Source organism: Planctomycetia bacterium, assembly GCA_021413845.1.
In the GTDB taxonomy this organism is placed as follows: Bacteria; Planctomycetota; Planctomycetia; order Pirellulales; family PNKZ01; genus PNKZ01.
Genome location: JAIOPP010000165.1, coordinates 1 through 46,716, shown reverse-complemented (window position 1 = coordinate 46,716; position 46,716 = coordinate 1). Strand labels below are relative to the sequence as shown.

Sequence of the window (46,716 nt, the reverse complement as noted above, 5' to 3'; positions counted from 1 at the left end):
TGGCCCCGAGCGCCGCGCCGGCGTAGAGCCCATGCAACGACACGCGCAGCAAGCGCCGGCCCAAGGCATCGGCCACGGCGTCTCCGCGGCGGGTGCGTCGCAGATCGAGCCAGAAGGCCAAGATCGGGCCGCCGAACGCCGCGTTGACCGAAGTGAGATGCAGCGCCGTCAGCAGAATTTGAAAAAGATCGCTCACATGCGGGCCCAGTTGCAGAGCGGCCCTCGAAGGCCGGAGAAGGCGAACGGTCGGGCGAGATTATACCGAACCCGATTCCGGCAGCCGAGACCTTCCGGCCCGATCGTGAGCGGCGCTTCAAAGAGCCATCGGGTCGTCGGCGAATAGTTCGATCGCCGCTCGACCTTTTTCGATCGGCTGCATCAAGTAGCGCCCGGGATGAACCAGGCTCACCCATTCTCCGCGCGGACCGATGATGTCCACCGGAATCGACATCTTCGACGGCATGTGGTCTTCACTCCTCGACGACGCACCGATCATCTCGCGATGCATCGTCAGACGATACGGATTGCCCTGCGCGTCGCGCGCGAGAAATGAATGCGAGTCGCTCATAAGCTAGCAAGCAAGATTGCCGGCGGAGGGGCTATCGAAGTTGAGGTGACTAAGCTTGCGGTGCCGGTTGGGCCTTGACCCAACCCATCAACTCGATCGCTTCGACCAGCTCCGGGCGCATGGTGAGGCGGAAGGTCGGGTCTTTGTCGTCGGAATGCAGCGCGGTCGAAAGGGTCGTCCACCACATCGGCTTCTTGTCCCCTTGCGTCTTATTCGGGGGAACGTAACCGAGTTGCTTCGCGATGGCTTCGCCCAGGGCGGCATAGCGCAGGCCGGCGATGTTGCCGGAGGTCAGCTTGGCTGCTTCGGCCAAAGCCGCGAGACCGATGGAATGTTCCGGGCTCGCGTATTGGCTGCGCAATAAATTGACCCACAAGGTCCAGGTCGTGGAGCTCGTGGAGCGGAGGTCGCGAATGGCAGGCAAAGCTTTGCGATAATCTTGGGCGGTGGCGTGCAACTCGATCAATTCAGAACTCCCTCATTAAAATCCGACGGCCAGCGACGCTTGCGCCGCTGCGCGCGGCTCATCCCGGGCCGCGCATGGTTCCGATTATAACCTGAAACAGACCCCGAGCGTGAGACGAACCACGGCATTTCAGGAATAAATCCGGAGGGTCCGATGCTATCGGTCGGCATCGGAATCGGCTTCGTCCTCGGCATTCATCTCACGCAGATATTCCAAGGCCGACTCTAAATCCGAGGTCGGAACACCCAGCGAACTGCCGCGCCGGTCGCAATCCGCGAGCTGCAGCAAGTCTTCGAACCATTCCGATTCCGCCAGCCTGCGCAGCGAGCGCCGGCCGAGCGTTCCTTCTACGGAGGCATTGGCCGCGTCTAGGTTTTCGATCAACCATGCCGTGCGTGGAGTAATCATTTCTCCGAGCGCATCCAGGCCGGCAAGCGCGGGAGATTGAGGATCGAGCCCGCGCCCGACTTCGTGCAAGAGCGCGGCGGTGAGAAATTCTTCGTCGTAGGGGAGCTCGTCGCAAGCCAGATCGAATACCCGCAGGCTATGCGACAGGTAGTCTTCGAAGACGCCGTTGCGTCCTCGACGCCGGACTTGTTCCAACGGCGCGAGCAACGCGGCGAAGACCACGAACGGATCGTCGGGCTCCGGCGGTTCGAGCAGCCGATCGTCGTTCTGCCCGCTCATCCAAGCGAGCCGCGCGATCTCGGCGCGAATCTCGCGCTGCGTCGGCAGAGCCTTGCGAGCGACGTAGCCGCCGGCGACGCGCTGCACCGCCTGCTGCGTCGCTTTCTGAAAGGAGATTTGATTCTCAAACATCAGCCGCGCGGCTTGCTCGGCAAGCTGCTGGCGCATTTTCGCGTACGACATGGGCTTATGCGTCTCAGGCGAGACGGCGATTGGGCCGGTTTGCGTAACAAGTTCATTATACACATCTCGAATAGAATCGTGAACGCCGTTCGGCGGCCTAATTGCGTCGGTTGGCTACGCCCGGCGGCTCGGCTACCATGAGCGGCGAGCCATGGCTTCCGTCGGGTGCTACGGGCCGTTTCCCATACGCAGGCATCGACCACTGCTTCTCGAAAGCGAAAGATTTCGATGACGAAAGTCGAGAATCCGGCCAGCTACCGTAATCTGCGGCCATCGGAAATCGTCGAGACGATCGATGTTCTCCGGCGGCGCATTCAAGAACGCTTCCCCGCCTCGGGCCTCTACCAAGTCGCCTGCGAGCTGCATCGCATTTCGGAAGAGTCGGTGATCCGGGCACAGCGCATTCGCCGGCCGAACATCGGTTTGCGGTTCGGCATTCTGCTGATTGCCGTGCTCGTCGCCTGGCTGATCTGGCAAGGGGCGAAATTCATTCGGATGAACGACGAGGTGTTCCAGTTGGAGCATTTCGTGCAATCGGTCGAGGCCTCGCTCGGTAGCGCGGTGTTCATCGGCGCGGCGATCGTGTTTTTGTTTTCGCTCGAGTTGCGTATGAAGCGTGCTCGCGCGCTCGACGCCGTTCGCGAGCTCCGTTCGCTCGCGCACATCATCGACATGCACCAGCTTACGAAAGACCCGGAGCGGATTACGCGAAAGGGGAGCCGCACCGCCTCGTCGCCGAAGCGCTCGATGACCCCGTTCGAGTTGGGCCGGTATCTCGATTATTGCAGCGAGCTCCTTTCGCTTACGAGCAAGACCGGTGCCCTCTACGTTCAAGAGTTTCCCGATGAAGTGGCGATCGAAGCGGTCGACCGGCTCACGAACCTAACGACCGATCTTTCGCGCAACATTTGGCAAAAAATCATGATCCTCGAAACCACCGTGCCTGATATCGCCGCGAACTCGAAATCGAAAGCTCAAGAAGCCGGGAGCTCCGACGATCAACCCTCGGCCGACGAAGCCTCGATCGAAATCGACGACGCGATTACGGCGGCTCCCCTGCATCGTCATGCGCAGATCGATTGACGCGATGAAAGAAACAGCTTAGCTGGACTTCCGAATCGAACGAAGCAAAGTCGGTGCGTATCCGAAGACGACGCCGAGCAACAAGCCGACCCCGTGGCATAAATTGGCGGTCGCACCGACGACGTCGAACAGGCCGAGCAGAAACCAGGTCATTAGAAGAATGACGGTGAACGGCTGCAGAAAAAAACCGGACGACGGTTCGTACCACGACTTCATCCAGATGTAGCCGAACAATCCATAGACCACGCCCGACATGCCGCCGAAGCTCGGGCCGACGAAATAATACTGCGAGAGATTGCCGCCCATCGCGAAGACGAGCGTGAACAACAGCATCTTGCGCGATCCACGCAACACTTCGACCTGCGCCCCGAAATCCATCAACCACATCATGTTCAAGAGGATATGCATCCAACCGAAATGCAGAAAGATCGGCGAGATGACCCGCCACCATTGCCCTTGCTTCAGCTCCGGTAGCCGGATCACGCGCTCACCGGAAACGTCGCGCAGTTGCGGAGCCGCGCTGATGCTCAGGCGAGCTACGAGTGGCCTCGTCGCTTCGGAGTTGCCGCCGTCGGTCAACAGAAACGTGAGGCAGCTTGCCACCAACAACGTCATCGTCACCGGTCGCCGGCCCGACGAGTTCGGATAAACGCGCCGCACGAGGCTTTGTTGCTTGCGGCGCAGGGCGAGTTCCTGCTGAGCCGTTTCACGACGAAGCCGATCGGCCTCCTTCGATGCCGATTTGAATCGATCGGCATCCGGATCGGTCTCGAACGATTTCAGCGATTCTTTCGCGAGCGCGAGTTGATCTTCATCGAAGACCCAGAGATCCCAATGAATATCATCGGCCGAGCGATCGCTCTTTTCCGACTTCGCGCCGACGCCGAGCGTCAGCAAGTAGTCGACGAACGTCGTCGCTTGCCGTTCGTCGTTCAGTCGTCCTACGATTCGCATGTCGAAACTCGCATCCCGAAAAGTTCGTCGCCGAGGCTTACGCTCGATCGCCGGCGGAGCCGATCAAACGCCGAATTCCCATTTGAGCAACAGCGGCAGCGTGTCGTCGAGCGCCTCTTGCCAGGTCGGCGGCGTGAGCCGGTATTCTCGCTGCAATCGAGCGCACGACAATCGGGAATTCAACGGCCGCGCGGCGGGTGTCGGAAATTCTTTCGATGTGATCGGCTCGATCGCTTCGACTTTCAACGTCATTCCCAAAAGTCGCGCTCGCTCGACGATCGTCTTCGTAAAGCCGCACCAACTCGTTTCGCCTCCGCAACAGACATGAAATATCTCGCCGCGCTCGCGCAGCAGCGCGGCGAAGTTCCCTTGCGCGCAGGCCAGCATTTGCGCCGACACATCGGCCAGCATACGTGCGGAAGTCGGTGCGCCGATCTGATCGTCGACGATGCGCAGCGTCGGTCGCTCGCTCGCCAACTTCAAAATCTTCTTCACGAAATTAACGCCGTGAATTCCGTAGACCCAAGAGGTGCGCAGCACGGCATACGCGCCTCCTTCCGCTTCGACCGCCGACTCGCCTTCGCGCTTGCTCCGGCCGTAGGTATTCGGTGGGTTCGTCGGATCGGTCTCTTCCCACGGACGCGTACCGGTGCCGTCGAACACATAGTCGGTCGAATAATGCACGACCGCGGCACCGAGGCGGTTCGCTTCCGCTTGGATCACTCCCGGCGCAATCGCATTCACCGCGCGTGCAAGCTCGGGCTCTTTCTCCGCTTGATCGACTTGCGAATAGACCGCGGCATTCACGATCAAGCGCGGCGCCGTATCGCGAATCAACGCGCGCAGCGAGTCGGGATCGGCCAGGTCGACCGCGAGCGTGTTTGCATCGCCGCGCCGCGCGGCGCAAATCACTTTGCCCAGCGGACGCAAGCTGCGGCGCAACTCCCAGCCGAGTTGTCCTTGCGAACCGATGAGCAGGATTTTCGGAGTTTCGATAGTCGTCGTCATGAGCGAATTGTGGCAAATCCCCTTTCGACCGACTAGGGCATCTTGGCGAATCCACCTTCCGCGCGGTATCTAATGCAGTCATGGAACGAACTCGCTACATCTTGCTCGACCGCGACGGCACGATCATCGTCGACCGTCACTTTCTTGCCGACGCCGACGGCGTCGAGCTTTTGCCGAACGCCGCTGAAGGCTTGCGCCGCATGGCTCGGCTCGGCTTTCGCTTCATCATCGTCACCAATCAATCGGGCCTGGGGCGCGGCTACTTCGACGAAACTGCGCTCGCCGCGATGCACGCGCGACTGCGAGAACTACTCACGGCGGAGAACATCGCGCTCGAGGCGATCTACCATTGTCCGCATACCGATGAACACGGGTGCGAATGTCGGAAACCGCGAACGGGCATGGCCGATCTTGCCGCGCGCGAGCACGCGATCGATCTTCGTGCGGCGTTCGTCATCGGCGATAAATGCGCCGACGTCGAGCTAGGGCAAGCGGTCGGAGCGACGACGGTTCTCGTGCGCACCGGTCACGGACTGGCGACGGAGCGAGCCGGAAAATGCCGCGCCGATTTCACGGCCGACGATCTTTGCGATGCGGCCGACTGGATCGAAAGCCGGTTGCGATCGCAAACGTAAATCGCAACGACTCACTCGGTTCGTCGCACCGCTTGCGCGATGAGCTCGGCGAGGTTCGATGAAGAACGAAGATCGTCCGCCAGGCGCGGATGCACGAAGAGGCGAACCCGTTTGACGTAGTCGTCGAACTGGCGTTCGGCCAGCGCGCGGCAAACGGGCGACACATCGCTCAGCGAGCGATAGCGATTTTCTTTCGGATAAAACACGTCGACATCGAACTGAATCTCGCACTGCATCGGCGGCGCATCGAAGAGAATCTCATGCGGCGCAACGATCCGCCCGAGTGCCGAGCCGGCGACCGTGGCGAACTGCTCGGCCAACGTCGCGAGCCAAGTGTAAGGCTTTCTCGCAAGCTGCTGATAAGTCTCTTGATGCTCGAAGAAGCTATATTGCCCGACTTGCTTGTAGAGGCGACGTGTCGTGCCGAACAATCCTTCCAGGAGCTCACGCGCCGGATGCCCTTCCGCTTGCCGCATGATTTCGACGATCCATGCGTTCTCCGTGAGCCGAAAAACCGCGTCGAGATCGAGCGTGCGATAGAGCAAGTAGAAGGCGCGTTGCAGCATCGCCGTCGCCGAACGAACGGCATGGTGCCAGTAGACTTCGCTGAACATCACATAGCGTGAGAAGACCATCATCTCGGCCGCGGTCTTCCCTTTCTCGGTGATCGCGAGACCGTCGCCGGCTTCGTTCAAACACAAGCTACCGATGAGCCGGTTCTGATCGAAGTTCCGTCCATACGGCACGCCGGCGTGCAGGCTATCGCGGAACAAGTAGTCGATCTTGTCGATATCGATCGGGCCCGAGAGCATGCTCGCGAGCACACGCGACTTCGTCGTCCGCGGCTTCTCCGACAGGAGCGACACGATATCGCGCGGGCTCACGCCCCATTCGTCGCGTACCGTGTCGGCGATCTCTCCTTCGAGCAGAAAGCTGTTGGCGAACAATTCATGCTGCGGCACTTCGGCCAGCTTCATGTCTTCGATCGGATGGCAGAACGGCCAATGCCCAAGATCGTGGAAGAGGGCCGCAAGCAAGAACAGTTCGGCATCGGCCGGTCGGATCACGGCCTCGAAGCGCGGATCGTGCGCGAGCCGGTTGAGAAAGAACAGCGCATTGCGATAAACGCCGAGCGAGTGCTCGAAGCGCGTATGGTTCGCGGCGGGATAGACGAGCGAAACGAGCCCGAGCTGGCTGATGTGGGCGAGACGGCGAAACTCGCGCGTGTCGATCAGCTGCCGCAGTCGCGGCGTGAGCGGTATGTCGATCTCGGGCGGAATCCGAATCACGCCGCTCGGAGCGTTGAGCGCTTCGAGCTCGGGAATGTTTCTAAGCGAGGTCATCGTCGAGCACCTGCCGATCGCAAAGCCGTCATGGTGCGGTCGCCGGCTTCGGTGCCGCGGCAGGTCTCGTCGACGACGCGGCGGGCTTCTTGTGCTTTTCCGCTTCGATCTTGCGCGCCGCATCGTTCATCGGCCGATTCGAACCGTCGTAGAGCGGAATCTCGCCGACCGTCTCGACGTAGCGAGCCGGAAGCGTCTTGATTTCGTCGCTCCAAGGCATCGTCAGGCCTGCGGTCATGCCGAGCAACAACGTGACGACGATGAAAAACAAGATATGTACGACTGCCGAGGTTGGGTCGAAGTCGAACGAATAATAAGCGGCCGTAAAGCCGGCGATCAGAAACGGCGGGCCGATGACGATCCACACATACCACGACGAGGTATAGTCGAATGGAATCAGCGCATAGATTAACCACAGCAACAGATAAACCGAAAGGCAAACGCCGATCCGCGACCAAAGCGCGCGACCGCGAAACGGTTCGAGTTCGTCATCGCGCAAGATCAAATAGCCGGCTAAGACGATCGGGAAACCGATGACCAAGAGCGCTACTGCGCGAATCGCATAGGCGACGTAAATCGCACGGTCGTAGGCCGACTTGACTTCCGGAATACGCTGCTGCTCGAGCATGAGCGGGAACGGCCGCATCACCATCGCGCTGCCGAACCACGCGAGCACGAACAACGCAATGATCGCCACACCGATTCCGCCGGCAACGACGGGGCTTAAGCGCGCGTCGCGACGTTCGATCGGCTTAAGAACCGGACGGCCGGAAGCTCCTTTCGGACCACCTTGCGCCTCTTCGGGCGCATGGATCTTGATTTCTTCTTTCGGTTGCGCAGCGTCGAGCTTGGGGATCGCGATCAGCGTCTTGCATTTCGGACACGGACCTTGCTTGCCCGCGAATTTATCGCTGACGTTGAAAGCGGCCTTGCAGCCCGGACAAACAACCGGAATCGGCATGCTGGAAGCTCTAGCAAGAAGTGCAGACGATATGGCGTTTCGTTAGTGTCGACGGCGTTGGGCCGGAAGTCAAGTTGCGGTAAGCCCTGCGCAACGGAGCGAAGAACCTGATCGTTTCGCCGCATCTTTCACACGCTGCCGCTGGAATTATCGGCCTTATTCCCCTATCTTGAATGTTTGTCCGCCGCGAAAGAATCCCGTTTGGAGGGAAGTTGCGTGTCGATGGATCCCAACGCCTCCGGCCCGAAGCCGGAACCGAAGAAACTCCCGCCGTCGCGGTCGCTCCTGAGCAACCCGGCGTTGCTCGTCGTGATGATGCTGTTGATCATTTCGGTCTTTTACGTGGTCGATCGGATCCGCGCACGGACTTCGATCAACTACGGCTTCTTCATGGAGCAACTGGAAGCCGGCAATGTCGCGGAAGCCCGTATCGACGGCCTGGAAGTCTCGGGCCGCTTCGTCGAGGCGCCGCAAGTTCCCGTGCCGACGAAGACGCAACCGCACACGATCCGCACGATCTCCTACGGGCTGTTTCTCGCGCAGCTCGATGCCGACAACATCGCCGAAGCCCATTCCGACGGCCACGAGCTCGTCGGCCGGTTCAAGCGCGCTGTCGGAGAAACACGTTCGCCGACCGCCGCGCCTGCGCCGACCGCGACTCCTTCGCCGACTTCCACCGCCGCGCCGACTCCTTCAGCCACGCCGACTGCGACCGGCTCGGTCGCCGCGAGCGCCGCAGCAGCCGATTTTGCGCTCGATTTTCGCGTGCTGTTGAGTGCCAATGCCGGGAAAGAGTTGGAAGATAAACTAGTCGCCAAGCTCGGCGCCAACTACTTCATCGAGTCGTCGCTCGATCGCTTCTTAACGCCGCGAGTGCCGATCGCGCAAGGGGATGCCAAGCCCGAGATGATGAGCAAGGAGTTCAGCGTCGTGCTGAGTCCGCTGGCGGGAGAGAGGGTCGATCTTCTGCTGCGCCAAAAACTCGGCGAACACTACAAAGCCGATCGCCTCACCGACAGCGCCGGCGTGGCGATGATGTTTTATCTCGCAATCTCCTTGGTCTTGATCGGCGGCATGTACATCATGTTTCGTCGCGCTCGCGATCAATTCATGGGAGGCGGCATTCTCAGTAGCTTCAGCAAAAGCCCCGCCAAGCGCTACGACACCAGCGGCAAGCGAGTCACCTTCTCCGATGTCGCCGGGCTCGAGGGTGTGAAAAACGAGTTGACCGAGATCGTCGACTTCTTGAAGAACCCGCAAAAGTTTCAGCGGCTCGGCGGTCGCATTCCCAAGGGCGTGCTACTCGAAGGTCCGCCGGGAACCGGAAAAACATTGCTCGCGAAAGCGGTTGCCGGCGAAGCGGGCGTGCCGTTCTTCTCGATCAACGGTTCCGAGTTCATTCAAATGTTCGTCGGCGTCGGCGCGGGCCGCGTCCGCGATATGTTCCGCACGGCCAAAGAAGCTTCGCCCTGCATTCTTTTCATCGACGAAATCGATGCGGTCGGTCGGGTGCGCGGCGCAGGGATCGGCGGCGGACAAGACGAACGCGAGCAAACGCTGAATCAGATTCTCAGCGAGATGGACGGCTTCAGCCCGAACGAATCCGTGATCGTGCTCGCGGCGACGAACCGCTCCGACGTGCTCGACGCGGCGCTGCTGAGGCCGGGCCGTTTCGATCGCCGCGTCACCGTCGACAGGCCGGCGATGAAAGGTCGGATCGCGATCTTCAAAGTCCACACGCGCGACGTGCCGCTGGCCGACGACGTCGACATCGAACGGCTCGCGGCCGGCACCGTCGGCCTGACGGGCGCCGATATCCGAAACCTCGTCAACGAAGCCGCCATTTGGGCGACGCGCCGCGATAAAGACAAAGTCGACATGAACGACTTCGAGTATGCCCGCGATAAAATGTTGATGGGCGTGCGGCGCGAAGAAGTGCTCAGCGACCACGAAAAGCACATGACCGCGTATCACGAAGCGGGACACACTCTGCTCGCCTGGATCCTGCCCGGCAACGATCGGGTTCATAAAGTAACTATCATTCCCCGGGGTCGCGCGATGGGAGTCACTCAGCTTCTTCCGGAAGAAGACAAATTAAGCTACAGCGAAAGCGAGCTGCACGCGCGCTTGGTCTGCCTCATGGGAGGCCGCGCGGCCGAGAAGCTGATCTACGACGAATACAGTGTCGGAGCCGAGAACGATTTGAAGCGTTCGACGCAGCTCGCGCGCCGCATGGTCGCCCACTGGGGCATGAGCGAGCGACTCGGGCCGGTCGCGTTTCGCATCGGCGAGGAACATCCGTTTCTCGGCCGCGAAATGTCGGAGCCGCGCGAATTCAGCGAGCACACAGCCCAAGTGATCGATGAGGAAACGGCCCGCATCCTGCATACGGCGGCCGATCAAGCCAAGAAGTTGCTCATCGAATATCGTCCGAAGCTCGATCTGCTGGCGAACAAACTCGCCGACGCCGAAACGCTCGAAGTGCAAGAAATCGAAGCGTTGCTCGGTCCGGCCGCGGAACGCTTGCCGACGAAGCTCCTGGCGCGCGAGCCGAAGAATACTTAACCTAGCGGCGCTCGGTGCGCACGCTCGCGCTTCGTAAATCTTTATTTTACTGAACCGATTTTACCGAGGAATTCGCTCGCCATGTTGCTCGTTCATAGCGTTTACTTCACGTTGCACGACAATTCCGCCGCCGCTCGCAAGACCTTGACCGATGCTTGCAATAAATATCTCACCGATCATCCCGGCACCGTGTTCTACGCCGTCGGCACGTTGGCCGCGGAATACAATCGTCCGGTGAACGACCACGGCTACGACGTCGCGCTCAACGTCATCTTCAAAGACCGCGCGGCGCACGATGCCTATCAAGTCGCTCCGCGCCATCTCGAGTTCATCGCCGAGAACAAGCCGAACTGGAAGCTCGTGCGCGTGTTCGATAGCGACGCTCCGATCGGCGCCTAACCTGCCGAGCGACGACGAGCATGACGAAACCATCGGCCGACGCACTGCTGCATTTCGCCGAGCGCTCCGCGCCTGCCGAAGGGCACGCGCTCCCCGGACTCGACGCGGTTCGCTACCGGCTGATGAGGCCCGAACGTATCGTGCCGGGCGAAACGTATCCGCTCGTCATCTTTATGCACGGCGGCGGCGAGCGCGGCGACGACAACGAGATGCAGTTGAAGTATCTCCCAGAGATCCTTGCCCGTCCGGAGAATCGCGAACGGTATCCTTGCTTCGTCGTGGCGCCGCAATGCCCGATCGGTCGGCAATGGATCGAAGTGCCGTATGATGAGCTCGAGTCGCGCCCGGTGGCTACGTCGGGCACGGCGCTGCGGATGTTGAAAGCGGCCTGCTACGATGTGTTTCGTAGCGAGCCGATCGACGATGCTCGCATCTACTTGACCGGCATTTCGATGGGAGGCTTCGGCTGCTGGTATCTGGCCTCGTTCTCGGCCGGTGAAACCGCGGCCGCCGCGCCGATCTGCGGCGGAGGCTACGAAGGTGGTGCAGCGGAGTTGAAAGACTTGCCGATCTGGGCCGTGCATGGAGCGCGCGACGAAATCGTGCCGGTCGAGCGAAGCCGCAACATGATCGCGGCGATCCGCGCCGCCGGTGGCTCGCCTCGATATACGGAGCTCGCCGATGTCGGGCACCATAGCTGGCAACCGGCTTACGAACCGAGCTTCGGGCTACTCGACTGGCTATTCGCACAGCGGCGCGTCGGCGGGCCGATTACGCGTCCTTAAGTTCCTCATCCATGAAAAAAAGAGCGAGGCTCGACGCGCGGGCCTCGCTCTCTATGTTTCGCAGGCGATCGTTCGACGACCTCGTCTGAGTTGGTTCTAACCGTTGCTTCTAGCCGATCGTCGCGAGCGCGGCCGTGGCGGCTTTCTTTTGCGGCTCATCGGCCGACGAGCCTGCGATCGACGTGAAGACTTTCTTCGCGCCGGCCTTGTCGCCTGCTCGGAGCAACGTGTTGCCGAGTCGTACGCGAGCCCGCGCGATGCGCGCTTCGTTTCGTTGCAATGAGCCCGAGTCGACCGTCGCGATGACGGCATCGAGATCGGCTTGCGGTTGCTCGGCGAGCGCTTCCGCGGCGGCGAGGCGCACTTCCGGCTCGTTCGACTTCACGGCCGTTTTCAAAGCTTCGACAACCGCCGAGCCCGACTTGCGGCCGAGTCCGTTGATCAGGCCGACGCGATACTCCGTGCCGGTCGCATTCGTCAGCGCTTCGACGAGCGCATCGGTCGCTCCTTGGCAAGTCATGCGGGCCAAGCACCAACGTGCCGGCTCGCGCAAGTCGATGTTCTTCAAGCATTCTTTGAGGATCGCCGTTTCGGCTTCGCCGGCGACGAACGCCAACGCCCGACAGATTTCCGTCGCCCCGACGACGGAGTTGATCGACGATTCGGTGGGCTCGCCGCGGCCGTCTTTCGCGGGCTTGAGTGCCGCGAGCGCAGCAGCTAGTTCTTTCGCAGTCGCGGCGCGTTCGGCTTCTTTTCCGCTGCCGCCGATCTCGCCGGTAAGCTTCGCAAGCGACTGCTGTGCCTGATATGCCTTCACCTGATCGCCGGAGCAAAGATCGGCCGCTAATTGAGTTACGGTTGCCATGCTATTGAATCCTTACGGTTATCGTTGAATGCTGATTTATTACGAATTGCTTCGGAAGATTATGAATGACTAATGTCTAATTTTTAATGACTAAAGAATGACGAAGCACGAATGACGAAGGTCATAATCCTTGCGGCATACCATTCGAGCTTCGTTCTTCGAGCTTCCTTAGTCATTAGACATTAGTCATTGGGATTTCATTTACAGGTGCCAAGGCGCTCGCATCGGCTTCCCGACCAACTGATTGGCTTGATCGTCGCCGACGAACTCTTCCTTGACCGGATCCCATTGCAGGTCTCGGCCGGTGCGGATCGCGATGTTTCCCAGGTGGCAGATCGTCGCCGAGCGATGACCGATCTCGACATCGCAGATCGGCCGTTGTCGCGAAACGATGCAGTTCAACCAATTGTCGTGGTGTGGGTGCTTGGACTCGGTGCGCGGCAGCCGAACGTCCGCTTCGCCCGCTTGCCAGGTGAGGAGCGCCTGGTCGTGAGCGTCGAAGTCTTTGACGCTCCGGTTGACGAAGACCCAGCCGTCGGTGCCGGTGAAATTGATGCCGTTTTTGCCCTGGCTATGGCAATGCAGTTCGACGCCGTCGGCGTACGTGTAGACCACATCGAACTCCAGCGCGACGTCGTGCGGACCTTCCGGCGCGAACGCCGCCTTCTCGGCCCGCACCTTCACCGGGCCGCTCTTGTCCATGTCGAGCGCCCATTGCGTGATGTCGTTGTGATGGGCTCCCCAATCGGTCATCTTGCCGCCGCTGTAGTCGCTGAACCAACGGAACTGATAATGATTGCGGTTCGGAAAATACTCGGCATACGGAGCGGGCCCGAGCCAGAAGTTCCAATCGAGTTCCGGCGGCGGAGTCGTCGGCTTCTGCCACTTGCCGGCATCGATGCCGCCGATATACGTGTCGACGCGCGTTACCTTGCCGATCTTCTTGTTGCGAATCAGCTCGACGGCTTGCCGAAACGGTCCTTCGCTACGCTGTTGGCTGCCGGTCTGAAAGACCGTGCCGTAGCGGCGCGCGGCTTCGACCATCTTCTTTCCTTCTTCGATGTTCAACGTCAGCGGCTTCTCGCAATAAACGTCTTTGCCGCTTTCCATCGCATAGAGCGAAGTGAGCGCGTGCCAATGGTCGGGCACGGCGATCAGCACCGCGTCGATATCTTTCCGATCGCAAAGATCGCGGAAGTCTTTGTAAACGCTCGGAGTCTTGCCGGTCTTCGACAGAACGTCGGCGGCGGCGAGGTCGCGATGGTTGCGATCGACGTCGCACACGGCCGCGACTTCAATGCGCGGATTCGGAATCAGCTTGTTGTTTAAGTGATGCCGACGACCGAGATCGCCGACGCCGATCGAACCGACGACCACCCGATCGCTCGGCGCCGGGGTATCTCCCTTGGCGAAGATGCGCGGCGACACGATGGTCGGCGCGGCAAGCGTCGTCGCGGCCGATGCTTTAAGAAACGTACGACGATTGGAACCGGGACTGGAACTCACGATGAAAACTCCTGTCAGGGAGAAGTGTTGACGAACTTCTTAAGGGATCGGTTTCGCTACGCTGCGAGCCGCATTTCGCGCTACACCCGCGTTTATGATTTTGGCAACTCTCCACCGCGACGCAACTAGCATTCGCCCCTGCCTCGTTCGTTTTGCATCATCGTCGCTCGATGTGAGCGCATGGCTGCACTGAAATACATGCCGCGAACTACGCCTATTTCGCCGGGAGCAAATGCACGGCGTCGATGATCACGTGTCCGTCCGTGCCGGTGGTTTCATCGCAGGACGGTTACGGTGCCGTAGTCGCGCGCCATACCTCTCGCCCGCGCTTCCACGTGCCGACGACTTGCGACTCGTCGCTTAAAAGCGTCGCGAACGGATCGTCGATCTCGCTCGGTGCTGCGACGGCGATGAAGTCGGCGAGCTTTCCCGGCCGCAACGAGCCGGCTTCTTGATGTAGGCCGAGAGCTTGGGCGCCGTCGAGCGTGCCGAGCCGCACGATGCGTTCGGGAGCGAGTTGCGGAAACGCTCGGGCCACGGTGCGCATTTCTGCGAGCAAGTTTAGGTCGGGGTTCGTGCAGCGGCCGTCGGTGCCGAGCGCGACTGCCGCGCCGGCCGCGAGCAGCTGCGGCAGCGGATGCGGTTCGTGGCCGAAATACGCATGCGTTCGAGGGCAGTAGACGACCGTCATGCGGTCGGCGTGCGCTGCGAGAAACTCGATCTCGTCGGGCGCGAGATAGTTGCCGTGGACGACGAGCGCCCGATGAGCCCGGCTGAGCGTGCGCAAGTAGTCGAGCGGCACGGTGCCGAGGGGAATCGCCGTGGGGTCCCATGCGCCGAGCTCGCGCAAGAGCTCGCAGAACGGGCCCGTGCCGGAATGCAAAAGCTGCAGCTCTTCGCGCGACTCGGCCAAGTGCATCGCCGTCGGCACGCGCTGCTCCCGCGAGCGCGCCAGGGCGGCTTCGATCAACGCAGGCCGCACCGTATACGGCGCATGAGGGCTGATTCCCCGGAGCGAATTCGGGACGTCGGCTCGTGCGAGAAATTCGTCGAGCCGAGCCTGTTGCCCTGCCGACCGCGACTCGCCGAGGCCGATCAACTCCACGAACGAAACAACCGCGGCATCGGGCGGCGTAGCGTCGAACAACGTATCGGGGGCCGACGAGGCGATGTCGCCGATGAGGGTCGTGCCGAATCGGGTGGCTTCGCGCAGGCCCGTGTGAAGCGCGCGCACCGGATCGAACTCGACCGTGCGACGATACTTTAAGACTTCGCGAATCCAATCCGGAAACCTCATGCCCGCTCGGCCGAGCGGCTGAAGTAGATCGCCGAACTCGAGATGCGTGTGCGCGTTGACGAAGCCGGGGAGCAACGTGACGTCGCCGAGATCGATCGTGCGGCCGTGGTCGGCCCGCGCGCCGACGTCCTGCTTCGGGCCGAGCGCGGCGATCCGCTCGCCGACGACCGTCAGGTATCCCTGCTCCAGCGGCGGGCCTTCGATCGGCAATATCCGCCGCGCGAGATAGGTCGTCGCCCGCGTTGCGCTTTCGTGGCGGACCATGATTGCTCGGTTGCCGTGCGACGGAACGGAAGGGGGTAATCGAAGGCAAAAAAACAGGCTGTCCGACTTGGAGTCGGACAGCCTGTGTATAGAGCTCGAATCAGGAGCCGGCTTTGAATCAGCCGGACTTCGAATTAGAAGTTCGGAAGCTTAATGCCTCGACCAGCGAGGTTGCGAGGGTCTTCGTGCCCTTCATGCAATTCGACGCCGTAGCCGCGATTGATTTCGTCTTTCGCACGCTCGCCCCACGGCGTTCCGGCGTATTCCTTTTGAATTTCGCGGAACAGGCCGTCGGCCTTGTCACGTTGCGCTTGGGTCACGTCCGGCTTCAGCAACCGCTTGACGACGGACATGCCCCAACGGTTGGTCGGACGAGCTTCGCCCAATATGTTCTTGATCGCTTTCGGGGTCTTCTGGAACTCACCCATATACCAGCCATACTCCAGCAACCGTGCTTGGTAGGAGATTACCTGAGCGTAGATCAAGTCGTAGTTGGCACGCCAGCGCGGGCTCTTTTCGCGAGCACGATACGACGCCACCGACTCCAACCCCTTCTGCGCTTCTTGCAGATACATGATCAAGTCTTGAGCCTTCTTCATCTCGGCCGTCGTTTGCTGAGCGAACACCGAGCGATCGATCGAGAAGGGGCCGGTGCTGATTTCCACGCGAGAGCCTTTGCTCCCCGCTTGGTACGGGTTCAAGTCTTGAATCACTTGGAAGACCATTTGCCGCAAAGGATTCTTATCGCGTTCCGACATATAGTCGTTCCGCGGGCTCAAGTCCGGCAGGTAAGGCCGCATCGCGTCGGAGTCGTAAGCACGCGTGTCGCGACCGTGAAGGTTGACTTCAGGGCTCGGCAGCATGAAGAAGATACCGCCGGTTTGCCGGGCGATACGAGATTGTTCGTAAGGTCCGAAGCCGCTCGGAAACGCATCGTTGCGGCGGTGGAACCCGTTGATTTGGAGTTGTTCCGGTTGCGGAGTTTCCGGACCACGATCGATACGAAGCCAGTGCGAGGTCTTCGTGGCCGGGTCCGTCCAACGCATGTGAGCGTAGGGATAACCGAAGATCGCTTCGCGGCCGAGGATGTAGACTTTGCAGTTCGCAGCCTTGACCATCGCGATCGCTTGCTCGAGTTGCGAGATGTTGCTCGCCATGTCGCCGCTTTCGTCGGTCACCATAATCATCGCCATTTGGCGATTGCCGGCCTGCGCAATCTTTTGGAAGCTGTTGATCCCGAACATGAACGCTTGGCTTTGCATTTCGAAGCCCGACGGATCGTTCGGCACCGACTTAATGGCGGCCATGATCTCTTGCGGCTTGTAGGTCGCTTGCGGCGTGTGGTTGAGCGTGCTCGCTCCGTAACTGATAACGCCGGTCAGCAAGGCGTCGTCTTTCGCGGCGGCCGAGAGGCCGAGCTCTTGATAGACCCGTTCGATACGCGTCGTCACTTCTTCGCGATCGTCTTGCATACTTTCCGACTGATCCATCAACCACACGAGCATGACTTTACGCTTGGCAAGCATGTTCAAGACTTCTTGCGTCATCCGATCCATCGCGTCGCCGTAGCCTTCGGCGGTCGCGAGTCCATCGCCGAGCGTTCCTTCGGGCACTGCCGACGCGAACGTGCTTCCCGACTGCGTGAACACGTTCACGGCACCGACGTCGACGCGCACCGAAGTCGGGCGATTGACGACGGTCGTGTTGAGCTTCGGCGCGGCGACCGCGGAGGAAATCGCACCCGAGACGCCGGCCGTAGCCGAAGCCGCGGAGCTGACCGACGACGCGGCATTGAGCGTCGTCGACGGCACGATTTTCGAGTCGAGCTTTTGCGTGATCTCTTCCTGATCGCGCACCGGCTCGACGCTCGCTTCGATCAGCTTAGGTGGTTCGCGCGGCGGAGCGCCGCTCATCATCAGGCCCATCATCAAGAGCAGGGCGAGATGCACGACCATCGAGCTGCCGCCGGCAGCGAGGCCCCACACCACGTTGCGCCCTAAGCCAGGGCCTGTTTCGATCAGTTCTTCTTCTTCGGCTTCCGGTTCCGGTTGAGCTTCGGGCGACGCATTTTTTGCCGGGGGCGTTGCAGCAGACATGTTGGGCGAAGCCTTCTTACAAGTTGTGAGGAGTTAGCGCCGATCCAATGACGACGCGACCAAACCTGACGATCCGCTATTCGATCATCCGAAATTCAATGAAATCTAAACAAGACGAGCCAAGCACGACGAACCGACCTCAAACCGCAAGGCGAAAGACCGATGCCGGCAGCGCTGCAAACCGCTCTACCACATCGCCCGCCGACCGGTTCTAAATCCTTATCCGAACTTCACTCGATCAAAAATAGTCTACCGATCGAAGTCTTGCGATGTCAACATTTTAGACAAAACATACACATTCGGCCAGCTTCGATCCCGTGCCCGATTATTCGGACGCCGTGCGGAAGATTATTCCCGGTATTTTCGACCGTAACGGTCGGCCCATTTAATCGGCCTGATTGACCGGTCGAAAGCGGCATTTTCAGCCGGAAGAACCCGAGAACCATCGCGGATTCGGCCCTATTTCCAGAGCTCGCGGTCGAGCAGGCGGTAGTTGATCGCCTCGCCGACATGCTCCACTTCGATGTCTCGGCTGCCGGCAAGGTCGGCGATCGTCCTTGCGACCCGCAGAATTTTATCGTGGGCCCGAGCCGAGAAGCCGAGTTCGGTCATGCACCCACGCAGCAAGACCGAGGCATCGTGCCCGAGCTTGCAATGGGTCCGAATTTGGCGATTCGTCAGCTGGCCGTTGTAGCGCATCGTCCCCGCACCCAATCGCTGCGCCTGCACCGCTCGGGCCGACACGACCGCTTGCCGCATCTCGGCGCTGCTCATGCCGGGCGTCGTCGCCGAGAGTTCCTTAAACGCCACGGCGGGCACCTCGATCTGAATATCGATCCGGTCCAAGAGAGGTCCGGAAATTTTTCCCATGTAGCGCTCGATCTACCGAACGCGCCACAAACTTACCGCCAAGAGTTAGCGACGAGTTACTCGCGCGCGTCGATCGAGTGTTTGAGTCTTCAGCCCTGACGAAGGCCGTTTGATGCGATTAACACGGCCTGCGATCCAAGTTCTTGACGGGACCGATCGATCGCAGGCCGCAATAGGGGAAAGTGACATGCCTATTATAAACGGGGCCGCTCCGTTCTTTCGGAGCCGCATCCTGCATCTACCAGAAGCACTTCGACAAAGCCCGACGAAAAACGTCGTCCTGGGTATTCGTGTTTCAGAACTGTCGCAGATAAAAAACGGAAGTCTATTCCGTCAGCAGTGCGCGGCTCGCAGAGCAATTCGCGAGGCAGGCGGAAGGCTCGTTGCGATCGTCGGAAACGACAAGCCGTATCAGGGCCGGATCAGCACAGGCCGTCCAGATCTATACCGTGCGGTAGCGCATGCGCTGCGTCACAAAGCCATTATCTGTTATCCCGATATCGGGCGTCTTCTACGTCCGGAAGCATCGAATGGCGGCTGCGATCCGTTCACCGAGCCGTCGGGGGAAGACTTCGACTTACTTGGACAAATCGTTTCCACAGTTGTCGTCGCAGTGGTCGAGTCCCCTTCGGCTTCATTACAGGAGCTTCATGGGCGCAAGACGTCCCGTGGAATACAGAACGCCATTTTTGAGGGGCGTCCACCCGGTCCTAAACCGCGAAACGTAACGCGACGACAAGATGTTGCAATCCGATATCTCCGCAACAACGGCGAGACGTTTTCGAGCATTGGTAGTATTGTCGGTCTATCGGCCTCTGAAGTGCGTCGGCATCTTTTCCGAAAGCCGTAACAGCCGCGGAGCCGCGTGGGCGAGATAGGGCATAAAAAAGCGATCGATGTCGCAGTATTTCCGGAGGAATTCTATCGATGCCAGCGATTCCCAAATTTAAACCGGTAACCGTAACGGAGCACCGCTCGCAAGCAGAAACCGCCTGCAATTCAAAGTTCGCGTTTGGCAATTGCCAGTATTGCCGGGAATCGATTTCTTCTCAGGCACCCCGCACAGAAGTATTGCCAAGCGGAATGCCGCGTGTCAGCGTTCGTGCAGCGAAGAACACTGGAACGCGAGAAAAGCCAAAAACCGACCGCCGACGATCCACTCAATGGTTCAACAGGCTGTTGGTACTGCGGAAAAAATTTTCGACCACTTAGACGCGACGCGATTTTCTGCTCCGCAAAGTGTAGGCAGGCAGCGTGGCGTCGGCGGCTCATCGATTGATTGAGCAGTCGCCGCGTCTAACCTTCGCTTGCGTCGCTCAAAACGACCTTAAGCTTCCCGGCTTCCAGCGAAATCATGATGCCGAAAAGAACCCTATCCCCGTCATAGAGTAGCCTCTCGACCTGAAACGCCGTTTTGGGCTTCAAATGCTCGTCGTAAGTCTTCAGGGCTTGGTGGGCCAATTCGGCGACCGCCTTGCGACTATCGATTCCGTGGTGTGTCCGGCAAGCCTCGATTGCCCGCGGCGAGATGCGACAATCGCCAAAAGTGACGAAATCATCGTTCTCTGCCATTTCTGAGCCTTAATTCGCCGAAAATGCGCACATGCCGAAGGGCCTTGTCCATCGACCTTCGATAGTAGAGTGACGATCACGCGTTCGAGCGCGGCAGACACGGGCTGACCGTAACATGCAGCGCGTTTCACTTCCAACCGTCGCCAAAGTAATCGAAAATTCCTCGTCGCTGCTCAGACGTCCTCAAATCGAATTGCGCGAGGTGCTTGTCAGATGGGGCAACCGTCGGCGACCATATGCGGCTTCGAATGCAGTCGGTGCAAATCGAAACGGCCAGCATGTGAATGTCTAGATCGTAGCACTGGCTGTACGTAGAGTGTGCCGGATTCGGGAACGAGTCTTTGTAGATGCGGTTGAATTCCGGTTGGAAGTACCGAATCATCCCGGCCTCGGCGTAGTTGATCGTCTGCTGCTCGGTGAACGTCGCATCGTAGATCTTGCTCGAATGATCGATGTCTTCCTCTTCTGTCTTTTCGAATTCATCGTAGCTTCCGTTCATCTCGTGCATCAATTGCTCTTCGAAGTGCTGAAGAACCAGCCAGACGTCTTGATCCGGTGACTTGGCCACGGTCTCAGCGTAGATCGCTTGCAACGTCTCGTGCGCCTGGAGTCTGTCGGGCGCGGTGCGAGCACCATCGACACCGTAGGACTGGCCGACGTACATCACTTCGAGATCCAGAAGGTCGCCAACGTCCAATTTCCATTCGCGAATTGCCATCGAAACCTTCCAATCGCCGAACAGCTCTCCGTTCTCGTCTCGGCTGATCAGCCGCGTATGTGGAAAGTCGGATTCGAAGGTTAATCGCTTCGTTCCAAATGTGTGTTGAATTGAAAATGGACGCGGAACGAAATTATTCTTTTTCTGAACTAAAAACTGCCCCTTGATCGTGTGGTCGTCCATGGTCATCGATGCAATATCGATCGAAAGTCGAGGGGCACGAGTGATCATGTAGATGTGGCATGGGCGCTTCTGAAAGCGATTGTCGTCCTTGAGCAGGGCAAGATCGGCCTGTTGAACAATGGCACCGAACTGGGTGTAGGCATTCAGCGTGAACTCTGAAAGATACTTGCGATTGGCCATTCTTCATCCCTTGCTTTCGATCATCTTGCGGGCCGCCGCCGGTATCCGCGGGTCGTCGATGCCCATTATCGGGTTCTCAGATTTGCGCAGAAAGGGTGTAATTCCCCCAACGGCAATGCGAATGATACGGCGGTAGAATCCGTCGATCGGCGAGAGATACGACGGTTCCACTGAAGAAGCGGCGGGTAAACTTCTTCCACCTCCTCCCCTCGATCACCTCAGCGAATTCGACGCTGTCCTTCGTCTATCTGACCATGGCGCCGGTGTTGTGAACCTCGGCCAACGAAGTGTCTACGAGCATCGAGGAGTAGTCGAAAGAGCTGACCATTCCCGTCAGCACGCGACGCGTGCTCATGGCGGAGCTGTTGAAGTCCACGATCTCGATCGAGGACTACTTCCGCGGCGATAGCCTTACCGATGACGGAGTCTTTTAGCGATGTTCCCTTGAGAGCTCGCAATAAAATGTTTCCCGATTCACGTCTTTTTTGTATGGGTCAGTTTCGCCTTCTATGGTTTCTGTTGGCTCTACCTCTCTGCGGACGATCTCATATTCGTAGTCTTTGAACTCTGTGTCATTATTACCCAGCGTAGCGGCGTATCTGCTAGCGATCGGGTAGTTACTGGTCGATGCCTTGGTGACGGTGAAACGCTGTCCGACGGCCCCGCCATTCGTAAGGTTGTACCACTTTTCAACGAGTGAGCTGTCGCCTCCTAAGGTATCCGCCTTACCACCGTCGAACGGGCCACCGTCGAAACAAAACGTGATCACGAACATTCGATGAATCTCTTTCTGCGGAGTTAGCTCGTTGCCACGCTTACGGAATTACTTTCGCAATCTTCGGTGTGGCCGGCTTCAGGTCAGGAATTCGCCACGGACTCGGATAGCTGTCAGAATTGTAGTTTTCAATGCCAATCCCGGCGTCGGAATAGATCGCGGTTACATCGGGGGCGATCGCTAGACCGGAGTCATCTTCCCATGCGGTCGCCGCAAAAAGGTGCACTACCCCGCCTGGCGGAATCGAAGGGATTTCAATTGCGTAGCCGTTTTGCCCCTGCTTCTGAATCTTATGCGGCACGTTGATATCGAATTCTAGTTCTCTATGCGAATCCAATCGCACAACCACGTTCTTTGCGGAAACGTAGCTGGAATCATTGAAAAGATAGCAAGTCGTCCCGATGAAGCAGGTTCCCGTATGGGTCGTTCCGAACCGGTTTTGGGTATATGAAAGTCGCGGTTTGAACCAAGAGGAAGCAGGACTTTGGGCGATAGTCAATGCCGCGATGACGACTGCAATGACTAGCGTCGTCCATGACCGAAACTCAGTCCAATCGAATCGTTTCACCGCTACTTGCGGAATGACGGCTGGCATGGCAACGGGAATCGGCGTCTCCGGCTCGGGCTTGGTTTGAACCACCGGCACGTTGATGGGTTCGACCGTTTCGGCGTTCATAAAATCATCCTTGGGCCTTTAATCGACACGCCAGAATTGTAACAAAATCGAATAATCGGGCGAAACGGAATCCGTACCGCAGATTCGATGGCTTCGACGGGGGCGAGGGCTGCACCGAGAACATCGCGATTAGCGGTTTTCACGGAGAATGATCACATCGTTCGTGTCACCTGAGTGGTAGAAAACACCGCCTTGAGCACAACCGCCCAAGCCGCCGGAAGAACGGCGAACGGATGCCATGAAGCTGCCGTTATCGGCCAAAGAGGAAGCCGCGATCGATGCTGCGGCGGCGGCCGACGACGCAAAGCCGGTCACATGGTCGCGTGAAGTCTTGCGTCGTGCCGCGAAACGACCTACAAAATAAACATTGGAGCTGCCGGGGATCGAAGCCGTTATCGCTGGATAAAAGGCTGCGCTACCCGCCAGCGCAGGCCCAAACGCTGAGCGCCCGCAGTTGCCCTCCCGATTAAGTCGGACAACTGCGGGCGTTTTTTATTTATGGCTCGCGCCGCTCATTGTTCGGCGCACTCGGCCCTTCTCATGACGAACCTCCTTGGCGACGGTCTTTGCGTCGCCAGGGACATCGTAGATGCGGCAGAGAAACTTTCTTGAAGTTTCGTCACGTCAATGGTTTGCGACCATTCGGGATAGTTCTACGATGTTCGCGGGATAGTATCGGGATAGTTTATTGCCAAACTATCCCGCACTGGACGCATCGCCATCTCGGGACAATTGCTTCCGAGCTTCGGAGAGATCCGGCAATTTGAGGTGATAAGCGGTCTCGATGGCGGTTTTCTCTTTGAGGTAATGCCATTTAGCTTTGCGTCCACGACCGCCGCCCTTTATCGCTGGCTCGCTCAGTATCATTCTGTTGCGAAGGGCTTTCGACGAAACGAAGACGAGCTTGGATAATTCATACAACGTCATTAGATCGTCGGATTCTGCATCGACGATTGAACTAGCAGCAGCGGCTTTTTCAACTTGTCTTTTGGCAAGTGCTGCGATAGCAACGGTCCATCTTTCGGCTACGGCGATGAACAACGAACTAGAAACGCGCCCTGCGTGAGCCCCTGGTCGGATGCTCCAAGCGTTGCTGTTTCCTATCTGCGACTCGTAGATCCCCATGAAGTCGCGAATCTCTCGAAGCGCGTGCAGCATTTCCCGTGGTTCACACCCGATCGGCGTTACCGTCCCCCTGCCGCCGTCGAGGCCGATCTCTCGCAGAAATTTCCAGGCTCGCATGAAGTCTTGAAGAACCTCTGCGACTGACCACTGACTGTTCTCACGAAGATCACGCTCCAAAGCACTCGATAGAGCGGCGAAAAGGCCCGACAGTTTCTGTAACTGCGATAGCGATGGTTCGGCTGTATCAAGCGGCGAAACGTGATGCCCGCCCTCGATGCTGAAATCCATCGCGAATGCCCCTGTGTCGCGGCGACTGAAACGGTCGAAACGGCTGGCCGACTTGTGGGCACAAGTCTAGTCCAAGTGAAGGGGGATTTTTAGCCGATTTCCGTGGTCGTAAACCAGCGTGCAGGTGGGAATCGACGACGATCCGTTCCAGATTTAGGGGCCGACCGATGTCGAATCAAGCGTGGTGGCGGCTGGTCGTGGTCCTGTGTACGACGATGGCCTGTGCGACTGCGGCGGCGTGCAGTTGGCGATTGACACCGGCACAGCCACACCGATTTGAGTTCCACGCCATGACGGTCGGGGAGAGGCAAATCGCGGTGCAGTATCGCTTTGATCGCGCTACTGGCGAGTTCCGCAACGCCAAGGAAACTGAAAAGCCAAATTAGGACACTACCCAGACCTCCGTCGGCTTGCCAAAACCGACGAACGTTCGCTATATTTAGTCCTAAATGATTTCCCACCAATGGGTTATCGACGGTCGAGACCACCTAGGAGAGTGCATGGCAGCTAACTCAATCTCCGAGAAATCCGCCGACATATTAGCGGAGTTGCGGATTAAGCAAACCTTTTCCGGTGCCCGCGAACTGTGGGAAGTGCCGCATGGCGTCGAAACTCAAGAAGGTCCTCACGGGTACTTTCGATATATTGGCAAGTTTCCACCGCAGATTGCGCGGGCCATCATCGAAGAGTATTCCAGTCCCAAGGATTCGATACTCGATCCCATGTGCGGTGGGGGCACCGTACTGACCGAGGCGATCTTGGCCGGTCGAAAGAGAATTATCGGCTATGACGTGAACCCGGTCGCTATGACGGTCGCCAGAACCGCTTCAGCGGTATGCGTGCCGACTCAATTGAAGAAGGTCGCGAGTGAAATCATCGCCCAACTTCCGGAGACGAATCGTCCGCTGCTCAGCAAGCCCGCTTCGAAAAAGGCAGACCTGATCAATCTGGGTGAGAATTCGAAGTTCTTCACGGCGGATGCGTGGCAGGACCTGTCACAACTTTTCCGAGCTATCGAGAAAGTTGAATCGCCCGAAATCAAGGATTTTTTACAGACGGCATTCTTCGCGATATTGCGACGTGTCTCGTTGTGCAATGTCAAGAAGATGAACATCGAATTTGACCGAGAAAAAAAGAAGGTCTGGCCAGTAGCAGAACTGTTCTCGAAAACACTGCAGAAAAACATAGAACTGCACGACGCGTTTGCGAGGGACGCGGGAACTCGAAAATTCGAGCGGATAGTACGTCGGCAAAACGCGATTGAGTTCGATCCTGCGGATAAGGCCATTGGCCTAGTCGTGGCTCATCCGCCATATATGTCGAACACCGCTTTTAGTGAGTCGACTCAACTTCAGCTCGCCTTCCTTGGAGTTGATCATAAGACCATCTGGAAAAGCGAGCTTAGGCATAGGGGAAGTTATTTGCACGAGCCCAATGGCGTGCAGAAGTATCTAGTTGGCTGGTGCAAGATCGTTCGCCAGGCATTTTCTGTATTGAAGCGTGGCGGTCATTTCGCGGCTGTTGTCGGAGATGGTCAGGTCGATACCGTCCGCATACCGGTCGGCACTATAACTCGCGAATTCTGCGAAGACACTGGCTTCGAGGTCGTTCGCTACGCGGAACACGTCCTAAACAACAATACTGGCCGAACGCTAAACCGGCGCATGCGGACACAACATATTGTAATCGCAAGGAAGCCATGAAACATACCGCTCTAGTCGACAGCAGTTCTAACGCCGCGCAGCGATATCTTACCCACAGCATATTCCGATACTTCGGGAAATACCCCCCGACATCGACTCGCATTCTTCTTGAGAAGCTATGGGGTCTAGGTGCCGAAGGACCCGTCGTTGACATTATGTGCGGTAGCGGGACGACCTTATTGGAATCGTCACTGGCGGGCCGTGACTCCGTCGGCTTGGACGTTAACCCGATTAGCCTATTGATCAGTCAAGTTAAGGTAGAGCGAGCAGATGCAGATAAGACCTATCGCCTCCTAGGCGGAATTCAAAAATTCGCGAAGGATCGGTTGCAGCAGACGTTTAAGCTCGAAGCCGATTTATTTACGAATAGAACGAAAGCTGTCGCGATTAAAGCGACTCCGCACGACGTCGCAGCAATTCGCGATGCGGCTATGCAAAACATCGACCGATGGTTTAGCAACGAGGCCGCGGAGCAACATGCGGTGCTGCGAGCAGCGATAGAAGCGATTCCCGAATCCGCGGAGCGCAGGATACTTTTATTAGCTTGGCTGCGAACAATAAGAAAATCGTCGAAGGCTTCAAGTAAAACAGGAAGGTTATTCCTAGATAAACAGAAAACACCGCGCCTTCCCTTTGACCTATTTGTAAAGGAATACTCCACTATCCAAACTGCGCAGGCCCAACTTCCGGAAATGGCGAACTCGGTGGTTTTGAAATGCGTGTCGGCTGTGAAAATGTCGTCGCAAATCTCTGACATGCGCACGATCTTTTGGCACCCCCCGTATTTCGCGCTTTATAAGTACAGCAGCGATGTCCTACGGCTAGAACTCGAATGGCTTGGTGCAGATCGTCGAGTGATTGCTGGCGAAGAGATTCGGGATGGCTTTAAGACTAGCAATCCGAACGATGCGGAGAAGTACCTCGCCGACTGCGATCTTGTTTGGAAGGAGATGTTCCGGGCAAGCGCTTCAGGTGCAAGAGGTGTCGCCATTAATTCCGACTCGACACTTTCTAAGAAGAAGCTCAACATCTTCTCGCGATTTGCTCAATCGGCCAGTGACGCCGGATTCAAGGTCGAAGAAATTCTTCGCCGTGAGACTTCAGGAACTCAAGCCCTTTATCACAAGTCGGCCGATACGGAAATTCAGACCAAACACGATTACATCGTTGTCTTTAGAAAACCCTAGCGAGTGCCTCTCGTAGTCCCGAGGCGTCAGGAAGCGTATTGCCCACATCGACCTCGAACTCGGCTGGCGCACTCGCAACTATCGATACGATGTCGTCGGGTAAGGAAGCGTCACCCACTACCACTCCAATGAGGCCGACGACCTTAGTGATGGCGGCCCAATTCACTGTCGCGACGTTCGTGCGCTTCCGAATGAACGAGACTAGCTCTGCTACCGTATAGTCTGCAATTATCCCTCGAAGCTTCGCGACATCGGAAGTCGACTCGCTGCTTTTGCCCTTGAGTTCGCATATGAACAGCACGGTATCGATTACAAAGATAATGTCCGCGTGATAACGGCCTGAGTTCCTTTCCTTAGCCGGAATTCGAACAAGCTCGGAATCGTATGCCTTTCCGCTTGGCGGATGAGCGCTAATTACCGTTATGCGTCGTTCATTAAGGCGGTCGACGAGCCTCTGATACGCTTCATCTTCGAGTGTCGGCATAGCTAAGTTCGATGATGCCCGAGTATCACGGCATCTTGCAGTACGATCAGATCGCAGTAACGCTGAAAAATACGCGCCTGCTTAGTAGAGTCAGTCCATTTGGCAGTGTGATCGGACGTTCGGTTTAGAAAGTCCGTGGCACGCGTATCGGCGCTAGCCGTGCCGTACCGTTCAGCAAAAAGTTGCCTAAATGGATTTGCGGCCTGACCGAAATTGCTGAGCCGCGACTGCACTCGCACGACGTTTGGAGACGTCGGCCTCAAGTGAATTCTCGGATAGAAGAGAATCAGGGGCCGTTGCCGGTCGAGAACCCGCGCTTCGGTGAGTTCCCGAGCTTGAAGGTAGTCGAAGTTTACAAGCACCCCGCAATGCGGATCGCTGCGCCACTTATATCCGGTGTAGTAGAAGGCACATCCATTCGCTAACCCGGGAACGGCTTCGAGAAGGCGAGTTACCAAGGCCTCTTTATCGCTAACAGGCGTGATAACCGAGCCGGACTTGATGAACTGGATATCGGTTTCAAGAATGCATTGGAGAGCAAGCAAACGCTCCGGCTTGTCTTTGTAAAAATACCCCTGTCGCGTGATCGAACTAAGGATAGTTGATGGATTTCGCAAGAAATTCAACGTCGTTGAGCCCGGTAAAATCAACTTCGTTTGACTACCACGAACATTTGACACCGCGAAAGTAGCTCTTAGATCCTCGTCGATTGCGTTGACATCTGCTTCAAGATGAACCCGCGACGTGTTCTGCGACCGATGCCAAGCGTCTTCGAGCAGCGTGCTCATTCGCGAAACCAGGCGGCCGAACACTCGTGAGATGTCCGCATCCGGAAGTGAAAGCGGAAGCTTCAGCGGCTTGCCATTGCTACCCGTTATCCACTCAACTGCGGCAACCGGGACCGAATGAGTTTGCCCGAGCCGATACATACCGCGGAACAGATCAGTATTCACACGTCGCTTGCTAAGTGTTTCGGGATCATCGACTAGATCTAGTTCGTCGTCGCGGACCCGCGCGAAGGGACCGAAGTAGATAACCGCAACACCATTTTCTGCGGCAGCAGCAAGTCGAGTGAAACGTTGCAGCGGGTTGTCGCCCGTGTAACCGTGCTCTGTAAGCTCTACGACAAGGAGCGGCTTCCTATCGTGCAGTAGAATGAAGTCTGGTCGGTCGTCGATCATTAGCGGCTCGATCAACGCGAACTGTTCGCCGACCAAGCGAGCCGGATACACCACGACATTCGAATCCGGAATCTGACTCAGGAACGGAGATAGCCGCTTGATCCGCAAAAACAGGGCTTTGTCTGCGGCTTCGTCGCATAGTACTCGAATTTCGCTTAATCTTGGAGGTGTCATGCCCCCAATATATCAGTGGCGATCGATGGCTGAAAGGAGGGGAATTGCCAGTCACCCTTTATCGATGAGAGCCAGATTCCAAGCAGTTTGCTCGCAATAAGAATCGCTCATACTGCGCGATCGTTGTAGCAGCGGGTAATTGGGCATCAATTCGCTTGGCTACTAAAAGCACGAGTATATAGGACCGCCCGCCGGAGTCCGTATCGCGGGCCGTCACGAAGGCCCAAGTAGTCGACACCACGAAACGTAACGCGGCGGTCGCCATTGCGATCAGTGCCTTCGCAACAAAGTCGAGTGGATTTCGAGTATTGGTATTACGGCGGCCCTTCAAATTCTCCGGATCGCCAAGTCCTCAACCGACATTCGTAACGGACCTGTCCGACTCGCGACGAAATAGGGCAAGACATTCCGACCGAAGCGGCGATTTTTTGCGGGAGTTTCTACCGATGCCACCGATCCCGAGAAGGAAACCGACGACGGTAACGAACACCGCCGTGACGAAAGCCCCCATGCCTGAATTCGGAGTCTGTGTTGCCTGTCGCGCACGATTTCTCATTCGACACTCGAAGCAACAGTACTGCTGCAAAGAATGCCGAGTCGCAGCATTTGTTGCTGCGCGTAGCGAGGCTCGAAAGCTCCAACGCATTCGACGGGCAAAGTTTTCAAAGAACGGGCCTCACGAGCGCGCTTGCGAGGAATGCGGGTATCCAATTTCAGGGTGGCCTAGCTACCACCCTGGCGATGAGCTGATTCGAGGCGACAAGAGATATTGCAGTAGCGGCTGCAAACAGTCGGCATATCGACGTCGGAAGAAATCGCGGTGACGGTTCGCGAGGGCTTCCAGATCCGCAGGCGAAGGTAAGACCTCGCATAGCGTCAACGCGAACATACTTGCAAACGGGCGCTATGGCTTTGGACGGATAGCAAAAGCCTTTTTAGAGTCGCCTCGGATATAATTCGCGGATATGCCTAACATTAGCAGGCGGAAACGAAAACGCGCGACGTTCGAGGCGCGAGGCGACCGCGAAAATCCCTGCGCTCTGCGTACGGGAAAGGGGACATTATTTGATTGGACCCAAGCTGGCGTGCGCGACTTGTTGATGCTTCAAACCGCGATTTCAACCGGTCGTGTTGTGCCGGATTTGCACGGATGCCAACTAATCGACATGATCTTTCAGCTTGTCAATTCCGCTGAGGCAACTACCTCGCAACGGATCGAAGGATTCCGTGTGATCGCAGTTGCTACAGCTAGAGCCAATCTGCGGCGAGCTAAAGAGCCTGCTCAGACGAAAGCGATCCCGGTCGAAGGCGCATAAGAGCATCGAGGGCCATGAGTTGAATTTCACTCCTGACGATGAAACCGAAGCTCGGCGTCTCCGCGATCTACCTCCGGACATCAAAAAGCTCGTTGTCAAACTTATTGGCAGCCCGGGACTTGATTCGAGAGTTCATCGGGATGATCGCGCGCAGGCCAATCGCCGAGCCGCGGCGCTGAGAATTCTTACTCGCAGATCAAAACGACGGCAGAAATAGCCCGTAACGCTTCAGTTGTCGTCCGTCTACTGAAACGTTACAATACCCCCTAGGTGGTCAACCGCGTCCTTTTGGGCTCTGCGTTATGAAGTCCCTTATTGCCTATTATCGCGTCAGCACGAAGCAGCAAGGCGATTCGGGGCTCGGCCTTGAAGCGCAAGCCGCATCCGTTCGGTCGTATGCCTCGCAATCCTCGCTTCCGATTGCTGGCGTCTACGTCGAAGTTGAATCTGGTAAGCTCGCTGATCGTCCTCAACTCAGCCGCGCCTTGGCACATGCAAAGCGCGCAAAGGCAGTCCTAGTCGTAGCGAAGTTGGATAGGCTTGCGAGGAATGTTGAGTTCACCGCGGCGCTCTTGAACTCGGGCGTCGAATTCGTTGCGTGCGACAATCCGACCGCGAACCGCCTGACAATCCATATCTTGGCTGCGGTTGCTGAGGACGAGGCTCGACGGATAAGCGAAAGAACAAAGGCGGCATTGGCGGCCGCAAAGGCAAGGGGCACGCTGCTTGGCTCTGCACGTGTTGGTCACTGGACCGGGCGAGAATCGCTCAGGCTGGCGGCGCTAGAGCGGGCACGGACTAAGGCCATCACAACGCGACAGAAAAAAGCGCATGACGCATACGTCGACCTCATACCCCTAATAGAATCTCTGAGAAACGAGGGGAAGTCGCTACAAGCGATCGCTACGCATCTGACTAAAGAGGGGCACGAGACTCGGCGAGGATGCGAGTGGTCGCCGATGCAGGTGTCCCGACTCTTGAAAGCTCGTCCGTTAGTTGCCGAAGTCGATTCCGCGCGTAAACAAAAACGGAGCGTTCCTGTCTAAACTCACGCCAGCAGTACCCGCCGGTCTTCGGCGCGGTAGCGACCGCATCGCGATGACTTACTGAGGAAATCAAATGGAACGAAAAGTACCCGCGGCTGGATACCTTCGAAAGTCAACCAGCGGCGTAGCGAGCAACGGTCGCGAACGCCAAGAGAAATCGATTTCACAGCAAAGAACCGAGATCGAGTCGCTTGCACAGGAGAACGGCTACAAGATCGTTAGGTGGTACGCTGACCCTGGTAAGAGTGGATGGAAACGTGGTGCAGCGCGACCGGAATTCAGTCAGATGCTCGCTGATGCCGCCTCAAAAAAGGACATCGAAGCGATCGTCGTCGACAACATGGATCGATTTAGCCGCGCAAGCGTAGCCGAAGTCCAAGGAGACGCGTTGGCCCTTAAGCAAGCAGGTGTGCTGGTTATCGTAAGCGCGGCTCAGGGAACCTTCCATTTAGGAGGAGCCGGCAATGACATTGGAGAGATCATCAAATTCGTAGTCAGCGTTTGGTCGGCTAACGATTTTTGCCGCCAACTTAGCCGCCGAGTTTCTCTTAGCCGTCGCAATCGAGCGATGGAGGGGAAGCGAAGCGGCGGCATTGCTCCTTACGGAATGGAGAACGACGGCTGCGGCGGTATTCGGCCGGGCAATGCTAGCGACGTCGCGATTGTTCGCCGAATTTTCGACGAGTTTGGTAACCGTTTCCGTTCCATGAACGCGATTGCGAGTGACTTAAATCGCGAGAAAACTCCCGGGCGTCGCGGCGGCAAATGGCACGTAGCATCAATCAAGGAGTTGCTGTCCCGCCGGGCGTACGTCGGGGATTTTCAATACAACCGCCGAAAATCCGGGCAATTCTTCATCCTCGATAGTAAGGGCGACATCGTCGACGCATCGAATCGACCGAGCGACTCGCCACCGTGGAAGGAAACAGACAACGGAACGATATCTCACCTGAACCATTATGAAGCGCTCGTAGATCGGGAACTATTCGAGCGAGTTCAGTCTCGATTTGCCTCTTTCATGATGAAGGGAAGTCGACGACCACGCGATGGCGGCTATCCATTGAGCGGCGTATTGATATGCGATCATTGCGGCAAACCTATGTACGGGTGCCAGCCGACTGGTAGACCTCATCGAGTATATCGCTGTAGCACACCAGCAAAGACAGGAGTTGGGACATGTGGAACCTATGAGATTCGCGAGGAACGTATTTTGCCCACGGTTCTGAAGCTTCTCGGCGAAGAAATACGCGAATTGGAGCGGTTCTACGTTCAACCACCCGATGAGCTTGTATTCGCATCCGATCGACGCAAAGCATCGAAGGCCGCGGCGGAACAGACTCGCGTGCAACTTTTGGCCCGTATCGGGCGCGCTGAAGAGAGTCTCTTAGATTGCAGCGATCGAAGAACTCGCCAAAGCCTAGATGGCCGCATTACGACGATGCGTGACGAACTAGAGGCTCTTGAAGCATCAGTCGCTAGTTTGCCGCAGCCTAGTGCATTTAACCGTGCGGAGTTCGAGGCTCTGAGCGCTTGGTGGTCGGACTTTATAAAAAGAGCGTTACGGATGCCGGTGTCACACTGCTTGCCGGAGGTTGTTGCGACGTTCCAAGTAGAGCCTGGCGACGAACTCCCCCCAGAACTACTAGTCGAACCGCGTGTGGTAAACGAAGTTCTGCATAGCCTTGGTGCTGAGGTGCGACTTCGGTGGCATACGGAAACTGTCACAATGCGAAACGGTAAGACCCGTAATCGTCATCGATTGCACCGAGGGAGAATGCGTCTTGGCCGCAAAAAAAGCGTAACTTTTTATAGGGCTCGGCCTGCGGGCCCGAGCAGTTGCAGCGCTTGCGGGCATCGTTGCGGTAGCCGCATGGGCAAGGGTTCAGCGCCGCGACGAGCATGAAGTGCGCAGGGAACGTGCTGCTGTTCAACGCGCGACTGATCGTGACGATGCCGTCTTCCATCGGCTGTCGCAACACTTCTAGCGTACGCCGATTAAACTCCGGCAACTCGTCGAGAAATAACACGCCGTGATTCGAGAGCGATATTTCTCCCGGCGAAGGGGTCGAGCCACCGCCGACGAGGCCGGCATCGCTGATCGTATGATGCGGGCTACGAAACGGCCGAACCGCGAGGATCGGCTGGCCGACGGGCAGCAAGCCCATCGCGCTATAGATCCGGCTCGTCTCGATCGATTCGTCGGGCGTGAGCTCCGGCAAGATCGTCGGCAGCCGTTTCGAGAGCATCGTCTTGCCCGAACCGGGCGGGCCGCTCATCAACAGATTATGCGCGCCGGCCGCGGCGATCATCATCGCGCGCTTCGCCGTTTCTTGTCCGCGCACGTCGGCGTAGTCGATGTCGTAGGTGCCGTAAGAATCGAACCAGCGGTCTAGGTTCGTCGGGGTCGGTTCGATCTCGATTTGCTTCGAGAGAAACGCCGCGGCTTGCGTGAGGCTCGAGATCGGGTACACGGCGATCTTCGCCACGACGGCCGCTTCGGCGGCGTTCTCGGCCGGCACGATGATGCCGATTAAATTCTTTTGCTGCGCCGCGGCGATCGCCATCGAAAGCGCGCCCTTGATCGGGCGCGTGGAACCATCCATCGCCAACTCGCCGACGACTGCGAACTCGCTCAGGCATTCGGCCGAGATTTGTCCCGACGCCGCGAGCAACCCCAGCGCGATCGGCAAGTCGAACGACACGGCATGCTTCGGCAAATCGGCCGGGGCCAGATTGATGACGATCCGATCCTCGGGCCGCTGGTAGCCGGAGTTGACCAGTGCTCGTTCGATTCTGTGTACGCTCTCCTTCACGGCCGCTTCGGGCAGGCCGACTAAGATCGTCTTCGGCAGCGCGCCGGCCGAGACGTCGACCTCGACTTCGACCGGCACGGCATCGATGCCGACGAGCGTAAAGGTCTGCAGTTTAGCCAGCATTGCGAACGGTGCCCCTGGGGACGACGGCCCCGCGAAAGCTTCCGAAATCAAGCGCATGTAAGAAGCCCGGCATTGTGACGGCAACCGTGGGCTGCTGCAAGCAGAAGGAATTCCTTCACTCGCACCACGACATTCCTCCGCGAACCTCAGCGACCGCAAACGGCTCTTCGTTAGGATGCCGTTCGGCCGATTGGCGGGTTCGGCTCGTCGTCGTTATACTGCTCGGCTCGATTCGCTTGCTCCGTTTTCCTTGTCAGCCGCATTCATCAAGCCATGCCAAAAACGCGCGTCGCCATTCAGGGTGCCACCGGCTACTCGGCCCTCGAACTGCTTAAGATCTTGCTGCGGCATCCGCATATCGAGATCACGGCCGTAACCAGTCGGCAAGAAGGGAATCCGTCGCTCGCTTCCGTGCATGCGAGCCTGACCGGCCGGTTAGACTTAAAGCTCGAAGACCTGGCGGCGGCCGAGGTCGGGCGGCGGGCCGATTGCGTGTTCAGTTGCTTGCCGCACGGCGTCACGACGCACCAAGTGCCCGACATGCTCGCGGCCGGCGCGCGGGTCGTCGATTTCAGTGCCGACTATCGCTTGAAAGACCCTGCCGCTTATAAGCAATGGTACGGCGAAACGCACGCCGATCCGGGCCGGCTTCCCGAGGCGGTTTACGGTCTGCCCGAATTGTTTCGCTCGGCGATCGCGCCGGCGAAGTTGGTCGCCAACCCCGGTTGCTATCCGACCGCGTCGGCCTTACCGCTCGCTCCCCTCATTAAGCTCGGGATGATCGAGCCGACGGGGATCATCATCGACGCCAAGAGCGGTGTCTCGGGAGCAGGGCGAACCCCGAAACTTTCGTTCCACTATCCGGAGTGCAACGAAAACTTCTCGGCCTACGGCGTCGGCACGCATCGCCACACGCCCGAGATCGAACAGACCCTCACGATGTTCGGCGGCGCGCCGGCTTCGATCATCTTCACGCCCCATCTGGTGCCGATGGATCGGGGCATCCTCGCGACTTCATACGCCGTGCCGCGCGGGACCTACACGACCGCGCAGGTACTCGACGCGTTGAAGGATTTCTATCGCGACGAGCCGTTCGTGCGCGTGGTCGATCATCTGCCGACGACGAAAGACACCTCGCACACAAACTACTGCCACCTGACGGCCCGCGTGGTGCGCGATCGGATCGTGACGATCAGCGTGGAAGATAACCTGATTAAAGGCGCAGCAGGACAAGCGGTGCAGAACTTCAACCTGATGTTCGGCTACCCGGAAACGACGGCCCTGTTGTAATCGATCGTTTGTAATTCGCGGCCCGCGTTTCGTTCGGCAGCCTTCATAGTTTCACTTTCGATCCGTTCGCCAGGAGTGCGCAACACGTTCCATGACCACTTCGCCCGCAGCATCATCAGCCGCAGCATCGACTCCCGCGCTTCCCGTTCCTCCGCTACCGCAAGGCTACTCGCTCGGCGGTGTTTATTGCGGCATCAAGCGCTATGCCGATAAACTCGACCTGTCGCTGATCGTCTCGGAGCGTCCGGCCGTGGCGGCGGGCGTTTATACGACGAACCTCGTATTCGCGGCGCCGGTGAAATGGGACCGCGAGCACACGCCCGGCACGTCGCTGCGCGGCATCGTGATCAACTCCGGCAACGCCAACGCCTGCACGGGCGAGCGCGGGGATGCCGATTGTCGACGCATGGCGGAAGCCGCCGCGCAAACCTGCGGCGCAACGGCCGACCAAATGCTCGTTCTTTCGACCGGCATCATCGGCGAGTTTATGCCGATGCAGAAAATCGAAGCCGGCGTCCGCGACGTCGCCGGCAAGCTCGGTACCGACGAAGCTGCGCTGGTCGCCGCCGCGCGCGGAATGCTCACGACCGACACACGCCATAAAGTCGCCGGGCGAACCATTGCCCTTAGCTCCGGCTCGGTGCAACTTACCGGCATGGCGAAGGGGGCCGCGATGATCGGCCCGAAGATGGCGACGATGCTCGGCATCGTCCTTACCGATGCGGCGCTCGCCCCCAAAGATGCGCAGCGGTTGCTATCGTCGACGGTCGAAGATTCGTTCAACTGCATCAGCGTCGACGGCCACATGAGCACGAACGACACCGTGTTGCTGTTGGCAAACGGTGCGGCCGGCGGCGCGCCGCTGCAAGGGGCCGACTTGGCGAAGTTCGAAGCGGCGCTCGGCGAAGTCTGCGGCGAACTGGCGCGGATGATCCCGGCCGATGGCGAAGGAGCGACGCATCTGATTCAGGTCGAGATTCAAGGCGGCCGCGATCGGGAATCGGCCCGGCTGCTCGCCAAGAGCGTGAGCGAAAGTTTGCTCGTTAAGACCGCCATTTGCGGTGCCGACCCGAACTGGGGCCGGATCGTTTCCGCGGCCGGCTACGCGAACGTTCCGTTCGATCCGGCGAAGGTGAACCTCTGGGTCAACGGCCTGCACCTGTATGAAAACGGTGCGCCGCTCCCGTTCGATCGGGTCGCCGCTTCGCACTCGATCCGCGACCACCGCGACACGCACATCCGGCTCACCTTCGGCGAAGGAACGGCAACGGTAAATTTCTGGACCACCGACCTCACGGCCGAGTATGTGCGGCTGAACGCGGATTATCATACTTAGGAGAAGGGGTCAGGGGTCGGTGGTCAGGGGTCAGAGAAGGAAGGGGAAGGGAAGAGAAGTCGTTCCGATCTCGACGTCCGTCGTTTTGCATTTTGCCTTCTGACTTCTGAGTTTTTCATCATGTCGCTTCGTCTTGCCTTCGTCGGGGTCGATCATCCGCATGGGGCGCATTGGCGGGAGACGTTGGAGAACTTCGGCGAGCGGATCGAGATCACGGCCTTGTTGCCTTGCTTCGGCGGCGCGCTGACGAGCCTGGAAGAGCGTTTCGCCGAAGTGCCGCGCTTCGCCACCGTCGACGACTTGATCGCCCGCGGCGACTTCGATGCCGCGCTAGTCGCGCTCCCCAATAACGAAGGCCCGTCGACCCTGCTCCGCCTTGCCGAAGCCGGAAAGCACATCTTCACCGAGAAGCCGGGTGCGGCGACGGCAGCCGATCTCCGCCCGCTCGTCGCCGCGGTGCGGAAGCACGACGTCGCCTTTCAAAGCGGCTTCATGTGGCGCTACGATGCGTGCGCCGAACGCTTGAGAACGATGCTGGCCGAAAAGCGTTTCGGCAAGCTGATCCACATCGACATGAAGTTCGTCACCAGCGACATTCGCCGGCGCGGGCCCGACCACTACTTGTTCGATCGCAACATCAGCGGCGCCGGCTTTATAAATTGGCTCGGCTGTCATCATCTGGATCTGCTGCTCTACGTCGCGCAAAGGAGAGTCATGGGAGTGACCGCGCGGCTGGGCACGTTCGGCGCGACGGCAACCGATGTGGAAGACGGCGGCACGGTCGTCCTCGATCTTGAAGGGGGAGCCCTCGCGACCTTCACGGGCGGCTACTGGTTTCCCCGTTGGGCCGGCGAAAACCAATGGTCGATCCGGGGCAGCGAGCGGTGGGTGAATTGGCATCCGAATAAGCCCGGCACGTCGGGCGCGTTGGAAATCCACGGCCCGCAACCGCAATGGCATGCGATGGAAGAAACGTTTTCCGTCGCCGCCGACACGACGCCGGGTTACGGCGGCATTCGCGGAGTCGACGTCGTCGGAGATTGGCTCGCCGCGATCGAAGACCGCGCCGCCAGCCGCGTGCGCGAGTGCCGCAATACGCCGGAGTCGACCGTCGCTACGCTCGAAATCCTCGACGCCGCCTACGAGTCGTCGCGCTCGGGCCGACGCGTCGAGTGCTCGATCGGCTCCTGATGGGGGTCGCTACTTCTTCCGCTCGGCTTACGGCTTCGTCGTCTCCACGGCGAGCACCCAGGTGAGGCTCTTGCCCAATTCGTAGGTGTGCTTGCGCGTGAGCTGGCCGGTCGTGGTGTCGACTTGGAACACGGCTAGCTTGCCGGAGCCTTCTCCTGCGCCGAAGACGTAGCGTCCTTGCGGTTCGATATCGAACGAGCGTGGTGTTTTTTCGGTCGGTGCGCGATCGATCGCGGTGAGCGCCCCGCTCGGGTCGATCGAGAAACCGGCAAGGCTATCGTGGCCCCGGTTCGAGACCCACACGAACCGGCCGCTCGGATGTACTTTCACTTCGGCCGTGCTGTTCGATGCCTTATAGTCGGCGGGCAGAGTCGACACGGTCTGCACCGGCTTCAAGCCGGTCGTCGGATCGAACCGGTATGCCGTGATGCTGCTCCCTGCTTCATCGGATGTGAAGGCCAGCTTCAAAGTCGGATGAAACGCAAGATGCCGCGGGCCGGTCTTGGTCGCGCTGCCGGCGGGCGTTCCGCCCGGGGCTTTGCCGGCGTCCGTGAGTTTGCCGGTCGCGTGATCGAGCTTGAATTGAAAGATCGCGTTCGGGGCGGGATGCGGCACGAAGACGAAATTATTATCCGGATCGGTCGCCACGCTGTGCGCGGTCTTCGCCGTTTCGACGACGTCGACCGCAGGGCTTACGATCTTGCCGTCGTCGGACAGCCGATGCACCACGGCTCGTCCCAGGCCATACGAAGCCGAGAGAAGCCAGCGCCCCGCGCGATCGGTGGTGACGTAGGCAGCCCCTTCGCCGGTCGGTCGCGTGGCGGAGCTTATGAGCGTGAGCTTGCCGGTGGCGGAATCGATCCGAAAGCTCGCGAGTGTGCTAGTGCTGCGAAGCGAGGCGAACAAGAACTTCTTCTGCGGATCGACTCCTAAGGAGCCCGGCCCGCCGTCGACCGCCACGGCATCGACCGGCGTAAGGCTGCCGTCGCTGGGGTTCAGACGCAGGATTTGAATCTTCTGCTCGGCGACGAGCGAGACATAAACGTATGTATCTGCATGTGCGTTCATGGCCCAACCCAACGTGCAAATAGCGGCAATGATCCAACGCATGATCGGAAGACTCTCGAAAAAGGAAGGAGAAGCGTGCGGGAGAGGTCGTCAGTATGGTGCGGCCGGCGACGGAATGCCACTCCCTAGGGCGCGACAATCGGAGGGAGAGATTTCCGCCGTTCGCGCATCGCGATTGCGCGCTTTCATGCATCACACCCAAGAAAATGCGCCGCCGCTTCGTGAATCTGCTTCGCTTCTCGACTCGCGTACTTTTAGAATGCAAAAGGCAGCGTTTCATTCCGGGAGTTCGATCATGGAAGAGACCACGTTTCTCGAAGAGCATCGGCGACTGACGCGTCGTTACTTTCTCTGCGCAAGCGTTGCGGGCGCTGCCGTTGCCGAGGCTGCATTGTTACATGCCGCCGAAGAGCCGGCCAAGCCTGCGGCACCTGATAAACCTGCGACCCCGCCCAAGCCTACGGCAACGGTCGCTGAGAAACCTGTTGCGAACGAGAAACCCGTGAAGCCGGCGAAGCCCGACAAGGCTGGCGCTAGACAAGATCCCTACTTCACGCCGGTCGAAGACTTTCGCGATGTCTCGCGCGGCAAGCCGTTGCCCCATTCGTTGCCGGAAGAGAAGAAGCGCGAGGTCGGACTGACGCGCGACACCTGGCGCCTCGAGGTCGTTTCCGACTCCGAGAACCCGGCGAAACTCGGCACGTCGCTTACGAAGGCCGACAACACGGCGCTCGACTTCGCCGGCTTGCTCAAGCTCGGCGAGAAGCATGCCGTCCGGTTCGCGAAAGTGATGACGTGCTTGAACATCGGTTGCCCGCTCGGCATGGGCTTGTGGGAAGGGGTGCCGATGCGCGAAGTGCTCTGGCTGACGAAGCCGCGCGAGAATGTGCGCCGCGTGTTTTTCTACGGCTACCACAACGACGACCCGGCGCAAATGTTTCGCAGTTCGTTGCCGGTGGGGCGCGTTTTGGAAGATCCCTACGATCTCCCTCCCGTCATCTTGTGCTATAAGCTCAACGGCCAATGGCTCGATTCCGAACGGGGCGGCCCTGTGCGCGTCGTCGTGCCGGAAGCCTACGGCTTCAAGTCGATCAAGTGGCTCACGCATCTCGTGCTCACGAACCTTGCGCATGCGAACGACACGTATGCCTCGGGCAACAACGACCTCGACAGTCCGCTGAAGACGTTCGCCGCGATCCTTTCGTCGCCGACGGGATTCAAGCCGGGTCAGCCGATTCCGGTTTCCGGTTATGCGCAGGTCGGCATCTCGGGCTTGTCGAAGGTGCAGGTCTCGATCGAGTCGAACGCGAAGCCGCGACCGGAAGGGGATCCGCATTTCACGACTGCGCCGTGGGTCGATGCCGACTTGCTCGCGCCTCCGAAACATTGGGGGGCGCTTCCGGAAGGAAAGCTCCCTGCCGAGACGCACGGTTTCACCGCCGCCGGCGAGCCGAAGACCTGGCCGCTGCGGCTGACGAACGCCCACTGGGCGAAGGTGTTGCCCGGCCTCCCCGCCGGTGAATACACGTTGCGCAGTCGGACGATCGACGAGAAGGGGCACGCGCAGCCGATGCCGCGTCCGTTTCGCAAGTCGGGCCACTCGGCGATCGAATCGATCGTCGTCAAAGTGAAAGAGTAAGCCGCGAGCGTCCGGGCGAAGCGCGGTCGCATCCATCGATCCTTGCGATGCTTTCGCGACCCGTGCGCCTCTGCTAAATTAGCGGCCGGCAACAAGGCAGCCGTTGCCGCACGACGCAAGATAAGAAGCGTCGGTTTCCGTCGAACGCTGCAAATCTCTATGAGGATCCCGCACATGATTCGTCGATTCGTCGCCATGAACCGGTTGCTGTTCGTTTTCGCTTTGCTCATCGGCGGCCTTAGCGCTTCGGGCGCGTCGGCCGAGAAGTTTTTCTTTCGCGACGGCGACCGCATCGTGATCATGGGAGACTCGATCACCGAGCAGCACCTCTACAGCAACTACATCGAGATGTGGGTCACGACCCGCTTTCCGAAATGGAATTTGGCGTTTCGCAACGTCGGCATCGGCGGCGACAGCAGCCGCGGGGGCAATGGTCGATTCAAGCGCGACGTCGTTTCGTTCAAGCCGACGGCCATGACCGTCGATTTCGGCATGAACGACGGTGGCTATAAAGCTTACGACGAAGCGGTCTTCAAGAATTATGTCGGAGGCCTGCAAGGCATCGCCGATCAAGCGAAAGCGGCCGGCATTCGCGTGGCGTTCTGCACGCCGCAACCGCTCGACGCCGAAGAGCAAGGCCCGACGGCTTTGACCGCCTATAACCTCACGTTGGAAAAGTTGTCCGAGGGGATGAAGAAGACGTCCGACGCCAACGGGCAGCACTTCGTCGATCAGTTTCATCCTTATCTCGCGGTTCTCGATAAGGCCCGTGCCGGCTCGAAACCTTACAAACGGATCACGGCCGGCGATGCCGTACATCCGGGCCCGCCGGGGCAAGCGCTGATGGCCTTTGCGATTCTTCAAGGTCTGAACTTTCCGAAGCTCGTCTCGTCGGTGGCGATCGATGCGGCGGATCTGAAGGGGGTGAAGACGGAGAATTGCGAAGTAACCAACGTTGCGCGCGAAGGAGACGTGTTGACCTTCGAGCGACTCGACGGAGCGCTGCCGTTCTTTCCCGCAGATGCATCGCTGATTTTGAATTGGGCGCCGATCTTGGCGGAGACCAACGACTATCGGCTCGCCGTCAGCGGACTTAAGGCTGGGAATTACGAAGTGCGGCTGGGCGACAAGACGGTCGCGAAGTATTCCGCCGACGAACTCGCTAAGGGGGTCGATCTTGCGGCGCCGGCGTTGGCCGTGGGTCCTGTTTCCGAGCAAGTGAAAGCGGTGCGTGCCGCGATCGAAGCGAAGAACAAGTACTACCACGATCGGATCTTCCGCGGTTGCGTGTTGGCCCAGGCCAGCATCCCGGAGTTTTTAGGGCTCAAGATCTCGCCCGAAGAGATCGAGTCGAAGCGCCAAGCGGCCATTGCCGAGCGGTTGCAGGAACTCCCGGCCCTCGAAGCGGCCGTTCGCAAGGCGCTCGAATTGAAGCCGCATAAAGTGACGATCGCGCCGGCGAAGTAAACCCGCCGGAGAACGAGAACTCGATCGAACGGATTCGTGGCCTCGGCGCGTGGACTATCGGAGCATATATGAAGTGGTTGCGGCAACGTAAGCACCGGCTGTTATTGGCGGTGCTGGTGCTTGCGTTGCTGGCGCAACCGGTGGCGACCGGCCGCACCGAGATCTTCGGGTTCCTCATCTTGCTCGCCGTTTTCCTGACCGTGTTCGAGCGACGTGTGCAGCATGTCGTCGGCATCGTGCTCGGCCTCCTGACGATCGCGACGAACACGCTCGGGATATTCGGCCCGGAAAGCCATCGCGATCACTACTTCATCGCGTATCACATCTTGATCATTTCGTTCATGGGGTTCGCGGTCGCGACGATTCTCGCCGATATTTTCAGTAGCGAACGGATCCAACTCGACCACGTCATCGGCGCATTTTCCGGGTTCATCCTCGCCGCTCTGGCTTGGGGCAACCTGTACTTGTTGATTTACCTGTTGCAGCCCGACGCATTCCACGTCGAGCCGCAACACGTTTCCCACTTGAACGACCTGGAGCTCCGGCGGTTTCTCTTCAACCATCTCAGCTTCGCGTCGTTGACGTCGCTCGATCACGACGGCATCGCCCCGCTCGCGCCGTTCGTGCGCACGTTGCAGTGGTTCGAGGCGCTGTTCGGGCAGTTCTATTTCGCGGTGTTCATCGGGCAATTGGTCGGCCTGACGATGGTCGGCGCGAACGCGGCGAAGAACTCCCCCACGAAGGATGCGCCGTCGAAAGAGGAGCCGTCTAAGGATTCGCCGCGTCCGACTCAGGAATGATCTTCAGCGACGCTAGCCACGCGAGCGACTTAGTTTGCCAAGCGTCCCACATCGGGCCCTTGTAGCCGTTGAGCCCATGGCCCCCTTCGGCCAGTTCCAGATATTCGGTCGCGATGCCGTGCTCCTTCAACGCTTCGTGCAAGAGGCGGCTGTTTTCCGGCACGACGACGGTATCGTTCTTGGCGTGCGTAAGAAAAATCGGCGGCGTCTCTTTCGTGACTTGCTTTTCGTTGGAGAAAAAGGCCACGGATTCTTCCGACGGGCTCGCGCCGAGCAAGTTGCGCCGCGAGCCGCCGTGGCCGAGCATGCCCATCGAAACGACCGGATAGACGAGCACCGCGAAGTCGGGCCGGCTGCTGAAGCCCTGCTCGATCGGATCGGCCGACTTCGCATCGCCGGCATCGAAATGCACCGCGGCGGTCGACGCCAGGTGTCCGCCGGCCGAGAACCCGATGATGCCGATCCGCTTCGGATCGAGCTTCCATTCGCCGGCCTTCGAGCGGACGGTGCGGATCGCATGCTTGGCGTCGGCGAGAGGAACCATCGAGCGGCCTTTCGGCAAGCGATATTCGAGCACGATGCCTGCGATGCCGTGCCCATTCAGCCATTTGGCGATCCCATGCCCCTCGGCACCGGTGACGAGCCCGCCGTAGCCGCCGCCGGGGCAAATCACGAGCGCCGCGCCGTTGGCCTTGTCGGCAGGAGCAAGATGGACGGTCAGGAAGCCGGTCGCCGTGTCGACGGTGCCGTCGCCGTTCGGTGCGCCGCCGGCCCATAGGGGCGACTTCTGCGGCGCGGCAGGCTCGGCTGCCGAGGCGGCAGCGGTCGCCAGGGCGAAGACGACGGCAAGAACCGGCAGCGCCGGGAGGCGATACGGCAGCGAGGGAAAGTGAAGAACTGACGACATGGGGATCTCTCGGGAAGTTGTTATGGTGGGGCGTGCCCGATCGTGCCGCCGCGAAATCCTGCGCGGAATCCGCTCCTCGACACCGGCCGACAGATGTTAGCATGGCGTTCGACGGCTTCGCAAACTTCTCCTACGATTACATAATCCTTTTCAATTACTTTTCACCTTCTTTTCATCGACGGCAATTATGAAAGCGGTTCTTATCGGTTGCGGTCTCTTCGTGGTGTTGATCGCCGGTGCGATCGGGGCGATGTTTTGGTACGGCTCCGATCTGATCGATAAAGGGATGGAACTGGTGAACGAGGCTCTCGCGATCGAGCAAGAGCGGCAGACGTTGGCGGCGGGTTGGGCGGCCCCGGCGCCGGATGCAACGGCTCAAGATGTCTTTCCCGCGCGACTCGCAGGCTACGAGCGAACCGCTGCCGAGAAGAGCGGAGGAGTTCCCGCACTTAAGATCGATCTCGCCGGCACGCACGCCCTCTACGAGGCGGGGCCGAGCCGCATCGATGCCTATGTCTTTCCGATCACGAAGCAGGCGAAGAGCGATCTGCTGCAAGAGCTCGAGGACTTGAAAAAGGGGGCCGGCTCGAACACTTGGTCGAAGGTCGATTTGGGAGACGCTTACTCGCGCGCCTATCTTTCGTCCGATGGCTTAAAGCAAAATCATTTTTGGTTCCTGAAAGATCATCTCGTCTTGTTTCGCACGACCGATTCCGAAGATCGCGAGCCGGTCGTCTTGGCCTTCTTCAAGGCGAACCAAAAGGCACCTCCGGCGAAGGAAGAAGGGACCGCAAGTAAAGAGACTCCGGACGACAAAGCTGCTCCCGCAGGCAAGGCCGAAGAGCTTGCTCCTGCCGCGAAATAATGCCGCCGGAGCAGCCGCTCGATCGTAATAGTTCGATCGCGAGAGCCGGAACGGGATCAGTGGTTAAAGCTGAATTCCGTGGAGTTCAGCAGGCCCCAAAAAAGATCTTCGTAAGCCTTCCGATCTTTCACGTCGGTGCCGACGAGTTTCCGCATGCCGGCCAGTTCTTCGGCCGTCGGCTTACGCGTGAGGGCCCGAATGAAGAGCTGCTCGATGATCGCTTCCGGCGTCGGTTGCGAGGCGATGAGCTTCGGCACGAGCCCTCCGGCCGCGACCCGGGCATGAACCGTATCGCCGGCGATCAGGTGCAACGCCTGCGACAGCGTCGGGTCGGGCTTCGTCTCGCAGGCGCATACGGTCGCCCGCGACGAACGCCCGAACGTCTCGAAGAACGAGTCGCCGGCATGCGGACCGGTCGTGTCGCCGGGAGTGCGAGGATAGAACTGAATCGCTTTGGTGCCGAGTTGGAAATCGCGGAAGCCCCGTTCGCTTTCCGTCACTTGCACGACGGAGTCGAGCAGCACGTCGGCCCGCAATCGGCGGAGGCGAGCGCGTGAGAACTGCCGGTCGTCCAGAGCGTTGGTCTCGTTCGGGCGCGACGAAAGTTGATACACACGCGAGGTGCAAATCTCGCGCACCAGCGCGCGAAGGTTGAACTTAGACTCGGTCAGATGCTTCGCCAGCGCGTCGAGCAGCGGCTTGTTCGTCGGTGGGTTGCTGATCCGCATGTCGTCGAGCGGCTCGACGAGGCCGCGCCCCATGAAGTGGGCCCAAATCCGATTGGCGAGGTTCTGCGAAAAGAGTTCGTTGTCGGGCGAGGTCAGCCACGCGGCCAAGGCCTGGCGCGTATCGGTTCCCTTCGGAACCGCCGTCTCACCGCCGAGCACCATCACGGGGACCGGCCGACCGTCGATGAGATGCTTCGCCGGCGGCGCGCTTGCGTCGTTGTAGATGTAGAACTCGCGCGCCTCGGCACCGGTCTTGCGACGAATACCGGTGAAGAGACTCACGAAGCCGTAGTAGTCGTCCATCGTCCAACGGTCGAACGGATGGTTGTGGCACTCGGCGCACTGAATTTGCACGCCTGTGAAGAGCTGCGAGAAATCGGCCGCGAAGTTCTTCGGCGTGAACTTCGTATCGTGTACGAGCATGGTGTAAAGATTGGCGGGCCCCGTGGTGAGGTTGCTGCCGCCGGCCGTGATCTGATCGGCGACGAACTCGTTCAGCGGACGGTTCGCCGCGATCTGTTCGCGGATCCATTCGAAATACGCTTCGGCGGCCTTCACGTCGGTCGCGGTCGGAGCGTAGCCGCCGCCGATCACGCGCAAAGACTCGGCCCATTTCGCGGTCCAAACGTCGGTGAAAGCGTCGCTCGCCAGTAAACGGTCGACGAGCTCGTCGCGTTTACGCGCGCTGTTGTCGGCCGTGAACGCTTCGTATTCGGCGAACGTCGGCGGCACGCCCGTCAGATCGAGATAGACGCGTCGCAAAAACGTTTCGTCGTCACACAGCTCCGAAGGGAGCAAATGCAACTTTTGCAGCCGATCGTAAACGAGCTCGTCGATGTAGTTGTTCGCCGGAGGAGCCGGCCAGCGATACGTGGAATCGGCAGGCAGCACGATCACTTCCGAGCCGATCGTGAAGCGGTTGAACCGCGCGAAGACGAACGTGTCGCCGCGCCCCGTGGCCGAAACTTTGCCGTCGGCGTCGATCGCGGCGGTCGACACGTTGTTCGAGAGAAAGCGGGCGAGGTGCGTAACGTCGCGCGTCGAGCCGTCGGAATAGCGAGCCGTGACCTTCGTCTGCTCGGTCCCTTTCACGCCGTTGAACACCATCCGCTCCGGCGCGAGCGCGATCTCGACCGGCTCGGGCACCGCGGCGGAATCTTCGAGCGCGCCGGCTTCGATCCAGCGATAGAGCGTCCGATAGTGCGGGCTCTCGACATCGAACAGCCGGCCGCCGGTGTGCGGCACTTTGCCCGTCGCTTTGAGCAACAGCAAGCTATCGGCCGGTACGGCGACGTTCACGCGTCGGCCGATCATTTCCTGAGTGATGCGGTAATAGTCTCCCTTCG

Annotated in this window: 40 protein-coding genes; 17 read left to right on the top strand and 23 right to left on the bottom strand. The window is 59.0% G+C overall.

Going from position 1 to position 46,716, the window contains the following annotated elements; all coding sequences use genetic code 11:
• From K8U03_26880 to K8U03_26865, 4 genes are all read right to left on the bottom strand, one after another.
• Positions 1-196 (bottom strand): hypothetical protein (locus K8U03_26880; GenBank protein MCE9608526.1); only part of this gene is annotated, 196 nt, incomplete at its 3' end.
• A 117-nt stretch (positions 197-313) separates the two neighbouring features.
• Positions 314-568, bottom strand: a complete 255-nt coding sequence (locus tag K8U03_26875; GenBank protein MCE9608525.1) for a hypothetical protein — start codon at positions 566-568, stop codon at positions 314-316.
• A gap of 49 nt (positions 569-617) precedes the next feature.
• Positions 618-1,034 (bottom strand): hypothetical protein, encoded by a 417-nt coding sequence (locus K8U03_26870; GenBank protein ID MCE9608524.1) that lies wholly within the window; start codon positions 1,032-1,034, stop codon positions 618-620.
• A 156-nt stretch (positions 1,035-1,190) separates the two neighbouring features.
• Positions 1,191-1,904, bottom strand: a complete 714-nt coding sequence (locus K8U03_26865) for an HD domain-containing protein (GenBank protein ID MCE9608523.1) — start codon at positions 1,902-1,904, stop codon at positions 1,191-1,193.
• A 228-nt stretch (positions 1,905-2,132) separates the two neighbouring features.
• On the opposite strand from K8U03_26865, the gene K8U03_26860 reads away from it, so the two are divergent.
• Complete coding sequence (locus K8U03_26860) at positions 2,133-2,987, top strand: hypothetical protein (protein ID MCE9608522.1); 855 nt, start codon at positions 2,133-2,135, stop codon at positions 2,985-2,987.
• Between the two features lie 18 nt (positions 2,988-3,005).
• Here the strand turns inward: K8U03_26860 and K8U03_26855 are convergent, their stop codons facing one another.
• Both K8U03_26855 and rfbD read right to left on the bottom strand, forming a co-directional pair.
• Entirely contained in the window at positions 3,006-3,941 is a 936-nt protein-coding gene (locus tag K8U03_26855; GenBank protein ID MCE9608521.1) for a rhomboid family intramembrane serine protease, read from the bottom strand.
• 63 nt (positions 3,942-4,004) lie between these two features.
• Positions 4,005-4,949: a dTDP-4-dehydrorhamnose reductase gene (gene rfbD, locus K8U03_26850; protein MCE9608520.1), complete on the bottom strand. Its 945-nt coding sequence runs from the start codon at positions 4,947-4,949 to the stop codon at positions 4,005-4,007.
• 80 nt (positions 4,950-5,029) lie between these two features.
• On the opposite strand from rfbD, the gene K8U03_26845 reads away from it, so the two are divergent.
• Positions 5,030-5,584 carry an HAD family hydrolase gene (locus tag K8U03_26845; GenBank protein ID MCE9608519.1) on the top strand — a complete coding sequence of 185 codons (555 nt, stop codon included), beginning with the start codon at positions 5,030-5,032 and terminating at the stop codon, positions 5,582-5,584.
• Positions 5,585-5,595: 11 nt separating this feature from the next.
• On the opposite strand, the gene K8U03_26840 is transcribed toward K8U03_26845, so the two are convergent.
• Together K8U03_26840 and K8U03_26835 are read right to left on the bottom strand one after the other, a co-directional pair.
• Positions 5,596-6,927, bottom strand: a complete 1,332-nt coding sequence (locus tag K8U03_26840; GenBank protein MCE9608518.1) for an HD domain-containing protein — start codon at positions 6,925-6,927, stop codon at positions 5,596-5,598.
• Positions 6,928-6,955: 28 nt separating this feature from the next.
• Positions 6,956-7,888, bottom strand: a complete 933-nt coding sequence (locus tag K8U03_26835) for a zinc-ribbon domain-containing protein (protein ID MCE9608517.1) — start codon at positions 7,886-7,888, stop codon at positions 6,956-6,958.
• Between the two features lie 390 nt (positions 7,889-8,278).
• On the opposite strand from K8U03_26835, the gene ftsH reads away from it, so the two are divergent.
• The 3 genes from ftsH (at position 8,279) to K8U03_26820 (ending at position 11,637) form a co-directional block, all read left to right on the top strand.
• Positions 8,279-10,453: an ATP-dependent zinc metalloprotease FtsH gene (gene ftsH, locus K8U03_26830; GenBank protein ID MCE9608516.1), complete on the top strand. Its 2,175-nt coding sequence runs from the start codon at positions 8,279-8,281 to the stop codon at positions 10,451-10,453.
• Positions 10,454-10,534: 81 nt separating this feature from the next.
• The gene (locus tag K8U03_26825; GenBank protein ID MCE9608515.1) at positions 10,535-10,852 is read left to right on the top strand and encodes a Dabb family protein; all 318 of its coding nucleotides are present in this window, start codon (positions 10,535-10,537) and stop codon (positions 10,850-10,852) included.
• Positions 10,853-10,872: 20 nt separating this feature from the next.
• Entirely contained in the window at positions 10,873-11,637 is a 765-nt protein-coding gene (locus tag K8U03_26820; protein MCE9608514.1) for a phospholipase, read from the top strand.
• Positions 11,638-11,746: 109 nt separating this feature from the next.
• On the opposite strand, the gene K8U03_26815 is transcribed toward K8U03_26820, so the two are convergent.
• The 5 genes from K8U03_26815 to K8U03_26795 form a co-directional block, all read right to left on the bottom strand.
• The gene (locus K8U03_26815) at positions 11,747-12,502 is read right to left on the bottom strand and encodes a HEAT repeat domain-containing protein (GenBank protein ID MCE9608513.1); all 756 of its coding nucleotides are present in this window, start codon (positions 12,500-12,502) and stop codon (positions 11,747-11,749) included.
• A gap of 201 nt (positions 12,503-12,703) precedes the next feature.
• The gene (locus K8U03_26810; GenBank protein MCE9608512.1) at positions 12,704-14,008 is read right to left on the bottom strand and encodes a Gfo/Idh/MocA family oxidoreductase; all 1,305 of its coding nucleotides are present in this window, start codon (positions 14,006-14,008) and stop codon (positions 12,704-12,706) included.
• 289 nt (positions 14,009-14,297) lie between these two features.
• Entirely contained in the window at positions 14,298-15,569 is a 1,272-nt protein-coding gene (locus K8U03_26805) for an amidohydrolase family protein (protein MCE9608511.1), read from the bottom strand.
• Between the two features lie 134 nt (positions 15,570-15,703).
• Positions 15,704-17,665, bottom strand: coding sequence for a VWA domain-containing protein (locus tag K8U03_26800; protein MCE9608510.1), 1,962 nt, complete (start codon positions 17,663-17,665; stop codon positions 15,704-15,706).
• Between the two features lie 459 nt (positions 17,666-18,124).
• Entirely contained in the window at positions 18,125-18,535 is a 411-nt protein-coding gene (locus K8U03_26795; protein MCE9608509.1) for a hypothetical protein, read from the bottom strand.
• 187 nt (positions 18,536-18,722) lie between these two features.
• Between K8U03_26795 and K8U03_26790 the strand changes: the two genes are divergently transcribed.
• A complete protein-coding gene (locus K8U03_26790; GenBank protein ID MCE9608508.1) occupies positions 18,723-19,385 on the top strand; it encodes a hypothetical protein in 663 nt (220 codons plus the stop codon).
• Between the two features lie 446 nt (positions 19,386-19,831).
• Here K8U03_26790 and K8U03_26785 read toward each other — a convergent pair whose 3' ends face one another.
• From K8U03_26785 to K8U03_26765, 5 genes are all read right to left on the bottom strand, one after another.
• Positions 19,832-20,107, bottom strand: a complete 276-nt coding sequence (locus K8U03_26785; protein MCE9608507.1) for a hypothetical protein — start codon at positions 20,105-20,107, stop codon at positions 19,832-19,834.
• 127 nt (positions 20,108-20,234) lie between these two features.
• Positions 20,235-21,188, bottom strand: coding sequence for a hypothetical protein (locus K8U03_26780; protein ID MCE9608506.1), 954 nt, complete (start codon positions 21,186-21,188; stop codon positions 20,235-20,237).
• Between the two features lie 430 nt (positions 21,189-21,618).
• On the bottom strand, positions 21,619-21,963 hold the full coding sequence (locus K8U03_26775; protein MCE9608505.1) for a hypothetical protein: 345 nt from the start codon (positions 21,961-21,963) through the stop codon (positions 21,619-21,621).
• Positions 21,964-22,003: 40 nt separating this feature from the next.
• Positions 22,004-22,639: a hypothetical protein gene (locus K8U03_26770; protein MCE9608504.1), complete on the bottom strand. Its 636-nt coding sequence runs from the start codon at positions 22,637-22,639 to the stop codon at positions 22,004-22,006.
• 696 nt (positions 22,640-23,335) lie between these two features.
• Entirely contained in the window at positions 23,336-24,052 is a 717-nt protein-coding gene (locus tag K8U03_26765; protein MCE9608503.1) for a hypothetical protein, read from the bottom strand.
• A gap of 500 nt (positions 24,053-24,552) precedes the next feature.
• Here K8U03_26765 and K8U03_26760 point away from each other — a divergent pair, with 500 nt between their 5' ends.
• Together K8U03_26760 and K8U03_26755 are read left to right on the top strand one after the other, a co-directional pair.
• Positions 24,553-25,755 carry a site-specific DNA-methyltransferase gene (locus K8U03_26760; protein ID MCE9608502.1) on the top strand — a complete coding sequence of 401 codons (1,203 nt, stop codon included), beginning with the start codon at positions 24,553-24,555 and terminating at the stop codon, positions 25,753-25,755.
• Positions 25,752-26,942 carry a hypothetical protein gene (locus K8U03_26755; GenBank protein MCE9608501.1) on the top strand — a complete coding sequence of 397 codons (1,191 nt, stop codon included), beginning with the start codon at positions 25,752-25,754 and terminating at the stop codon, positions 26,940-26,942. The genes K8U03_26760 and K8U03_26755 overlap by 4 nt, the downstream gene beginning before the upstream one ends.
• Here the strand turns inward: K8U03_26755 and K8U03_26750 are convergent.
• Both K8U03_26750 and K8U03_26745 read right to left on the bottom strand, forming a co-directional pair.
• Positions 26,929-27,426: a hypothetical protein gene (locus tag K8U03_26750; protein ID MCE9608500.1), complete on the bottom strand. Its 498-nt coding sequence runs from the start codon at positions 27,424-27,426 to the stop codon at positions 26,929-26,931. The genes K8U03_26755 and K8U03_26750 overlap by 14 nt on opposite strands.
• A 2-nt stretch (positions 27,427-27,428) precedes the next feature.
• Entirely contained in the window at positions 27,429-28,781 is a 1,353-nt protein-coding gene (locus K8U03_26745; protein ID MCE9608499.1) for a hypothetical protein, read from the bottom strand.
• 1,618 nt (positions 28,782-30,399) lie between these two features.
• Here K8U03_26745 and K8U03_26740 point away from each other — a divergent pair.
• From K8U03_26740 to K8U03_26720, 5 genes are all read left to right on the top strand, one after another.
• Positions 30,400-31,143: a recombinase family protein gene (locus K8U03_26740; GenBank protein ID MCE9608498.1), complete on the top strand. Its 744-nt coding sequence runs from the start codon at positions 30,400-30,402 to the stop codon at positions 31,141-31,143.
• 73 nt (positions 31,144-31,216) lie between these two features.
• The gene (locus K8U03_26735) at positions 31,217-33,046 is read left to right on the top strand and encodes a recombinase family protein (protein MCE9608497.1); all 1,830 of its coding nucleotides are present in this window, start codon (positions 31,217-31,219) and stop codon (positions 33,044-33,046) included.
• Between the two features lie 1,306 nt (positions 33,047-34,352).
• On the top strand, positions 34,353-35,369 hold the full coding sequence (gene argC / locus K8U03_26730; GenBank protein ID MCE9608496.1) for an N-acetyl-gamma-glutamyl-phosphate reductase: 1,017 nt from the start codon (positions 34,353-34,355) through the stop codon (positions 35,367-35,369).
• Positions 35,370-35,460: 91 nt separating this feature from the next.
• Entirely contained in the window at positions 35,461-36,705 is a 1,245-nt protein-coding gene (gene argJ / locus K8U03_26725; GenBank protein MCE9608495.1) for a bifunctional glutamate N-acetyltransferase/amino-acid acetyltransferase ArgJ, read from the top strand.
• A gap of 120 nt (positions 36,706-36,825) precedes the next feature.
• Positions 36,826-37,896, top strand: coding sequence for a Gfo/Idh/MocA family oxidoreductase (locus K8U03_26720; protein MCE9608494.1), 1,071 nt, complete (start codon positions 36,826-36,828; stop codon positions 37,894-37,896).
• Between the two features lie 27 nt (positions 37,897-37,923).
• On the opposite strand, the gene K8U03_26715 is transcribed toward K8U03_26720, so the two are convergent.
• The gene (locus K8U03_26715; GenBank protein MCE9608493.1) at positions 37,924-39,006 is read right to left on the bottom strand and encodes a lactonase family protein; all 1,083 of its coding nucleotides are present in this window, start codon (positions 39,004-39,006) and stop codon (positions 37,924-37,926) included.
• A 253-nt stretch (positions 39,007-39,259) separates the two neighbouring features.
• Here K8U03_26715 and K8U03_26710 point away from each other — a divergent pair, with 253 nt between their 5' ends.
• The 3 genes from K8U03_26710 (at position 39,260) to K8U03_26700 (ending at position 42,870) form a co-directional block, all read left to right on the top strand.
• On the top strand, positions 39,260-40,603 hold the full coding sequence (locus K8U03_26710; GenBank protein ID MCE9608492.1) for a molybdopterin-dependent oxidoreductase: 1,344 nt from the start codon (positions 39,260-39,262) through the stop codon (positions 40,601-40,603).
• Between the two features lie 174 nt (positions 40,604-40,777).
• Positions 40,778-42,070, top strand: a complete 1,293-nt coding sequence (locus tag K8U03_26705; protein MCE9608491.1) for an SGNH/GDSL hydrolase family protein — start codon at positions 40,778-40,780, stop codon at positions 42,068-42,070.
• Positions 42,071-42,138: 68 nt separating this feature from the next.
• Positions 42,139-42,870: a hypothetical protein gene (locus tag K8U03_26700; protein MCE9608490.1), complete on the top strand. Its 732-nt coding sequence runs from the start codon at positions 42,139-42,141 to the stop codon at positions 42,868-42,870.
• Here K8U03_26700 and K8U03_26695 read toward each other — a convergent pair.
• A complete protein-coding gene (locus K8U03_26695; protein ID MCE9608489.1) occupies positions 42,839-43,777 on the bottom strand; it encodes an alpha/beta hydrolase in 939 nt (312 codons plus the stop codon). The genes K8U03_26700 and K8U03_26695 overlap by 32 nt on opposite strands.
• A gap of 187 nt (positions 43,778-43,964) precedes the next feature.
• Here K8U03_26695 and K8U03_26690 point away from each other — a divergent pair, with 187 nt between their 5' ends.
• Positions 43,965-44,642 (top strand): hypothetical protein, encoded by a 678-nt coding sequence (locus K8U03_26690; protein ID MCE9608488.1) that lies wholly within the window; start codon positions 43,965-43,967, stop codon positions 44,640-44,642.
• A gap of 56 nt (positions 44,643-44,698) precedes the next feature.
• On the opposite strand, the gene K8U03_26685 is transcribed toward K8U03_26690, so the two are convergent.
• On the bottom strand, positions 44,699-46,716 hold a 2,018-nt coding region (locus K8U03_26685), incomplete at its 5' end, for a DUF1549 and DUF1553 domain-containing protein (protein ID MCE9608487.1).

Excerpts from the sequence above, each read along its gene's own strand:
- K8U03_26750 (MCE9608500.1), bottom strand. The coding sequence starts at position 27,426 with ATGCCGACACTCGAAGATGAAGCGTATCAGAGGCTCGTCGACCGCCTT.
- K8U03_26805 (MCE9608511.1), bottom strand. The coding sequence starts at position 15,569 with ATGGTCCGCCACGAAAGCGCAACGCGGGCGACGACCTATCTCGCGCGG.
- K8U03_26745 (MCE9608499.1), bottom strand. The coding sequence starts at position 28,781 with ATGACACCTCCAAGATTAAGCGAAATTCGAGTACTATGCGACGAAGCC.
- K8U03_26790 (MCE9608508.1), top strand. The coding sequence starts at position 18,723 with ATGCCTATTATAAACGGGGCCGCTCCGTTCTTTCGGAGCCGCATCCTG.
- K8U03_26700 (MCE9608490.1), top strand. The coding sequence starts at position 42,139 with ATGAAGTGGTTGCGGCAACGTAAGCACCGGCTGTTATTGGCGGTGCTG.
- K8U03_26760 (MCE9608502.1), top strand. The coding sequence starts at position 24,553 with ATGGCAGCTAACTCAATCTCCGAGAAATCCGCCGACATATTAGCGGAG.
- K8U03_26775 (MCE9608505.1), bottom strand. The coding sequence starts at position 21,963 with ATGTTCGTGATCACGTTTTGTTTCGACGGTGGCCCGTTCGACGGTGGT.
- K8U03_26825 (MCE9608515.1), top strand. The coding sequence starts at position 10,535 with ATGTTGCTCGTTCATAGCGTTTACTTCACGTTGCACGACAATTCCGCC.
- K8U03_26770 (MCE9608504.1), bottom strand. The coding sequence starts at position 22,639 with ATGAACGCCGAAACGGTCGAACCCATCAACGTGCCGGTGGTTCAAACC.
- K8U03_26845 (MCE9608519.1), top strand. The coding sequence starts at position 5,030 with ATGGAACGAACTCGCTACATCTTGCTCGACCGCGACGGCACGATCATC.
- K8U03_26710 (MCE9608492.1), top strand. The coding sequence starts at position 39,260 with ATGGAAGAGACCACGTTTCTCGAAGAGCATCGGCGACTGACGCGTCGT.
- K8U03_26780 (MCE9608506.1), bottom strand. The coding sequence starts at position 21,188 with ATGGCCAATCGCAAGTATCTTTCAGAGTTCACGCTGAATGCCTACACC.
- K8U03_26690 (MCE9608488.1), top strand. The coding sequence starts at position 43,965 with ATGAAAGCGGTTCTTATCGGTTGCGGTCTCTTCGTGGTGTTGATCGCC.
- argC (MCE9608496.1), top strand. The coding sequence starts at position 34,353 with ATGCCAAAAACGCGCGTCGCCATTCAGGGTGCCACCGGCTACTCGGCC.
- K8U03_26840 (MCE9608518.1), bottom strand. The coding sequence starts at position 6,927 with ATGACCTCGCTTAGAAACATTCCCGAGCTCGAAGCGCTCAACGCTCCG.
- K8U03_26815 (MCE9608513.1), bottom strand. The coding sequence starts at position 12,502 with ATGGCAACCGTAACTCAATTAGCGGCCGATCTTTGCTCCGGCGATCAG.
- K8U03_26765 (MCE9608503.1), bottom strand. The coding sequence starts at position 24,052 with ATGGATTTCAGCATCGAGGGCGGGCATCACGTTTCGCCGCTTGATACA.
- K8U03_26800 (MCE9608510.1), bottom strand. The coding sequence starts at position 17,665 with ATGTCTGCTGCAACGCCCCCGGCAAAAAATGCGTCGCCCGAAGCTCAA.
- K8U03_26835 (MCE9608517.1), bottom strand. The coding sequence starts at position 7,888 with ATGCCGATTCCGGTTGTTTGTCCGGGCTGCAAGGCCGCTTTCAACGTC.
- K8U03_26705 (MCE9608491.1), top strand. The coding sequence starts at position 40,778 with ATGATTCGTCGATTCGTCGCCATGAACCGGTTGCTGTTCGTTTTCGCT.
- K8U03_26865 (MCE9608523.1), bottom strand. The coding sequence starts at position 1,904 with ATGTCGTACGCGAAAATGCGCCAGCAGCTTGCCGAGCAAGCCGCGCGG.
- K8U03_26855 (MCE9608521.1), bottom strand. The coding sequence starts at position 3,941 with ATGCGAATCGTAGGACGACTGAACGACGAACGGCAAGCGACGACGTTC.
- K8U03_26715 (MCE9608493.1), bottom strand. The coding sequence starts at position 39,006 with ATGCGTTGGATCATTGCCGCTATTTGCACGTTGGGTTGGGCCATGAAC.
- K8U03_26735 (MCE9608497.1), top strand. The coding sequence starts at position 31,217 with ATGGAACGAAAAGTACCCGCGGCTGGATACCTTCGAAAGTCAACCAGC.
- rfbD (MCE9608520.1), bottom strand. The coding sequence starts at position 4,949 with ATGACGACGACTATCGAAACTCCGAAAATCCTGCTCATCGGTTCGCAA.
- K8U03_26785 (MCE9608507.1), bottom strand. The coding sequence starts at position 20,107 with ATGGCAGAGAACGATGATTTCGTCACTTTTGGCGATTGTCGCATCTCG.
- K8U03_26875 (MCE9608525.1), bottom strand. The coding sequence starts at position 568 with ATGAGCGACTCGCATTCATTTCTCGCGCGCGACGCGCAGGGCAATCCG.
- K8U03_26740 (MCE9608498.1), top strand. The coding sequence starts at position 30,400 with ATGAAGTCCCTTATTGCCTATTATCGCGTCAGCACGAAGCAGCAAGGC.
- K8U03_26860 (MCE9608522.1), top strand. The coding sequence starts at position 2,133 with ATGACGAAAGTCGAGAATCCGGCCAGCTACCGTAATCTGCGGCCATCG.
- ftsH (MCE9608516.1), top strand. The coding sequence starts at position 8,279 with ATGGAGCAACTGGAAGCCGGCAATGTCGCGGAAGCCCGTATCGACGGC.
- argJ (MCE9608495.1), top strand. The coding sequence starts at position 35,461 with ATGACCACTTCGCCCGCAGCATCATCAGCCGCAGCATCGACTCCCGCG.
- K8U03_26720 (MCE9608494.1), top strand. The coding sequence starts at position 36,826 with ATGTCGCTTCGTCTTGCCTTCGTCGGGGTCGATCATCCGCATGGGGCG.
- K8U03_26755 (MCE9608501.1), top strand. The coding sequence starts at position 25,752 with ATGAAACATACCGCTCTAGTCGACAGCAGTTCTAACGCCGCGCAGCGA.
- K8U03_26695 (MCE9608489.1), bottom strand. The coding sequence starts at position 43,777 with ATGTCGTCAGTTCTTCACTTTCCCTCGCTGCCGTATCGCCTCCCGGCG.
- K8U03_26795 (MCE9608509.1), bottom strand. The coding sequence starts at position 18,535 with ATGGGAAAAATTTCCGGACCTCTCTTGGACCGGATCGATATTCAGATC.
- K8U03_26820 (MCE9608514.1), top strand. The coding sequence starts at position 10,873 with ATGACGAAACCATCGGCCGACGCACTGCTGCATTTCGCCGAGCGCTCC.